At 71.7% G+C, this 57,671-nt stretch carries 53 protein-coding genes (1 of these 53 running past the window's edge); 44 read left to right on the top strand and 9 right to left on the bottom strand.

Annotation, left to right across the window (positions count from 1 at the left end; all coding sequences use genetic code 11):
* Window positions 1–85 carry the beginning of an exonuclease domain-containing protein gene (locus IEY78_RS28075; RefSeq protein WP_189102965.1) on the bottom strand. 641 nt of this gene lie to the left of the window's left edge, so 85 of the gene's 726 nt are visible here — the first part of the coding sequence; the start codon lies at window positions 83–85; its stop codon lies beyond the left edge, outside the window.
* Window positions 86–284: 199 nt separating this feature from the next.
* Here IEY78_RS28075 and IEY78_RS28070 point away from each other — a divergent pair, with 199 nt between their 5' ends.
* From IEY78_RS28070 to thrS, 3 genes are all read left to right on the top strand, one after another.
* On the top strand, window positions 285–872 hold the full coding sequence (locus IEY78_RS28070; protein ID WP_189102935.1) for a DUF4365 domain-containing protein: 588 nt from the start codon (window positions 285–287) through the stop codon (window positions 870–872).
* Window positions 872–2,050 (top strand): hypothetical protein, encoded by a 1,179-nt coding sequence (locus IEY78_RS28065; RefSeq protein WP_189102933.1) that lies wholly within the window; start codon window positions 872–874, stop codon window positions 2,048–2,050. Before IEY78_RS28070 ends, IEY78_RS28065 begins: the two co-directional genes overlap by 1 nt.
* Before the next feature lie 112 nt (window positions 2,051–2,162).
* Window positions 2,163–4,142 carry a threonine--tRNA ligase gene (thrS, locus tag IEY78_RS28060; protein ID WP_189102931.1) on the top strand — a complete coding sequence of 660 codons (1,980 nt, stop codon included), beginning with the start codon at window positions 2,163–2,165 and terminating at the stop codon, window positions 4,140–4,142.
* A gap of 54 nt (window positions 4,143–4,196) precedes the next feature.
* Here the strand turns inward: thrS and IEY78_RS28055 are convergent, their stop codons facing one another.
* A complete protein-coding gene (locus IEY78_RS28055; protein ID WP_189102929.1) occupies window positions 4,197–4,844 on the bottom strand; it encodes a potassium channel family protein in 648 nt (215 codons plus the stop codon).
* Between the two features lie 61 nt (window positions 4,845–4,905).
* Between IEY78_RS28055 and IEY78_RS28050 the strand changes: the two genes are divergently transcribed.
* The 3 genes from IEY78_RS28050 (at window position 4,906) to IEY78_RS28040 (ending at window position 7,569) form a co-directional block, all read left to right on the top strand.
* Window positions 4,906–5,463 (top strand): HIT family protein, encoded by a 558-nt coding sequence (locus IEY78_RS28050; RefSeq protein WP_189102927.1) that lies wholly within the window; start codon window positions 4,906–4,908, stop codon window positions 5,461–5,463.
* Between the two features lie 103 nt (window positions 5,464–5,566).
* Complete coding sequence (locus tag IEY78_RS28045; protein ID WP_229700214.1) at window positions 5,567–6,361, top strand: polysaccharide deacetylase family protein; 795 nt, start codon at window positions 5,567–5,569, stop codon at window positions 6,359–6,361.
* The gene (locus IEY78_RS28040) at window positions 6,361–7,569 is read left to right on the top strand and encodes a YncE family protein (RefSeq protein WP_189102925.1); all 1,209 of its coding nucleotides are present in this window, start codon (window positions 6,361–6,363) and stop codon (window positions 7,567–7,569) included. Before IEY78_RS28045 ends, IEY78_RS28040 begins: the two co-directional genes overlap by 1 nt.
* A 42-nt stretch (window positions 7,570–7,611) precedes the next feature.
* On the opposite strand, the gene IEY78_RS28035 is transcribed toward IEY78_RS28040, so the two are convergent.
* Both IEY78_RS28035 and IEY78_RS28030 read right to left on the bottom strand, forming a co-directional pair.
* A complete protein-coding gene (locus IEY78_RS28035; RefSeq protein ID WP_189102923.1) occupies window positions 7,612–9,291 on the bottom strand; it encodes an AbeC-like domain-containing protein in 1,680 nt (559 codons plus the stop codon).
* Between the two features lie 186 nt (window positions 9,292–9,477).
* A complete protein-coding gene (locus tag IEY78_RS28030) occupies window positions 9,478–11,676 on the bottom strand; it encodes an elongation factor G-like protein EF-G2 (RefSeq protein WP_189102921.1) in 2,199 nt (732 codons plus the stop codon).
* Between the two features lie 276 nt (window positions 11,677–11,952).
* Here IEY78_RS28030 and pgsA point away from each other — a divergent pair, with 276 nt between their 5' ends.
* From pgsA to IEY78_RS27955, 15 genes are all read left to right on the top strand, one after another.
* The gene (gene pgsA, locus IEY78_RS28025) at window positions 11,953–12,612 is read left to right on the top strand and encodes a phosphatidylinositol phosphate synthase (protein WP_189102919.1); all 660 of its coding nucleotides are present in this window, start codon (window positions 11,953–11,955) and stop codon (window positions 12,610–12,612) included.
* Complete coding sequence (locus IEY78_RS28020; RefSeq protein WP_189102917.1) at window positions 12,609–13,583, top strand: phosphatidylinositol mannoside acyltransferase; 975 nt, start codon at window positions 12,609–12,611, stop codon at window positions 13,581–13,583. Before pgsA ends, IEY78_RS28020 begins: the two co-directional genes overlap by 4 nt.
* Window positions 13,580–14,734: a glycosyltransferase family 4 protein gene (locus IEY78_RS28015; protein WP_189102915.1), complete on the top strand. Its 1,155-nt coding sequence runs from the start codon at window positions 13,580–13,582 to the stop codon at window positions 14,732–14,734. Before IEY78_RS28020 ends, IEY78_RS28015 begins: the two co-directional genes overlap by 4 nt.
* A 631-nt stretch (window positions 14,735–15,365) precedes the next feature.
* Window positions 15,366–15,950, top strand: coding sequence for a LemA family protein (locus IEY78_RS28010; RefSeq protein ID WP_189102913.1), 585 nt, complete (start codon window positions 15,366–15,368; stop codon window positions 15,948–15,950).
* 96 nt (window positions 15,951–16,046) lie between these two features.
* The gene (gene pdxS / locus IEY78_RS28005; RefSeq protein ID WP_088796762.1) at window positions 16,047–16,958 is read left to right on the top strand and encodes a pyridoxal 5'-phosphate synthase lyase subunit PdxS; all 912 of its coding nucleotides are present in this window, start codon (window positions 16,047–16,049) and stop codon (window positions 16,956–16,958) included.
* Between the two features lie 8 nt (window positions 16,959–16,966).
* Window positions 16,967–17,557, top strand: coding sequence for a pyridoxal 5'-phosphate synthase glutaminase subunit PdxT (pdxT, locus tag IEY78_RS28000; protein WP_189102911.1), 591 nt, complete (start codon window positions 16,967–16,969; stop codon window positions 17,555–17,557).
* A 63-nt stretch (window positions 17,558–17,620) separates the two neighbouring features.
* A complete protein-coding gene (locus IEY78_RS27995) occupies window positions 17,621–18,373 on the top strand; it encodes a YebC/PmpR family DNA-binding transcriptional regulator (RefSeq protein WP_189102909.1) in 753 nt (250 codons plus the stop codon).
* Window positions 18,374–18,523: 150 nt separating this feature from the next.
* Entirely contained in the window at window positions 18,524–19,102 is a 579-nt protein-coding gene (gene ruvC / locus IEY78_RS27990) for a crossover junction endodeoxyribonuclease RuvC (protein WP_189102907.1), read from the top strand.
* Complete coding sequence (gene ruvA, locus IEY78_RS27985; RefSeq protein WP_189102905.1) at window positions 19,099–19,719, top strand: Holliday junction branch migration protein RuvA; 621 nt, start codon at window positions 19,099–19,101, stop codon at window positions 19,717–19,719. Before ruvC ends, ruvA begins: the two co-directional genes overlap by 4 nt.
* A gap of 79 nt (window positions 19,720–19,798) precedes the next feature.
* Window positions 19,799–20,890, top strand: a complete 1,092-nt coding sequence (gene ruvB, locus IEY78_RS27980) for a Holliday junction branch migration DNA helicase RuvB (protein WP_189102903.1) — start codon at window positions 19,799–19,801, stop codon at window positions 20,888–20,890.
* A 161-nt stretch (window positions 20,891–21,051) separates the two neighbouring features.
* Window positions 21,052–21,588: a preprotein translocase subunit YajC gene (gene yajC / locus IEY78_RS27975; protein WP_189102901.1), complete on the top strand. Its 537-nt coding sequence runs from the start codon at window positions 21,052–21,054 to the stop codon at window positions 21,586–21,588.
* A 149-nt stretch (window positions 21,589–21,737) separates the two neighbouring features.
* Window positions 21,738–23,519, top strand: a complete 1,782-nt coding sequence (gene secD, locus IEY78_RS27970; RefSeq protein WP_189102899.1) for a protein translocase subunit SecD — start codon at window positions 21,738–21,740, stop codon at window positions 23,517–23,519.
* A 1-nt stretch (window position 23,520) separates the two neighbouring features.
* Complete coding sequence (secF, locus tag IEY78_RS27965) at window positions 23,521–24,636, top strand: protein translocase subunit SecF (RefSeq protein WP_189102897.1); 1,116 nt, start codon at window positions 23,521–23,523, stop codon at window positions 24,634–24,636.
* Window positions 24,633–25,181: an adenine phosphoribosyltransferase gene (locus tag IEY78_RS27960; RefSeq protein ID WP_189102895.1), complete on the top strand. Its 549-nt coding sequence runs from the start codon at window positions 24,633–24,635 to the stop codon at window positions 25,179–25,181. Before secF ends, IEY78_RS27960 begins: the two co-directional genes overlap by 4 nt.
* 173 nt (window positions 25,182–25,354) lie before the next feature.
* On the top strand, window positions 25,355–27,973 hold the full coding sequence (locus tag IEY78_RS27955) for a RelA/SpoT family protein (RefSeq protein WP_189102893.1): 2,619 nt from the start codon (window positions 25,355–25,357) through the stop codon (window positions 27,971–27,973).
* A 74-nt stretch (window positions 27,974–28,047) separates the two neighbouring features.
* Here IEY78_RS27955 and IEY78_RS27950 read toward each other — a convergent pair whose 3' ends face one another.
* Both IEY78_RS27950 and IEY78_RS27945 read right to left on the bottom strand, forming a co-directional pair.
* The gene (locus tag IEY78_RS27950) at window positions 28,048–29,277 is read right to left on the bottom strand and encodes a DUF349 domain-containing protein (RefSeq protein ID WP_189102891.1); all 1,230 of its coding nucleotides are present in this window, start codon (window positions 29,275–29,277) and stop codon (window positions 28,048–28,050) included.
* A 246-nt stretch (window positions 29,278–29,523) separates the two neighbouring features.
* On the bottom strand, window positions 29,524–30,348 hold the full coding sequence (locus IEY78_RS27945; protein WP_189102890.1) for a peptidylprolyl isomerase: 825 nt from the start codon (window positions 30,346–30,348) through the stop codon (window positions 29,524–29,526).
* A gap of 170 nt (window positions 30,349–30,518) precedes the next feature.
* Between IEY78_RS27945 and IEY78_RS27940 the strand changes: the two genes are divergently transcribed.
* The 4 genes from IEY78_RS27940 (at window position 30,519) to IEY78_RS27925 (ending at window position 34,998) form a co-directional block, all read left to right on the top strand.
* On the top strand, window positions 30,519–31,232 hold the full coding sequence (locus IEY78_RS27940) for an MBL fold metallo-hydrolase (protein WP_189102889.1): 714 nt from the start codon (window positions 30,519–30,521) through the stop codon (window positions 31,230–31,232).
* An 11-nt stretch (window positions 31,233–31,243) separates the two neighbouring features.
* Window positions 31,244–32,506 carry a histidine--tRNA ligase gene (gene hisS, locus IEY78_RS27935; protein ID WP_189102888.1) on the top strand — a complete coding sequence of 421 codons (1,263 nt, stop codon included), beginning with the start codon at window positions 31,244–31,246 and terminating at the stop codon, window positions 32,504–32,506.
* Between the two features lie 343 nt (window positions 32,507–32,849).
* Window positions 32,850–33,491, top strand: coding sequence for a vitamin K epoxide reductase family protein (locus IEY78_RS27930; protein ID WP_189102887.1), 642 nt, complete (start codon window positions 32,850–32,852; stop codon window positions 33,489–33,491).
* 88 nt (window positions 33,492–33,579) lie between these two features.
* Entirely contained in the window at window positions 33,580–34,998 is a 1,419-nt protein-coding gene (locus IEY78_RS27925) for a replication-associated recombination protein A (protein WP_189102886.1), read from the top strand.
* A gap of 20 nt (window positions 34,999–35,018) precedes the next feature.
* Here the strand turns inward: IEY78_RS27925 and IEY78_RS27920 are convergent, their stop codons facing one another.
* A complete protein-coding gene (locus IEY78_RS27920) occupies window positions 35,019–35,774 on the bottom strand; it encodes a DUF2470 domain-containing protein (protein ID WP_229700213.1) in 756 nt (251 codons plus the stop codon).
* Between the two features lie 182 nt (window positions 35,775–35,956).
* Between IEY78_RS27920 and rpsD the strand changes: the two genes are divergently transcribed.
* On the top strand, window positions 35,957–36,568 hold the full coding sequence (gene rpsD / locus IEY78_RS27915) for a 30S ribosomal protein S4 (protein WP_030987289.1): 612 nt from the start codon (window positions 35,957–35,959) through the stop codon (window positions 36,566–36,568).
* A gap of 26 nt (window positions 36,569–36,594) precedes the next feature.
* Here the strand turns inward: rpsD and IEY78_RS27910 are convergent, their stop codons facing one another.
* A complete protein-coding gene (locus tag IEY78_RS27910; protein ID WP_189102884.1) occupies window positions 36,595–38,865 on the bottom strand; it encodes an ATP-binding protein in 2,271 nt (756 codons plus the stop codon).
* 178 nt (window positions 38,866–39,043) lie between these two features.
* On the opposite strand from IEY78_RS27910, the gene IEY78_RS27905 reads away from it, so the two are divergent.
* From IEY78_RS27905 to nusB, 13 genes are all read left to right on the top strand, one after another.
* Window positions 39,044–39,478 (top strand): DUF948 domain-containing protein, encoded by a 435-nt coding sequence (locus tag IEY78_RS27905; RefSeq protein WP_229700212.1) that lies wholly within the window; start codon window positions 39,044–39,046, stop codon window positions 39,476–39,478.
* Window positions 39,479–39,486: 8 nt separating this feature from the next.
* Window positions 39,487–39,831, top strand: a complete 345-nt coding sequence (locus IEY78_RS27900; protein WP_189102882.1) for a DUF6167 family protein — start codon at window positions 39,487–39,489, stop codon at window positions 39,829–39,831.
* Window positions 39,831–42,500: an alanine--tRNA ligase gene (gene alaS / locus IEY78_RS27895; protein WP_189102880.1), complete on the top strand. Its 2,670-nt coding sequence runs from the start codon at window positions 39,831–39,833 to the stop codon at window positions 42,498–42,500. The genes IEY78_RS27900 and alaS overlap by 1 nt, the downstream gene beginning before the upstream one ends.
* A 14-nt stretch (window positions 42,501–42,514) precedes the next feature.
* Complete coding sequence (gene ruvX, locus IEY78_RS27890; RefSeq protein WP_189102959.1) at window positions 42,515–42,979, top strand: Holliday junction resolvase RuvX; 465 nt, start codon at window positions 42,515–42,517, stop codon at window positions 42,977–42,979.
* Window positions 42,980–43,106: 127 nt separating this feature from the next.
* The gene (gene mltG / locus IEY78_RS27885) at window positions 43,107–44,795 is read left to right on the top strand and encodes an endolytic transglycosylase MltG (protein ID WP_189102878.1); all 1,689 of its coding nucleotides are present in this window, start codon (window positions 43,107–43,109) and stop codon (window positions 44,793–44,795) included.
* Window positions 44,795–45,622, top strand: a complete 828-nt coding sequence (locus IEY78_RS27880; RefSeq protein WP_189102876.1) for a shikimate dehydrogenase — start codon at window positions 44,795–44,797, stop codon at window positions 45,620–45,622. Before mltG ends, IEY78_RS27880 begins: the two co-directional genes overlap by 1 nt.
* 129 nt (window positions 45,623–45,751) lie before the next feature.
* The gene (aroC, locus tag IEY78_RS27875; protein ID WP_189102874.1) at window positions 45,752–46,936 is read left to right on the top strand and encodes a chorismate synthase; all 1,185 of its coding nucleotides are present in this window, start codon (window positions 45,752–45,754) and stop codon (window positions 46,934–46,936) included.
* Window positions 46,933–47,490: a shikimate kinase gene (locus IEY78_RS27870; protein ID WP_189102872.1), complete on the top strand. Its 558-nt coding sequence runs from the start codon at window positions 46,933–46,935 to the stop codon at window positions 47,488–47,490. The genes aroC and IEY78_RS27870 overlap by 4 nt, the downstream gene beginning before the upstream one ends.
* Entirely contained in the window at window positions 47,487–48,578 is a 1,092-nt protein-coding gene (aroB, locus tag IEY78_RS27865) for a 3-dehydroquinate synthase (RefSeq protein WP_189102870.1), read from the top strand. The genes IEY78_RS27870 and aroB overlap by 4 nt, the downstream gene beginning before the upstream one ends.
* Before the next feature lie 423 nt (window positions 48,579–49,001).
* The gene (locus tag IEY78_RS27860; RefSeq protein WP_189102868.1) at window positions 49,002–49,862 is read left to right on the top strand and encodes a Pro-rich N-terminal domain-containing protein; all 861 of its coding nucleotides are present in this window, start codon (window positions 49,002–49,004) and stop codon (window positions 49,860–49,862) included.
* Between the two features lie 64 nt (window positions 49,863–49,926).
* A complete protein-coding gene (locus IEY78_RS27855) occupies window positions 49,927–51,033 on the top strand; it encodes an aminopeptidase P family protein (protein WP_189102866.1) in 1,107 nt (368 codons plus the stop codon).
* A gap of 66 nt (window positions 51,034–51,099) precedes the next feature.
* Entirely contained in the window at window positions 51,100–51,666 is a 567-nt protein-coding gene (efp, locus tag IEY78_RS27850) for an elongation factor P (protein WP_189102864.1), read from the top strand.
* 2 nt (window positions 51,667–51,668) lie between these two features.
* Window positions 51,669–52,103 (top strand): transcription antitermination factor NusB, encoded by a 435-nt coding sequence (gene nusB, locus IEY78_RS27845; RefSeq protein WP_189102862.1) that lies wholly within the window; start codon window positions 51,669–51,671, stop codon window positions 52,101–52,103.
* A 197-nt stretch (window positions 52,104–52,300) separates the two neighbouring features.
* On the opposite strand, the gene bldD is transcribed toward nusB, so the two are convergent.
* The gene (bldD, locus tag IEY78_RS27840) at window positions 52,301–52,801 is read right to left on the bottom strand and encodes a transcriptional regulator BldD (RefSeq protein WP_093482219.1); all 501 of its coding nucleotides are present in this window, start codon (window positions 52,799–52,801) and stop codon (window positions 52,301–52,303) included.
* 219 nt (window positions 52,802–53,020) lie between these two features.
* Here bldD and pyrR point away from each other — a divergent pair, with 219 nt between their 5' ends.
* From pyrR to carA, 5 genes are all read left to right on the top strand, one after another.
* A complete protein-coding gene (gene pyrR / locus IEY78_RS27830) occupies window positions 53,021–53,611 on the top strand; it encodes a bifunctional pyr operon transcriptional regulator/uracil phosphoribosyltransferase PyrR (RefSeq protein WP_189102860.1) in 591 nt (196 codons plus the stop codon).
* A gap of 91 nt (window positions 53,612–53,702) precedes the next feature.
* Complete coding sequence (locus IEY78_RS27825) at window positions 53,703–54,680, top strand: aspartate carbamoyltransferase catalytic subunit (RefSeq protein WP_189102858.1); 978 nt, start codon at window positions 53,703–53,705, stop codon at window positions 54,678–54,680.
* Window positions 54,681–54,684: 4 nt separating this feature from the next.
* On the top strand, window positions 54,685–55,971 hold the full coding sequence (locus IEY78_RS27820; RefSeq protein WP_189102856.1) for a dihydroorotase: 1,287 nt from the start codon (window positions 54,685–54,687) through the stop codon (window positions 55,969–55,971).
* The gene (locus IEY78_RS27815) at window positions 55,968–56,573 is read left to right on the top strand and encodes a PH-like domain-containing protein (protein ID WP_189102855.1); all 606 of its coding nucleotides are present in this window, start codon (window positions 55,968–55,970) and stop codon (window positions 56,571–56,573) included. Before IEY78_RS27820 ends, IEY78_RS27815 begins: the two co-directional genes overlap by 4 nt.
* The coding region (gene carA, locus IEY78_RS27810) for a glutamine-hydrolyzing carbamoyl-phosphate synthase small subunit (RefSeq protein ID WP_189102854.1) at window positions 56,570–57,671 on the top strand (1,102 nt) is incomplete at its 3' end. The genes IEY78_RS27815 and carA, both read left to right, overlap by 4 nt.

Raw genomic sequence — 57,671 nt, 5'->3', positions numbered from 1 at the left:
CGGAGACGATGCGGTCCCGCTCGACGTCGATGCCCGTGGTCTCGGTGTCGAAGGCGGCAAGCGGACCGTCATACCAGCACGGCATCATCCCAACTCCTCGCGCTCGTACGGTGGATGACGTGCGCGTCATCCGACCTGGTGATACCCGAGCGGCCCGGTGGTCGAACCGTCTTTGTTTGTTGACCACTTGACGGGGAGACAACCAGAGGGACGGGCCGGTGCGGAGGAGCCCCCCTGCCCGTCGGTCACCTTCACCGATCGGCACAGCCCGGAAGGCTTGAGCGATGACGCTCGCGAAGCCCGAACCGGGCGGGCTGTCCCCCGCAAGCGCGAGGTACCCCCGGCCCGCCCTCACCCCGCAGCGCGGCGCGCTCGCGACCACCGCCTGTATGGAGACCCTCCAGGTGGGATATCTGCACGCGGTCGCAGCCGCCTCCGGGTGCTCGCTGGCCCAGCCCTTCCCGGACAACGGGATCGACTGGCACGTCAGCCACGGCGCACCCGGCCACACCGTCGACGACGAGGTCACCATCAAGGTGCAGCTCAAGTGCACCTACCAGACCGCACCCCGCCCGCCGGGGCCGACCTTCGCCTTCACCCTCGACAACGACCATCTGGTGAAGCTGGCCCGCACCCCCGTCGCGGTGCACAAGATCCTGGTCGTGATGCTGGTCCCGCGGACCCCGGAGGACTGGCTGCGGGCCTCGCACGACCGCCTCGAACTGCGGCACTGCTGCTACTGGATCAATCTGGCCGGCCACCCGGTGACCGGCCGGCGCAGGACCACCGTGCGGATACCGACCACGCGGATCTTCGACGACCGCGCGCTCTGCGAGATCATGACGCGGGTCGGGGCGGGAGGGAGACCCTGATGTACCGGCCGACCGATGATCACGACGCGCGGCTGCTGGACCCCGCGCGGCTCGACCCGGCGGTGCTCGGCGCGCTGCTGGCGCGGCACGGCTGGCGGCGCCGGGGCGGGGCCGCCGGCCACTACGCCCGGTGGACGCCGCCCGGCGGCGCGGCCGGCACCAGCCTGCTGGTCCCGCACGACCGCCGCTTCCCCGACAGCGGGGAGCTGCTCGCGGAGGCGCTGGCGGCGCTCGCGCAGAGCGCCGCGCCCTCGGCCCGCGAGGTGCTGATGGGGCTGGCGGTGCCCAGCGACGAGGTGCGCTGGGAGCGCGAGGTCCCCGACGGGGGTTCGGGGGCGGCGCACTGGGCGGCGCAGGAGCAACTGCGCGGGGCGGCCCGCTCGATGCTGGTCGCCGGGGCGCTGGGGACATACGGCCGGGCCGGCTACTACGGCGCCCGGCACCGGCGGCCGGCCGAGGCGTTCCTGGGCGAGGTGCTGGTCGGCCCGGCGGTGGCCGGGCGCCGGCTGACCGCGTTCGTCCCGGTCCGCGGGGGGCGCGGCGCGGTCGCCGGGTTGCAGCGGGCGCTGCACGCGGCCCGGGACGCCACCGACTACCAGCGCGCCACCGGCGGCACGGAGGCCTTCGACGCGGCGGTCGCGCTGGGGGTCTGCCATGAGCTGGTCCAGGCGCTGATCGCGCTGGTGCGGGACGCGGAAGGGGCGCGGATCTCGGTCGAGTGGTCCCCGGGCGCAGGACCGCCGGCCGGCTGCCCGGCCCGTCCCGAGGCGGTGGAGTTCTCGCCCGGTGATCTGCCCGCGCTCCAGCAGGCCGCCCAGCGGTATGTGCGGGCGGAGCCCTCGCTGCCAGTGCGGGTGACCGGCGCGGTGGTGCGGCTGCGCAGGGAGCGGCCCGGCGGTCCCGGCACCGTGCGGCTGCGGGTGCTCACCGGGGCGGACGTGCTGCAGGTGCGGGTGGCGCTGGGGGAGGAGGACTACCGCATCGCCGGGCACGCGCATCTGGTGGGGCTGCCGGTGCGGGTGACCGGGCGGTTGGAGAGCCGGGGCGGCTTCCGCCGGATCACCGGCGGCCGCGATGTCACGCCCGTACAGGTCGACGAGGCCGAGCGGGACCGGCTGCTGAAGTCCCTCCAGGAGAATCTCGACTTCTTCGAGGAGGCCTGCGGGGCGGAGGACTGAGCCCCCGCGCACGGGGGTGGTGAAACCGTTTCGCGGTCCGGTCCACCGGCTCGGTACGATTCTGCTGCGCAGCAATCGCTGACGCGCAGGAGACATGAGTCAGGAGAGACCGGTGTCAGACGTCCGTGTGACCGTCCAACGCGATTCCGAGCGGGAAGAACGCGTGGTGACCACGGGGACTACGGCCGCCGACCTCTTCCAGGGTGAGCGCAGTGTCGTCGCCGCGCGCGTGGCCGGCGAGCTGAAGGACCTGGCGTACGAGATCGCCGAGGGTGACGAGGTCGAGCCCGTCGAGATCACCTCCGAGGACGGTCTGAACATCCTGCGGCACTCCACCGCGCATGTGATGGCGCAGGCTGTGCAGGAGCTGTTCCCGGACGCGAAGCTCGGCATCGGCCCGCCGATCAAGGACGGCTTCTACTACGACTTCGACGTCGAGACCCCCTTCCACCCGGACGACCTCAAGCGCATCGAGAAGAAGATGCAGGAGATCCAGAAGCGCGGGCAGAAGTTCGCGCGCCGGGCGGTCGGCGACGACGCCGCGCGCGAGGAGCTGGCGGACGAGCCGTACAAGCTGGAGCTGATCGGACTCAAGGGCTCCGCCGCGGAGGCCGCCGAGGGCGCCTCCGCCGAGGTCGGCGCCGGCGAGCTGACCATCTACGACAACCTCGACGCCAAGACCGGCGAGCTGTGCTGGAAGGACCTCTGCCGCGGCCCGCACCTGCCCAGCACCCGCGCCATCCCGGCGTTCAAGCTGATGCGCTCGGCCGCCGCCTACTGGCGCGGCAGCGAGAAGAACAAGCAGCTCCAGCGGATCTACGGCACCGCCTGGCCGACCAAGGACGAGCTGAAGGCGCATCTGGAGTTCCTCGCCGAGGCCGAGAAGCGCGATCACCGCAAGCTGGGGTCGGAGCTGGACCTTTTCTCCGTTCCCGAGGACATCGGCTCGGGGCTGGCGGTCTTCCACCCCAAGGGCGGCATCATCCGCCGGGTCATGGAGGACTACTCCCGCCGGCGCCACGAGGAGTCGGGCTACGAGTTCGTCTACACCCCGCACGCCACCAAGGGGAAGCTGTTCGAGAAGTCGGGCCACCTGGACTGGTACGCCGACGGCATGTACCCGCCCATGCAACTCGACGAGGGCGTCGACTACTACCTCAAGCCCATGAACTGCCCGATGCACAACCTGATCTTCGATGCGCGCGGCCGCTCGTACCGTGAACTGCCGCTGCGCCTCTTCGAGTTCGGGACCGTGTACCGGTACGAGAAGTCCGGTGTGGTGCACGGCCTGACCCGTGCCCGCGGCTTCACCCAGGACGACGCGCACATCTACTGCACCCGGGAGCAGATGGCGGACGAGCTGGACGCCACCCTCACCTTCGTCCTGGATCTGCTGCGCGACTACGGTCTGACCGACTTCTACCTGGAGCTGTCCACCAAGGATCCGGAGAAGTTCGTCGGCTCGGACGAGACCTGGGAGGAGGCCACCGAGGTGCTGCGGAAGGTGGCCGAGAAGCAGGGCCTGCCGCTGGTCCCCGACCCGGGCGGCGCCGCGTTCTACGGGCCCAAGATCTCCGTGCAGACCAAGGACGCCATCGGCCGTACCTGGCAGATGTCCACCATCCAGCTGGACTTCAACCTGCCCGAGCGGTTCGACCTGGAGTACACCTCCGCCGACGGCTCCAAGCAGCGTCCGGTCATGATCCACCGTGCGCTGTTCGGCTCGATCGAGCGGTTCTTCGCGGTGCTGCTGGAGCACTACGCGGGCGCGTTCCCGGCCTGGCTGGCGCCGGTGCAGGCGACTTGCATCCCGATCGGTGACGCGCACGTCCCCTACCTCCAGGAGTTCGCCGCCCAGGCGAAGGCCAAGGGGCTGCGCATCGAGGTGGACGCCTCCTCGGACCGGATGCAGAAGAAGATCCGCAACGCGCAGAAGGCCAAGGTCCCGTTCATGGTCATCGCCGGTGACGAGGACATGGAGGCCGGCGCGGTCTCCTTCCGCTACCGCGACGGCTCGCAGAAGAACGGCATCCCGCGCGACGAGGCGATCGCCGAGATCCTCGACATCGTGGAGCGCCGCGTCCAGGTGTGACGCCCGGCTGACGAGTGGTGGGGCCCCGGAGAGCGATCCGCTCCCGGGGCCCCGTCATGTCTCGCCGTCCTGCCGGAAGCGGCGCAGCAGCCAGGACGAGAAGGAGCCCACCACCGCGCCGACCAGCGCCACCCCGACGAACATCAGCGCCACCGCGACCACCCGGCCGCGCGAGGTGACGGGAGTGGCGTCCCCGTACCCGGTCGTGGTCAGGGTCGAACAGGCCCACCACACCGAGTCGCCGAAGCTGTGGATGTTCGCGCCCGGGGCGGTGCGCTCGTCGTGGTAGACGGCGAGGCTGGCCGCGAAGCCCAGGAGCAGCGAGGTGACCCCCGTGTACACCATCACCCGCGCTTCGAGGACGAGCTGCGGATGGTTGCGGCGCCGCCGCATCCGCTCGTGCATGTCGATGATCCGCAGCGGCCGCAGCAGGGGCAGTACCGTCACGATCAGATCCAGCCAGCGGGTGCGCAGGAAGCGTCGCCGGTCGCTGCTGAACGCCAGCCGCGCCAGATACTCGGCGACGAAAATGCCCCAGCTGACGATGGTGACCAGCTCCCACCAGGTCTCCCAGCCGGGGGAGAGGCCGGGGACCAGCACCCGGACCGCGTAGGAGGTCAGGAAGAGCAGCGAGGCGACAAGGAGATACGGCTGGGCGGTCCGCTCCCAGTCCCACAGCCGCTGCTCCCTGTCCACCGCCACAGCATCGCGGAGCGGGGGCCGCCCGGTGCCCCAACGACACGGCGCCAATGGGCGACGCCATATGCTGGCCCGTATGACAAGCGAGCCGGAGCAGCAGATCGGAGTAGGGACGCAGGACGCCTTCCAGCGCCTGTGGACGCCCCACCGGATGGCCTACATCCAGGGGGAGAACAAGCCGACCGGCCCGGGGGCCGGCGACGGCTGTCCGTTCTGCACGATCCCCGAGAAATCGGACGAGGACGGCCTCGTGATCGCGCGCGGCGAGCATGTCTACGCGGTGCTGAACCTCTACCCGTACAACGGCGGGCACCTCATGGTCGTCCCGTTCCGGCATGTCGCCGACTACCCCGATCTGGACGGTCCGGAGACCGCTGAGCTCGCCGAATTCACCAAGCGGGCGATGACCGCGCTGCGCACCGCGTCCGGGGCGCACGGCTTCAACATCGGGATGAACCAGGGCACGGTCGCCGGCGCCGGCATCGCGGCCCACCTCCACCAGCACGTCGTCCCGCGCTGGGGCGGGGACACCAACTTCATGCCGGTGGTCGGCCACACCAAGGTGCTGCCCCAACTCCTCGCCGACACACGGGCGATGCTCGCCGCCGCCTGGCCCGCGTAGGGCGTCGCCGCCCGGTCCCCGGGCCCGCCGTCCGAGGCGACACGCACCAGAGCGAATCGGGCATATCACCCTCATTCTGGCGGATTCCCCCTCTAATGGGGTGGTGACTTCCCTAGACCGCCGTTCCGTGCTGCGCGCGGCCGCCTCGGCCGCGGCCGCCGGCGCGCTCGCGGGCTGCGACCCGCACCGGGACGCGGACCCCGGCGCCGGGCCGGTCCTCCGGGCGAGCCCTTCCGGGGCGGGCCACGCCGTGCCCGCCCCGGTCCACGCCGCCCGGCCGCCGACCCGGGTGCCCGGGCTGCCCGTGGAGATCGCCCACGGGCCGCGCGACGGCCACGCGGTCGCGCTGACCTTCCACGGCAGGGGCGACCCCAAGCTGGCGAAGGCGCTGCTGGCCGAGGCCGAGCGGGCCGGCGCCCGCGTCACCGTGCTCGCCATCGGCGACTGGCTCGACGAGCAGCCCGCGATGGCCCGCCGGGTGCTCGACGGCGGCCACGAGCTGGGCAACCACACCATGCACCACCGCAACATCTGCGCCCTGCCGGCCGATGAGGCGTACGCCGAGATCACCCGGTGCGCCGACCGGCTGCGCGCACTCACCGGGACCATCGGCAGCTGGTTCCGCCCCTCGCAGGCGCAGCGGGCCACGGACCTGGTGACCAGGCTGGCCCGCAAGGCCGGCTACCCGCACGTCCTGTCCTACGACGTGGACTCCCTCGACGCGAACGACCCCGGTGCCCCGGCCGTCCGGCGCACGGTCCTGGACTCGGTCGCACCGGGCTCGGTCGTGAGCCTCCACCTCGGGCACGCCGGCACGGTGGCCGCGCTGCCCCCGATCCTCGACGGCCTCCGCCGGCGCGGTCTGCGCGCGGTGACGACAACGGAGCTGGTGACGTGATGGCTGACCGGAACCGTACCCACGACCGCCGGACCCCGCGCGCACGGCGCCGAGCCGCCGCGCTGCTCGCCGTGGCCGCCGCGCTGCTGGCGTCCGGCTGCGACGGCGGCGGCAAGGCCGCGCCCTCCGCGCCCGAGCGTCGGCCGGTCGAGCGCGCACCGCTCAAGTCCGGCCGGAACGACCTGCCGGGGATGCCGCCGCTGATCGACGCGCACGACCTCTACGCGGCCGACCGGCCGGGCCGGCTGTCCCCGCAGGTCAAGGACTACCCCTCGCGGATCTACGTCCCCAACACCGGCTCCGACACGGTCAGCGTCATCGACCCGAAGACCTACAAGGTCATCGAGACCATCCCGGTGGGCATCCAGCCGCAGCACGTGGTGCCCTCCTGGGACCTCAAGACGCTCTGGGTCAACAACAACCGGGGGCACGACCTCACCCCGATCGACCCCGCCACCGGCAAGGCCGGCGAGCCCGTCAGGGTCCACGACCCGTACAACCTCTACTTCACGCCCAACGGCAAGTACGCGATCGTGATGGCCTCGATGGACCGTCAGCTGGTCTTCCGGGACCCGCACTCCATGAAGATCCGCAAGACGCTCCCGGTGCCCTGCGCCGGCGTCAACCACGCCGACTTCGCCCCGAACGGGCGGTACTTCATCGTCTCCTGCGAGTTCTCCGGCGAACTGCTGAAGGTCGACACCGAGAAGATGAAGGTGATCGGCCAGCAGAAGCTGCCGTTCGAGGGAGCGATGCCCCAGGACGTCAAGATCTCGCCGGACGGCAGGACCTGGTACATCGCCGACATGATGGCCGACGGCATCTGGGTCATGAACGGCGACACGTTCGACCGGCCGAAGCTGATGCCGACCGGCAAAGGCGCGCACGGCCTCTACGTCAGCCGCGACTCCCGGTACATGTACGTCTCCAACCGGGGCGAGGGCTCCATCTCCCTGCTGGACTTCAAGAGCGGCAAGCTCGTCGACAAGTGGCACATCCGCGGCGGCGGCAGCCCCGACATGGGCGGGCTGTCCACGGACGGCAAGGTGCTGTGGCTGTCCGGCCGCTACAACTCCGAGGTCTACGCGCTGGACACCCGTACCGGCAAGACCCTCGCCAAGATCCCCGTCGGCCAGGGCCCGCACGGCCTGGCGGTCTACCCGCAGCCGGGACGGTACTCCCTGGGGCACACCGGCATCTTCCGCTAGCGGCGCCCGGCCGGACCCGCCCCCGGGTCCGGCCGCGTCCGGTCAGGCGTTGTACTCGTCCGCCTTCTGCGGTTCCACGCCCTGGATCATGCCGCTGAGCACCAGGGAGCGGTTGGTGAAGCGCTCGGTGTCCACGCCGTTCTCCTTCAGCACGCTCATCGCGGCCGCATGGACCGTACGCAGCACCGGAGTCGCCGCGCGCAGCGCGTCATCGGCCATGAAGCGGTGCCGCCAGGGCTTGTCGGCCCAGACATGGCGCAGGCCGAACGGCTCGGGCAGGGCCAGCTTGCCGCCGAGGAAGTCCAGGACCGGCGGGAACCACGTCAGCGGCGCCCGGGCGGCGAGCCGGACCACCTCCAGCGGTTCGATGAGCGGGAGGTGGTGGGTCTTGGTCTCCCAGAACTTGACGACCTTGGCGACGTCCTTGGTCTTGGGCTCCGGCTTCGTCGTGAACAGGCCGTTGACCGGGCCGAGGGCATGGCCGGTCACCTCGATGCGCAGGGTCTCGTGCAGCACGGTGACGGTGATCATCAGCGTGATCACCAGCTGGCCGTCCCACAGGACGAACTGGACGCCGAGGTAGTGGCGGTTGCCGCTGCCGAACTGCTGCTCGTTGCAGATCCGCTCTATCTCGTGGCCGCGGATCTGGTACGCCTCCACATGGCTGCCCTCGGGGCGGGTGACGGCGCCGGCCTTCTCGCCGACCGGGGAGACGATCCAGTGGCGCACGGACGGCGTGGGGAAGCCGCCGGTGTGCAGCGGACTGCGCTCCAGCAGCCGCAGCTTGTCGTGGATCGCCCGGATGACGTCCCAGCTGCGGAACGGGTGGATCTCGGCGGTCCCCGGGGCCGGCGTCAGCTCCTCGGCGAGCTGCCAGCTGCCCCAGCGGGTGCCCATGCCGAGTATCCCCTTGGGGCCGGCGTAGAAGACGACGTTGCTGGTCTGCTCGGCGGAGATTTTGGCGAGATTCTGGCGGAGCGTCTCCGCGGCGATCTGGTTGGGGTCCTGCGGCACCGCCTCGGGGATCTTCGCGGCCACGCCGCCGCCCTCCAGCAGCCCCTTCCAGGCCTCCCGCATGGCCACCGCGGTCTTCTCGCAGATCTGCTTGGCCCACCACCAGCCGATCATCGGGGCGATGACCGCGGCGCGGGCGTACATCGGCCAGAAGCCGTTGAGCGGCAGCTTGACCATGAAGAACAGGCCGAGGCCGGCCAGCACCGTCAGCAGCACCCCGCCGATCAGGGACAGGCCCGCGCCCGCCCCGTCCTTGGAGAGCATCTTGCGCAGCTGGAAGACGCCCAGCCACACCAGCACACCGGGCAGGAACAGCACCCCGAACAGCACCATCAGCAGCGTCAGTTTGATGTCGCGCTGCTTGCGGATGCGGGTGGCGGACAGGCAGTGCTCGACGATGGTCTGCGGCTCGGTCCCGAAGGACTGGATGAGCGCCGCGCGCCCGCCGCCCAGCATCCGCACCTGTACCGCACGCGAGAACGCCTCGCCGAGGTTGGGCTCGAACAGCGACAGCTTCGGTTTCTTGATCTCGGACTTGCCGGAATCGGAGTTGGCATCGGTGATCTTGGAGAGCTTGCAGTCCCGGTAGGCGGCCGAGGCCAACGCCTGGGTCGCCGCCGTCTGCCCGGCGCTCCCCGAGAGCGGGACCTGCGCTCCCGGACTGAAGTCGAAGCCGTCTGCCACTACCGCCCCCCACACCGCCCGCATCCGATGATGCGGCTCTTCCCGACTTCCGCCGCCGGCACACCTGCTGACGGCCTGTCGTCGGATCCGTGATCTCTTCCCGCGCCGTCGGACGGTGCGTACAACGGCAGGCACTCAGCGTACAGCCGCCGCCCGGTCCAAGGGAGTTGAGCCGGACGGCGGCTGCGGTGCGAGCCGGGCGGCCGCCTACTATCCGCCGTTCTCCGTCTGCTGGCGCCACTTGTCGGCGAGCTGCGGCGGCATCGGCTCGTGCCGCAGGTGGGTGCGGGAGAACCGCCCCGTGCCGTGCGAGAGGGACCGCAGATCGATGGCGTACCGGTCGATCTCGATCTCGGGCACCTCGGCCCGCACCACCGTGCGGCCCGCGCCCGACTGTTCGGTGCCCACGACCCGTCCGCGGCGCCCCGACAGATCGCTCATCACCTGGCCGACGAAGTCGTCCGGAACCATCACGCTCACCTCGGACACCGGTTCGAGCAGGTCGATCCGGACCTCGCCGGCCGCCTCGCGCAGCGCCAGCGCACCCGCCATCTGGAAGGCGGCGTCCGAGGAGTCGACCGAGTGCGCCTTGCCGTCGAGCAGGGTGACGCGGATGTCGACGAGCGGATGCCCGGCGGCGACCCCGCGCTCGGCCTGGGCGCGTACGCCCTTCTCCACGGACGGGATGAACTGCCGGGGCACCGCACCGCCCACGACCTTGTCCACGAACTCGATGCCGGAGCCGCCCGGCAGCGGCTCGACCTCGATCTCGCAGATCGCGAACTGGCCGTGCCCGCCGGACTGCTTCACATGGCGCCCGCGGCCCGCGGCGGAGCCGGCGAAGGTCTCCCGCAGCGACACCTTGTGGGCGACGGTGTCCACCTGCACGCCGTAACGGGTCCGCAGCCGCTCCAGCGCCACGTCGACATGCGCCTCGCCCAGGCACCACAGGACCACCTGATGGGTGTCCTGCTGGTGTTCCAAACGCATCGTCGGATCCTCCGCGACCAGCCGGGCCAGGCCCTGGGAGAGCTTGTCCTCGTCGGCCTTGCTGTGGGCCTCGATGGCGACCGGCAGCAGCGGGTCGGGCATCGTCCAGGGCTCCATCAGCAGCGGGTCGTCCTTGTCGGACAGGGTGTCGCCGGTCTCCGCGCGCGACAGCTTCGCCACACAGGCCAGATCGCCGGCGATGGCCTGGGGCAGCGGGCGCTGCTGCTTGCCGAACGGCGCGGACAGCGCGCCGACCCGCTCGTCGACGTCGTGGTCCTCGTGTCCCCGGTCCTGGAGCCCGTGGCCGGAGACGTGCACCGTCTCGTCCGGGCGCAGGGTGCCGGAGAAGACCCGTACGAGGGAGATCCGGCCGACGTACGGGTCGGAGGAGGTCTTGACCACCTCGGCCGCGAGCGGGCCGCCGGGATCGCACCGCAGCGCGTCCCGCCGGGCGCCGTCCGGGCTGGTCACGACCGGTGCCTCGCGCTCGGCCGGGGTCGGGAAGCCGCCGGTGATCAGCTCCAGCAGCTCCACGGTGCCCAGCCCCTGCCGGGCGCCCTCCGCGGCCGGGGCTGCGGCCAGCACGGGGTGGAAGGTGCCGCGGGCGACCGCGGTCTCCAGATCCCCGGTGAGGGTCTTGAGGTCGATCTCCTCGCCGCCGAGATAGCGGTCCATGAGGGTCTCGTCCTCGCTCTCGGCGATGATGCCCTCGATCAGCCGGGCGCGGGCCTCCTCGATCTGCGGCAGCTCCTCCGCGGTCGGCGCGCGCTCGGTGCGCTCTCCGGAGGAGTAGTCGTAGACCTTCTGGGAGAGCAGTCCGATCAGGCCGTGCACGGGGGAGTGGCCGTCGGCGCCGGGCGCCCCGTACAGCGGGAGGTAGAGGGGGAGCACCGCGTCCGGGTCGTCGCCGCCGAACGCGGTGCGGCAGTGCTCGGTCATCGCACCGAAGTCGGCGCGGGACGCCTCCAGGTGCGTGATCACCAGCGCCCGCGGCATGCCGACGGCCGCGCACTCGTCCCAGACCATGCGGGTCGCCCCGGCCACCCCGTCGGCCGCCGAGACCACGAAAAGGGCCGCGTCCGCTGCCCGCAGACCGGCCCTGAGTTCCCCGACGAAATCGGCGTATCCGGGGGTGTCCAAGATATTGATCTTGATTCCGCCCCAGTCCACCGGGACCAGGGAGAGCTGTACGGAGCGCTGCTGGCGGTGCTCGATCTCGTCGTAGTCGGAAAGGCAGCCGCCGTCCTCGACCCGGCCCGCGCGATTGACCGCGCCGGACGCCAGCGCGAGGGCCTCGACCAGGGTGGTCTTTCCCGCACCGGAGTGGCCGACCAGCACCACATTCCGCAGATCCGTGGGCTGGCCGGCCGTTGATGCCCTGCGGGCGGCTCCCGGGTGTGTACTCGACTTCTCGCTCATGTGTCTCGCCTCCAGGTCGACACTTTGCGGTGATTCGAGCTTTCCACCGTGGTCATCCCGCGTCCATACATGGCGCAGCGGACCAGCGCTCCCAAGGGGTCGCCGGCCCGCCCGGCGGGGGCCCGGGGGCGTGCCCGGCAGCGCGCGCCGCCGTCCCCGAGCCGTGGGATGCACCCCGCGCCGCGATGCGTTCGCAGAGCCCCGTGGCCGCCTGGCTACGATGGGCCAGCCGGTGGCCCCTTGACCTCACGGCCCGAATCGACCTCCGGGAAGGCCATGCTGAACAAGTACGCGCGTGCGTTCTTCACGCGTGTTCTCACGCCGTTCGCCGCCCTGCTCATCCGTATCGGCGTCAGCCCGGACGCGGTCACCCTCGTCGGGACCGGAGGCGTGGTGGCCGGCGCCCTGGTCTTCTATCCGCGGGGCGAGTTCTTCTGGGGCACGGTCGTCATCACCCTGTTCGTCTTCTCCGACCTGGTCGACGGCAACATGGCACGGCAGCTGGGCCGCTCCAGCCGCTGGGGGGCCTTTCTCGACTCCACCCTCGACCGGGTCGCCGACTCCGCGATCTTCGGCGGGCTCGCCCTCTGGTACGCGGGCCGCGGCGACAGCCTGCTGCTCTGCGCGATGGCGATCTTCTGCCTCGCCAGCGGCCAGGTCGTCTCGTACACCAAGGCGCGCGGCGAGGCCATCGGACTGCCGGTGGCCGTCAACGGCCTGGTCGAACGGGCCGAGCGGCTGGTCATCACGCTGGTCGCCTGCGGCCTGTCGGGCCTGCACGCCTTCGGGGTGCCCGGGGTCCAGATCCTGCTGCCGATCGCGCTGTGGCTCGTCGGCATCGGCAGCGCCGTCACCCTGGGCCAGCGCGTGGTGACGGTACGCCGGGAGTCGGCCGAGGCCGACGCCGCACTCGCACAAGGGGGAAACGGCGCATGAGCGCACGCAGGACCGGTCTGCCGCGGATCGACACCGGCAGGCTCACCGACGCGCTCTACGGCCTGGGCTGGAGCACGGTCAAGAAGCTCCCGGAAGGCGCGGCCGTACGCCTCGGCCGGCGGATTGCCGACACCGTCTGGAAGCGCCGGGGCATGGGCGTCCTGCGCCTGGAGGCGAACCTCGCCCGGGTGGTCCCGGACGCCTCGCCGCAGCGCCTCGCGGAGCTCTCCCGGGCCGGGATGCGCTCGTACACGCGCTACTGGATGGAGTCCTTCCGGCTGCCGGCCTGGAGCAAGGACCGGATAAGGGCCGGCTTCCGGGCCGAGGACATCCACCTCCTGGAGGAGGGGCTCAAGAGCGGCCGCGGCGTCATCATCGCCCTGCCGCACATGGGCAACTACGACCTCGCGGGCGTCTGGGTCACCACCGCGCTCAACACCCCCTTCACCACCGTCGCCGAACGCCTCAAGCCCGAGAGCCTCTACGACCGCTTCGTGGCCTACCGCGAGGGCCTGGGCATGGAGGTGCTCCCGCACACCGGCGGGGCCGCGTTCGGCACGCTCGCCCGCCGGCTGCGGAACGGCGGCCTGGTCTGCCTGGTCGCCGACCGCGACCTCTCCAGCTCCGGGCTGGAGGTCACGTTCTTCGGCGAGGCGACGAAGATGCCGGCCGGCCCCGCGATGCTCGCCGTCCAGACCGGCGCCATGCTGCTGCCGGTCACCCTCTGGTACGACGACACCCCCGTCATGCGCGGCCGGGTCCACCCGGAGATCGACGTCCCCGAGACCGGCACCCGTACCGAGAAGGCCGCCCGGATGACCCAGACGCTCGCCGACGCCTTCGCCTCCGGCATCGCCGACCACCCCGAGGACTGGCACATGCTGCAGCGGCTCTGGCTCGCCGACCTGGAGCCGCGCGAGCGGCCCGGCACACCGGACGGGGCCACCGCCCCCGGAGGGGAGCGGGCGTGAAGATCGGCATCGTCTGCCCCTACGCCTGGGACGTCCCCGGCGGCGTGCAGTTCCACATCCGCGACCTGGCCGAGCACCTCATCCGGCTCGGCCACGAGGTCTCCGTCCTCGCCCCGGCGGACGACGACACCCCGCTGCCGCCGTACGTCGTCTCGGCCGGCCGCGCCGTGCCGGTCCCGTACAACGGCTCGGTCGCCCGCCTCAACTTCGGGCTGCTCTCCGCGGCCCGGGTGCGCCGCTGGCTCCAGCACGGCGCCTTCGACGTCATCCACATCCACGAGCCGGCCTCGCCCTCGCTGGGCCTGCTCACCTGCTGGGCGGCCCAGGGCCCGATCGTGGCGACCTTCCACACCTCCAACCCGCGCTCGCGGGCGATGATCGCGGCCTACCCGATCCTGCAGCCCGCGCTGGAGAAGATCCGGGCACGCATCGCGGTGAGCGAATACGCCCGCCGCACCCTCGTCGAACACCTCGGCGGCGACGCGGTCGTCATCCCCAACGGCGTGGACGTCGGCTTCTTCGCCTCGGCCGAACCCAAGGCGGAGTGGCAGGGCCGCACGATCGGCTTCATCGGCCGGATCGACGAACCGCGCAAGGGCCTGCCGGTCCTGATGAAGGCGCTGCCCGCGATCCTCGCCGAGGTGCCCGACGCCCGGCTGCTGGTCGCCGGCCGCGGCGACGAGGAGGAGGCCGTCGCGGCGCTGCCCGCCGAGATGCGCTCCCGCGTCGAATTCCTCGGCATGGTCAGCGACGAGGACAAGGCCCGGCTGCTGCGCAGCGTCGACCTCTACGTCGCGCCCAACACGGGCGGGGAATCCTTCGGCATCATCCTCGTCGAGGCGATGTCGGCCGGCGCGCCCGTGCTGGCCAGCGACCTCGACGCGTTCGCCCAGGTCCTCGACCAGGGCGAGGCCGGCGAACTGTTCACCAACGAGGACGCCGCCGCCTTGGCCGCAGCCGCGGTCCGCCTCCTCGGTGACCCCGCCCGCCTCGCCGAACTACGCGAACGCGGTAGCCGCCACGTCCGCCGCTTCGACTGGTCGACGGTAGGCGCCGACATCCTCGCCGTCTACGAAACGGTCACGACGGGGGCCACGTCCGTGGCCACCGACGAACGCGTGGGGCTCCGCGCCCGGCGTCGCCAAGGTTGAGGCTTCCCACGTTTTTGGCTTTCCCGCCGTGGGGGTTGCTCGCCGTGTGTCGCCCGCTTCGCGGGTGCGCCCGTCGTTGTCTTTCCGCTGCGCGGGGCTGTTTCCGCGTTGTTTTCTGCGGCGTCGTAGTGGCTTCTCGCCGTTGCGCCTGCGGCGGGCGGTGGGTGTTGGGTGCGGTGACGGTCCTCCGGGGGTGGGTGTTCGGACTGCTTCGCTTTACGTCCGAACACCCACCCCCTCCGGCCCGTCCCCTCCCGTGGGGGATGACTGACGGTGGGTGGGGGCGGGCGTCGTGTCCGGCCAGGGCCTCGGTCCGTCGTCGGCTGTTTCGGTGCGACCACGAGGCGCGCTAGACCACCCACGTGCACCCCCACCGGCCTTTCCTCCTCCCACAAACGGGAGGGGGCGGGCCGGAGGGGCCTGGTGTGTGGACGTAAAGCGAAGCAGTCCACACACCAGGCCCCGGAGGACCGCCACCGCACCCGACAGCCCCGCGCAGCGGACCCCGCCCGCCGCAGGCGCAACGACGAGCGCACCGCGAAGCGGGCGACAAACGGCGGGAACCCCGCACGGCGGGAAAGACAAAAACGCGGGAAGAAAGCCAAGCGCAGCGGCCGGGTAACGTGCCCCCGTGACCACGTTCATCTGGATCGTCGCCGCGATCATCCTCATCGGCATCTACCTGAGCTGGACGGCCGGGCGGCTGGACCGTCTGCATGCCCGGATCGACGCGGCCCGGGCGGCGCTCGACGCCCAGTTGCTGCGGCGGGCGTCCGTCGCGCAGGAGCTGGGTACCGCGGGGGTTCTCGATCCCGCGGCCTCGATCGTCCTCTACCAGGCCGCGCACGACGCCCGGCAGGCCGAGGAGGACCACCGCGAGGTCGCCGAGAGCGAGCTGAGCCAGGCGCTGCGGGCGATCTTCGAGGAGGAGGCGCAGCTGGAGGCCGTGCGGGAGGCGCCCGGTGGCGAGCAGACGATCGGCGAACTGACCGCCGCGGTGCGCCGGGTGCCGATGGCCCGGCGCTTCCACAACGACGCCGTCCGGGCCGCCCGCGCCGTCCGCCGGCACCGGCTGGTGCGCTACCTCCGCCTCGCCGGGCACGCGCCCTTCCCGCTGGCCTTCGAGATGGACGACGAGCCGCCGGCCGTTCTGGACGACCGGTCGGCCGGGAACCGTTCCGGGGACGGCGCCGCGGGCCGCGACGCCGGGCGGTGACGAGCCACTGACCTCTAATTGGCCCTTTCCCCGGGCCACTGACCAACGGTTGTGTGGGCGCATCAGTACAGGCACCCGCACTGAGTGAGGTCACACGTGTCCAGCACGCCCACCACGCCCCAGAACCCCGAGACCGGAACCGCGCGCGTCAAGCGCGGTATGGCCGAGCAGCTCAAGGGCGGCGTGATCATGGACGTCGTCACGCCGGAAGAGGCGAAGATCGCCGAGGACGCGGGCGCCGTCGCCGTCATGGCCCTGGAGCGGGTCCCCGCCGACATCCGCAAGGACGGCGGCGTGGCCCGGATGTCGGACCCCGACATGATCGACGGCATCATCAACGCCGTCTCCATCCCGGTCATGGCCAAGTCCCGGATCGGCCACTTCGTCGAGGCGCAGGTCCTGCAGTCGCTCGGTGTCGACTACATCGACGAGTCCGAGGTCCTCACCCCGGCCGACGAGGTCAACCACTCCGACAAGTGGGCCTTCACCACCCCGTTCGTGTGCGGTGCCACCAACCTGGGCGAGGCGCTGCGCCGGATCGCCGAGGGCGCCGCCATGATCCGTTCCAAGGGTGAGGCCGGCACCGGCAACGTCGTCGAGGCCGTCCGCCACCTGCGCCAGATCAAGGGCGAGATCGCCAAGCTGCGCGGCTGCGACCACAACGAGCTGTTCGCCGCCGCCAAGGAGCTGCGCGCCCCGTACGAGCTGGTCAAGGAGGTCGCCGAGCTGGGCAAGCTGCCGGTCGTGCTGTTCTCCGCCGGCGGTGTGGCCACCCCGGCCGACGCCGCGCTGATGCGCCAGCTCGGCGCCGAGGGCGTGTTCGTCGGCTCCGGCATCTTCAAGTCCGGCGACCCGGCCAAGCGCGCCGCCGCGATCGTGAAGGCCACCACCTTCTACGACGACCCCGCCGTCATCGCGGACGCCTCCCGCAACCTGGGCGAGGCCATGGTCGGCATCAACTGCGACACCCTCCCCGAGGCCGAGCGCTACGCCAACCGCGGCTGGTAGGACGGCAGATGACTACCCCCACCATCGGTGTGCTGGCCCTCCAGGGCGATGTCCGCGAGCACCTCAAGGCGCTCGCGGACACCGGTGCCCAGGGCCGGCCGGTGCGCCGCGCCGAGGAACTCGACGCGATCGACGGCCTGGTCATCCCGGGCGGCGAGTCCACGACCATGTCCAAACTGGCCGTCGTCTTCGGCATGCTGGAGCCGCTGCGGGCCTTCGTGCGCGCGGGCAAGCCGGTCTACGGCACCTGCGCCGGCATGATCATGGTCGCGGACAAGCTGCTGGACGCCCGCGAGGACCAGGAGACGTTCGGCGGGATCGACATGATCGTGCGCCGTAACGCCTTCGGGCGGCAGAACGAGTCGTTCGAGGCGGCCATCGACGTCGCCGGGATCCCCGGCGGTCCGGTCGAGGGCGTCTTCATCCGGGCGCCGTGGGTCGAGTCGGTGGGTGCCGAGGCGGAGGTGCTGGCGACGTACGACGGGCACACCGTGGCCGTGCGGCAGGGTAACGTCCTTGCCACGAGCTTCCATCCGGAGCTCACCGGCGATCACCGGGTGCACGCCCTGTTCGTCGACATGGTGCGTCACACCGTGTGACCCGGCCCCGGTAGGATCTCAGGCGTTCGTTTCAGACATGGGTTACGCGAAGGAGACAGGCGGATGTCCGGCCACTCTAAATGGGCTACGACGAAGCACAAGAAGGCCGTGATCGATGCCAAGCGCGGCAAGCTCTTCGCGAAGCTGATCAAGAACATCGAGGTCGCCGCCCGGACCGGCGGCGCCGACCCGGACGGTAACCCGACCCTCTTCGACGCCATCCAGAAGGCGAAGAAGAGCTCGGTGCCCAACAAGAACATCGACTCCGCGGTCAAGCGCGGCGCGGGCCTCGAGGCCGGCGGCGCCGACTACGAGACGATCATGTACGAGGGTTACGGCCCCAACGGTGTCGCGGTGCTCATCGAGTGCCTCACCGACAACCGCAACCGCGCCGCCTCGGACGTCCGCGTCGCGATGACCCGCAACGGCGGTTCGATGGCCGACCCGGGCTCGGTGTCCTACCTGTTCAACCGCAAGGGCGTGGTGATCGTCCCCAAGGGCGAGCTGAGCGAGGACGACGTCCTGGCCGCGGTCCTGGAAGCGGGCGCCGAAGAGGTCAACGACCTCGGCGAGTCCTTCGAGGTGCTCAGCGAGGCCACCGACCTGGTCGCGGTCCGCACCGCCCTCCAGGAGTCCGGCATCGACTACGACTCCGCGGACGCCAACTTCGTCCCGACCATGCAGGTCGAGCTGGAGGAAGAGGGCGCGCGCAAGATCTTCAAGCTGATCGACGCGCTGGAGGACAGCGACGACGTGCAGAACGTCTTCGCCAACTTCGACGTCTCGGACGACGTGATGGCCAAGGTGGACGCCTGACGGGCGGACACGCACGGCCGGCTGACGGGCCGACGGGGACACACCCCGTCGGCCCGTCGGTTTGTCAGTGGCAGCCATTACTGTGCTGATCAGGGGGCATGCGCTCCCGAAGCAGGAACAGCCGACCGAGCGGACGAGGGGCGGGGAGCGATGAAGGTGCTGGGGGTGGACCCGGGGCTGACGCGCTGCGGGGTCGGGGTGGTCGACGGCGTCGCCGGGCGCCCGTTGACCATGATCGGCGTCGGCGTCGTGCGCACCCCGGCGGACGCCGAGATCGCCCTCCGCCTCGTCGACATCGAGCGCGGCATAGACGCCTGGCTCGACGAGCACCGCCCCGACTGCGTCGCCGTGGAGCGGGTGTTCAGCCAGCACAACGTCCGCACGGTCATGGGCACCGCCCAGGCCAGCGCGGTCGCCATGCTGTGCGCCGCCCGCCGCGGGTTGCCGGTCGCGCTGCACACCCCCAGCGAGGTCAAGGCCGCCGTCACCGGCTCGGGCCGCGCCGACAAGGCGCAGGTCGGCGCGATGGTCACCCGCCTGCTGCGGCTCGACGCGCCCCCCAAGCCGGCCGACGCCGCCGACGCCCTGGCCCTCGCCATCTGCCACATCTGGCGCGCCCCCGCGGTCAACCGCCTCCAGCAGGCGCACGCCGCCGCCCGCCGCGCCGCTCCCGCCACCCTCCCCACCGCCGGCGTCCGCCGGGCGGCACCCCAGAAGGGCACCCGATGATCGCCTTCGTTTCCGGCCCGGTCGCGGCCCTCGCACCGGACACCGCCGTCGTCGAGGTCGGCGGCATCGGCATGGCCGTCCAGTGCACCCCGGACACCCTCTCCACGCTGCGCATCGGACAGCAGGCCAAGCTCGCCACCTCCCTCGTCGTCCGCGAGGACTCGCTCACCCTCTACGGCTTCGCCGACGACGACGAGCGCCAGACCTTCGAGCTGCTGCAGACCGCCAGCGGCGTCGGCCCCCGGCTCGCCCAGGCGATGCTCGCGGTGCACTCCCCGGACGCGCTGCGGCGGGCCGTCGCCACCGCCGACGAGAAGGCCCTGACCGCCGTGCCCGGCATCGGCAAGAAGGGCGCCCAGAAGCTGCTCCTGGAGCTGAAGGACCGGCTCGGTGAGCCGGTCGGCACCGGCCGCGCGGGCGTCGGCAGCGCCGTCACGGCCGGCTGGCGCGATCAGCTGCACGCCGCCCTGATCGGCCTCGGCTACGCCACCCGCGAGGCGGACGAGGCGGTCACCGCGGTCGCCCCGCAGGCCGAGGCCGCCGTCGCCGCCGGCGGCGCGCCCCAGGTGCCGCAGCTGCTCAAGGCCGCCCTGCAGTCCCTCAACCGGGCACGATGACCGCCGCCCGGGCCCCGCGCCCCCGACCGCACGACCACCCCGGCGGCCCGGCCGCCCCGACCCCGCGAGGCAATCCGCAGTGAACTGGGACGACACCGCACCCCCCGCCGCCGGCGACGCCGCCCCGGGCGCCCCCGACCGGCTGGTCGGCGCCGACGCGGACGGCGAGGACACCGCCGTCGAGGCCGCCCTGCGGCCCAAGGACCTGGAGGAATTCGTCGGCCAGGAGCGGGTGCGCGAGCAGCTCGACCTGGTGCTGCGCGCCGCCCGGGCCCGTGGCGCCACCGCCGACCACGTCCTGCTGTCCGGGGCGCCGGGCCTCGGCAAGACCACCCTCTCGATGATCATCGCCGCCGAGATGGGCGCCCCGATCCGGATCACCTCCGGCCCCGCCATCCAGCACGCCGGCGACCTCGCCGCGATCCTCTCCTCCCTCCAGGAGGGCGAGGTCCTCTTCCTCGACGAGATCCACCGGATGTCGCGGCCCGCCGAGGAGATGCTCTACATGGCGATGGAGGACTTCCGCGTCGACGTGATCGTCGGCAAGGGCCCCGGCGCCACCGCCATCCCGCTCGAACTCCCCCCGTTCACCCTGGTCGGCGCCACGACCAGGGCCGGTCTGCTGCCGCCCCCGCTGCGCGACCGCTTCGGCTTCACCGCCCATATGGAGTTCTACGCGCCCGCCGAGCTGCAGCGGGTGATCCACCGCTCGGCCGGGCTGCTGGACGTCGAGATAGAGGCCGAGGGCGCCGCCGAGATCGCCGGCCGCTCCCGCGGCACGCCCCGGATCGCCAACCGCCTGCTGCGCCGGGTCCGCGACTACGCCCAGGTCAAGGCGGACGGCCTGATCACCCGCGAGATCGCCTCCCAGGCCCTGCGGGTCTACGAGGTCGACGCCCGCGGCCTGGACCGCCTCGACCGCGCGGTGCTCACGGCCCTGCTCAAGCTGTTCGGCGGCGGCCCGGTGGGCCTGTCCACCCTGGCGGTGGCGGTGGGGGAGGAGCGGGAGACGGTCGAGGAGGTCGCCGAGCCGTTCCTCGTACGGGAAGGGCTGCTGGCCAGGACCCCCCGGGGCCGGATCGCGACGCCCGCGGCCTGGACCCACCTGGGGCTGGTCCCACCGCAGCAGCAATCGGGCGGAAGCGGACAGCAGGGCTTGTTCGGGCCCTGACGGCGCGGGGACTCGCACGGTCAGGAACTGCGGTGCGATGCTGGGCGTTGTTCCACTGGTGGGGACTCGCTTAGACTCCGCCGATGCCGTCCGTACGGTCGGCATACCCACCCCCGTATATGAGACCGCGCCTCAGCGGTCGTGCGAAGGATTTCCGTCCCGTGAGTATCGTGACTCTCCTCCCCTTCATCGTCCTCATCGGGGCCATGTTCCTGATGACGCGGTCCGCCAAGAAGAAGCAGCAGGCGGCCGCGCAGATGCGCAACGAGATGCAGGCCGGCACCGGCGTCCGGACGATCGGCGGCATGTACGCCACCGTCAAGGAAGTCCACGACGAGACCGTCCTCCTCGAGGTCGCCCCCGGCGTGCACGCCATCTACGCCAAGAACGCCATCGGCGCGGTGATCGCGGACGAGGAGTACAACCGCATCCTGGACGGTGCCGACCCGCTGCACGCCGACGAGCCGGTCGTCCCGGACGACGCCTCCTCGCTGACCGGCGACGCCGCCGCGGAGGCCACCGCAAAGGGTGACAAGATCGACCTGGGCAAGGCCGAGACCCCGGCCGGCGACAAGACCGCCGCCGACGAGGCCCCGGCCGGCACGGACGCCAAGGACGCCAAGGCCGAGGCGGATGCCGCCAAGGCCGACGCGGACGCCGCCAAGGACGACAAGAAGTCCGGCGGCGACGCGAAGTAGTCCCTCTCACGGAACCGCGGAGCACGCGTTGTGTCGTGCACCGCGGTTCCGGGACGGTCTAGGCTCCGGCGGGGGCAGGTCCCCACAAGACTTCGTGGCCGCTCGGCCGGCATCCCGGGCCGAGGGGTTGGACAGGGAGATACGAGAAGGTGGCAGCACCCAAGAAGGGCCGCAGGGCGCCCGCGAGCCAGGGGCATCCGGGCCGCGCCCTGATCCTGGTCCTCATCGCGATCGCGGGGCTGATCGGAGGAATGTTCTACTCCGGCACCATGACGCCCCGACTGGGCATCGACCTGGCGGGCGGCACCAGCTTCACGCTGGCGGCCCAGAACCAGCCGGGCAAGCCCAACGCGATCAACGAGACCAACATGAAGACCGCCGCCGGCATCATGGAGCGGCGGGTCAACGGTCTCGGTGTGTCCGAGGCCGAGGTCCAGACGCAGGGCTCCAACCACATCATCGTGAACATCCCCAAGGGGACGGACGCGAAGCAGGCCCGCCAGCAGGTCGGCACCACCGCCCAGCTCGGATTCCGGCCGGTGCTGAGCATCGCCGCCGGCGCCAAGACCCCCGCGCCGAAGCCCAGCCCCTCGCAGAGCGGTGCGAACGGCAAGGGCAAGGGTGACAAGGCCGCGGGCGGCAAGGGAGCGCAGGGCACCCAGCAGAACGCCTCCTCCGCGCCGTCGCCGAACGCGAAGCCGACCAGCCAGGGCCGTGCCGTGACGGACGCGCTGAAGAAGGCCCCGTCCGGCAAGCCCACCCCCTCCGGTCCGGCCAAGCCGTCCGCGCCCGTGACGCCTCCGCAGCCCGGTGGCGCCGCCCTTCCGCCGGCCCTCCAGAAGCAGCTGAACGCGCTGGACTGCTCCACCAAGAAGAGCCGTGCCGCCGCGGGCGAGAAGGCAGCCGGCACGAAGCCGTCCGACCCGGTCGTGGCCTGCCACGACGACGGCAGCCGCAAGTACGCGCTCGGCCCGGTCGGCGTCGAGGGCACCGACGTCAAGGACGCCAAGGCCGTCTTCGACAGCCAGCAGGGCCAGGGCTGGATCGTCCAGATGGACTTCACCTCCGACGGCGGCAAGAAGTTCGCGGACACCACCGGCAAGCTCGCCGCCAAGGCGGAGCCGCAGAACGAGTTCGCGATCGTCCTGGACGGCGCGGTGGTCTCCAACCCGCGCGTCAGCGAGCGGCTCAACGGCGGCAACGCCACCATCTCCGGCGGCTTCACCCAGCAGTCCGCCGAGGACCTCGGCAACATGCTGTCCTACGGTGCCCTGCCGCTCTCCTTCAAGATCGACGACGAGACCACGGTCACCGCGGCGCTCGGTGGCGAGCAGCTGCACGCCGGTCTGATCGCCGGCGCCATCGGCCTCGCCCTGGTCGTCCTCTACCTCGTCGCCTACTACCGCGGCCTGTCGCTGGTCGCGCTGGCGAGCCTCGGCGTCTCGGCGGTCCTGACGTACACGATCATGACCTTGCTGGGACCGGCCATCGGGTTCGCGCTGAACCTCCCGGCGGTCTGCGGCGCCATCGTCGCCATCGGTATCACCGCCGACTCGTTCATCGTCTACTTCGAACGCATCCGGGACGAGATCCGCGAGGGACGCACCCTGCGCCCTGCCGTCGAACGCGGCTGGCCCCGCGCCCGCCGCACGATCCTGGTCTCCGACTTCGTGTCGTTCCTGGCCGCCGCGGTGCTGTTCATCGTCACCGTCGGCAAGGTCCAGGGCTTCGCCTTCACGCTCGGCCTGACCACCGTCCTCGACGTCGTCGTGGTCTTCTTCTTCACCAAGCCCCTGATGACGCTGCTGGCCCGGCGGAAGTTCTTCGCCGACGGCCATCCCTGGTCCGGCCTCGACCCCAAGCGCCTGGGCGCCAAGCCGCCGCTGCGCCGCCGCCGTGGCGCCGCCCCGACCCAGACGAAGGAGGCGTGAGATGTCCAAGCTCGGAAACATCGGCGCCCGGCTCTACCGCGGCGAGGTCGGCTACGACTTCATCGGCAAGCGGAAGATCTGGTACGGCCTCTCGATCCTCATCACCATCGTGGCCATCGTCGGCCTCGGGGTGCGCGGCCTGAACATGGGCATCGAGTTCTCCGGCGGTGCGGTCTTCACCACCCCGAAGACCTCCGTCTCCGCCTCGGAGGCCCAGCACAAGGCCGAGTCGGCGGCCGGCGGCCACCAGGCCGTGGTGCAGAAGCTCGGCGGCGGCGCGCTGCGCATCCAGATCAGCGGCCTGGACACCAAGCAGTCGGTGCCGGTCCAGGAAGAGCTCGCCAAGGACCTGAACGTCCCGGTCAAGGACGTCAACACCCAGCTGGTCGGCCCGAGCTGGGGCGAGCAGATCGCCAACAAGGCGTGGCTGGGCCTGGGCATCTTCATGGTCCTGGTGGTGCTCTACCTCGCCGTCGCCTTCGAGTGGCGGATGGCGGTCGCCGCCCTGATCGCCCTGATCCACGACCTCACGATCACGGTCGGCGTCTACGCCCTGGTCGGCTTCGAGGTCACGCCCGGCACGGTCATCGGTCTGCTGACGATCCTCGGTTACTCCCTCTACGACACGGTCGTCGTCTTCGACAGCCTCAAGGAGGCCTCGAAGGACATCACCAAGCAGACCCGCTTCACCTACAGCGAGATCGCCAACCGCTCCATCAACGGCACCCTGGTGCGCTCCATCAACACCACCGTCGTGGCGCTGCTGCCGGTCGCCGGTCTGCTGTTCGTCGGCGGCGGCGTCCTGGGCGCGGGCATGCTCAACGACATCTCGCTGGCCCTGTTCGTCGGTCTCGCCGCCGGTGCGTACTCCTCGATCTTCATCGCGACCCCGCTGGTCGCCGATCTGAAGAGCCGCGAGCCGCAGATGAAGGCGCTGGCCAAGCGGGTGAAGGCGAAGCGTGCCGCGGCCGCCGCCAAGGAGGACGACCAGGACGAGCCGCAGGACGGGGCCCCGGCCGTGGACGAGGACGTCGACGGCGCGGCGGTCGTCGGACCGCGCCAGCAGCCCGCCTCCCGCAACCGCGGCCGCGGCCGTTCGTCGGGCAAGCGCCGATGAGCGCCCCGGCCGCCCTGCGCGAGCTGCTGCTCAGCCGGATAACGGATGTCCCGGACCATCCGCAGCCGGGCGTGGTGTTCAAGGACATCACCCCGCTGCTGGCCGACCCGGTCGCCTTCGGCGCGCTGACCGACGCCTTCGTCGATCTGTGCGCGCGCCACCGCGTGGACAAGGTCGTGGGCCTGGAGGCCCGCGGCTTCATCCTCGCCGCCCCGGTCGCGGTCCGGGCCGCCGTCGGCTTCGTCCCGGTCCGCAAGGCGGGCAAGCTGCCCGGCGAGACCCTCGGGCAGACCTACGAGCTGGAGTACGGCTCGGCCGAGATCGAACTGCACGTCGATGCGCTGGCCCCGGGCGACCGGGTGCTGGTGATCGACGACGTGCTCGCCACCGGCGGGACCGCCGAGGCGTCGCTGCAGCTCATCCGGCGTGCGGGCGCCGAGGTCGCGGGCGTGGCGGTGCTGCTGGAGCTGGGCTTCCTGGCCGGGCGGCAGCGCCTGGAGCCGGGCCTGAAGGGCGCTCCGCTGGAGGCCCTGATCACGCTCTGACCGGCTTCAGCACAGCACCTTCGCGGCAGGGGCACCCGGAACAATCCGGGTGCCCCTGCCGCTGTGTCATGTACGGACCCATGGCCGCGGGGCAGTCGCGGGCCCGGGGTCGATACGATGGCACCCCGGCCCGTTCGAGGCACGGGGGCCCGGAACCGCCCTGAGGAGTGCTCTTGCCAGACGAGGCCCAGCCGCTCTCCCCCGGAACGCGTCCGGCGGGATCCGACGCCGCGCGCCCGGACGAGCCGAAGTCCACGGACGCGGCTTCCCCCCGCACGCCCGAGTCCGAGCGGCAGGGCGCCCCCGACGGCACCGCCGGATCCGACCGGCCCGCCGCGTCCGGCCCCCCGGCCGAGCGGCACGGCAAGGCCCCCGAAACGGGCTCCGCCGCCCCCTCGTCCACGCCGGCCGCCCCGGCGCCGTCCCGTGCGGCCAAGCCGCCGGCCAAGTCCGACCAGCCCGTGGCGTCCCGGCCGCTGCCGCCCGCCCCCGCCGGCCGCTCCGGCTCCCCGAACCGCGTACGGGCCCGCCTCGCCCGGCTCGGCGTCCAGCGCTCCAGCCCGTACAACCCGGTTCTGGAGCCGCTGCTGCGGGCCGTCCGCGGCAACGACCCCAAGATCGAGACGGGCACGCTGCGCCAGATCGAGCGCGCCTACCAGGTCGCCGAGCGCTGGCACCGCGGCCAGAAGCGCAAGAGCGGCGACCCGTACATCACCCACCCGCTCGCGGTGACGACGATCCTCGCCGAGCTGGGCATGGACCCGGCGACCCTGATGGCCGGGCTGCTGCACGACACCGTCGAGGACACCGAATACGGCCTGGACACCCTGCGCGGCGACTTCGGTGACCAGGTCGCGCTGCTGGTCGACGGCGTCACCAAGCTCGACCGGGTCAAGTTCGGCGAGGCCGCGCAGGCCGAGACCGTCCGCAAGATGGTCGTCGCGATGGCCAAGGACCCGCGTGTGCTGGTCATCAAGCTCGCCGACCGGCTGCACAACATGCGCACCATGCGCTATCTCAAGCGGGAGAAGCAGGAGAAGAAGGCCCGCGAGACGCTGGAGATCTACGCGCCGCTCGCCCACCGCCTGGGCATGAACACCATCAAGTGGGAGCTGGAGGATCTGTCGTTCGCGATCCTCTACCCCAAGATGTACGACGAGATCGTGCGGCTGGTCGCCGAGCGGGCGCCCAAGCGTGACGAGTACCTGGCGATAGTGACCGACGAGGTCCAGGCCGATCTGCGGTCCGCCCGGATCAAGGCCACGGTCACCGGCCGCCCGAAGCACTACTACAGCGTCTACCAGAAGATGATCGTCCGCGGACGCGACTTCGCCGAGATCTACGACCTGGTGGGCATCCGCGTCCTGGTCGACACGGTCCGCGACTGCTACGCGGCCCTCGGCACCATCCACGCGCGATGGAATCCGGTCCCCGGCCGGTTCAAGGACTACATCGCGATGCCCAAGTTCAACATGTACCAGTCGCTGCACACGACCGTGATCGGCCCCAGCGGCAAGCCCGTTGAGCTGCAGATCCGCACGTTCGACATGCACCGCCGCGCCGAGTACGGCATCGCCGCGCACTGGAAGTACAAGCAGGAGGCGGTGGCCGGGGCATCCAAGATCCGTACGGATGTGCCGAAGAACGCCGGCAAGGGCCAGGACACGGTCAACGACATGGCCTGGCTGCGGCAGTTGCTGGACTGGCAGAAGGAGACCGAGGACCCGGGCGAGTTCCTGGAGTCGCTGCGCTTCGACCTGTCGCGCAACGAGGTCTTCGTCTTCACGCCGAAGGGCGACGTCATAGCGCTGCCGGCCGGTGCCACCCCCGTCGACTTCGCGTACGCGGTGCACACCGAGGTCGGCCACCGCACGATAGGGGCCCGGGTCAACGGGCGCCTGGTCCCGCTCGAATCGACCCTGGACAACGGCGATCTGGTCGAGGTCTTCACCTCCAAGGCGCCGGGCGCCGGACCGTCCCGCGACTGGCTCGGCTTCGTCAAGTCCCCGCGCGCCCGCAACAAGATCCGCGGCTGGTTCTCCAAGGAGCGCCGCGACGAGGCGATCGAGCAGGGCAAGGACTCCATCGCGCGGGCCATGCGCAAGCAGAACCTGCCCATCCAGCGGATCCTGACCGGCGACTCCCTGGTCACCCTCGCGCACGAGATGCGCTACCCGGACATCTCCTCCCTCTACGCCGCCATCGGCGAGGGCCATGTCGCGGCCCAGGGCGTCGTCCAGAAGCTGGTGCAGGCGCTCGGCGGCCAGGACGAGGCCACCGAGGACATCGCCGAGTCGACCCCGATCCGGCGCTCCAAGCGCCGGTCCAGCTCCGACCCCGGCGTGGTCGTCAAGGGCGTCGACGATGTCTGGGTCAAGCTGGCCCGCTGCTGCACCCCGGTGCCGGGCGACCCCATCATCGGCTTCGTCACCCGCGGCAACGGCGTCTCGGTGCATCGCGCCGACTGCGTCAACGTGGACTCGCTCTCGCGCCAGCCGGAGCGGATCCTGGACGTCGAGTGGGCGCCCACCCAGTCCTCGGTCTTCCTGGTCGCCATCCAGGTCGAGGCGCTGGACCGCTCCCGGCTGCTGTCGGACGTCACCCGGATCCTGTCGGACCAGCACGTCAACATCCTCTCGGCGGCCGTGCAGACCTCCCGCGACCGCGTGGCCATCTCCCGCTTCACCTTCGAGATGGGCGACCCCAAGCATCTGGGCCATGTCCTGAAGGCGGTCCGGAGCGTGGAGGGCGTCTACGACGTGTACCGGGTCACCTCCGCCCGACGGCCGTAGCGGAGCGGACAGCAGACGCACAGCAGAAGGCCCCGGTACGGAATCCGTACCGGGGCCGACCGCTGTTCCGGCTGCTAGCCGCCGAACTCCTCCAGGCCCTTCAGCGCCTGGTCCAGCAGTGCCTTGCGGCCCTCCAGCTCACGACCGAGCTTGTCGGCCTTGGCGTCGTTGCCGGCCGCCCGGGCCGTGTCGATCTGCTTCTGCAGCTTGTCGACCGCGTCCTGGAGCTGGCCGGTGAGCCCCGCCGCGCGGGCCCGCGCCTCGGGGTTCGTCCGGCGCCACTCGCTCTCCTCGGCCTCCTGGAGCGCGCGCTCGACGGCGTGCATCCGGCCCTCGATCTTCGGGCGGGCGTCCCGGGGGACGTGGCCGATGGCCTCCCACCGCTCGTTGATCCCGCGGAACGCCGCACGGGCGGCCTTCAGGTCCGAGACCGGGAGCAGCTTCTCGGCCTCCACGGCCAGCTCCTCCTTGCGGGTCAGATTCTCCCGCTGCTCGGTGTCGCGCTCCGCGAAGACCTCACTGCGCGCCTGGAAGAAGACGTCCTGGGCGCCGCGGAAGCGGTTCCACAGGTCGTCCTCGTGCTCGCGCTGGGCGCGGCCCGCGGCCTTCCAGTCGGCCATCAGCTCGCGGTAGCGGGCCGCGGTGGCCCCCCAGTCCGTCGAGCCGGACAGCGCCTCGGCCTCGCCGACCAGCTTCTCCTTGGCCTTGCGGGACTCCTCGCGCTGGGCGTCCAGCGACGCGAAGTGCGCCTTGCGCCGCTTGGAGAACGCCGAGCGGGCGTGCGAGAAGCGGTGCCACAGCTCGTCGTCCGCCTTGCGGTCGAGCCGCGGCAGGCCCTTCCAGGTGTCCACCAGCCCGCGCAGCCGCTCACCGGCCGCCCGCCACTGCTCACTGGCCGCCAGCTCCTCGGCCTCGGCGACCAGCTTCTCCTTGGCCTGCCGGGCCTCGTCGCTCTGCTTGGCCTTCTGGGCCTTGCGCTCCTCGCGGCGCGCCTCGACGGCCTCGACGAGCTTGTCCAGCCGCACCCGCAGCGCCGCCAGGTCGCCCACCGCATGGTGTTCGTCGACCTGGGTGCGCAGGTGCTCGATCGCGGTCGTCGCGTCCTTCGCCGACAGGTCGGTGGTCTTGACCCGGCGCTCGAGGAGGCCGATCTCGACGACCAGGCCCTCATACTTGCGCTCGAAGTAGGCGAGGGCCTCCTCGGGAGTTCCCGCCTGCCACGATCCGACGACCTGCTCGCCGTCGGCGGTACGCACGTACACGGTCCCCGTCTCATCGACGCGGCCCCATGGGTCGCTGCTCACAGCGCCTCCTCCACATGATGCCGACGGGGGCGTGCGGCCCCCCGGCATCGTCCACAGTTTCTGTCCGGCAGAGCCACGCCCTGGCCGGTCCGACGGGCTGATGTGCGGTGAGGGTGGCAGCCGTCGGAGCAGGCACCCTTCACAACGCCAATCTAGGCGAACGGCGCGCGGCTGTCCGCATCCAGCGCGACCGAATTCCACGGTGGGCACCGGGGCGGAGGTGTGCCGCCCCGGCAGCCCGGCCGGTCAGGACTTGGTGACGGTCGCCCGGTTGATCACGACGGTGGCGTTGGGCACCGTCGCGCCGATCGACCGGTCGGTCCGCGAACCCGCGTCGGCGATCTTGCGCAGCACGTCCATACCGCCGGTGATCGTGCCGAACGGGGTGTAGTCCGGCGGCAGCTTGCTGTCCTGGTAGACGAGGAAGAACTGGCTGCCGCCGGTGTTGCGGGTCTCCTTGCTCTTGCCGTCGTAGCGGTTGGCCATCGCGACCGTGCCCGCCGGATAGACGCCGCCCTTGAGCCGGGAGTCCTTGAGGTTCTCGTCCGGGATGGTGTAGCCGGGGGTGCCCTGGCCGGTGCCCTTGGGGTCGCCGCACTGCAGGACGTGGATGCCCTCGTCGACCAGCCGGTGGCACTTGCTGTGGTCGAAGTAGCCCTGAGCGGCAAGGAACGCGAAGGAGTTGACCGTGTGCGGGGCCTTGCCGGCGTCCAGCTTCAGGGTGATCGTGCCGCAGGTCGTCGCCAGCTTCGCGGTGTAGGCGGCCGAGGTGTCGACCGTCATCGCCGGCTCCTTCTTCCAGGTCTTCGCCGACGGCGTGCCCTTCGCGGGCCGGTCGCACGGGTCCGGGGCCTTCGAGGGGGCCTCGTCCGCCGCGGCCCGGTCGGACGTCCCGCCGGCCAGTCCCACGGAGGCCCAGACGGCGCCGCCGGCGGCCAGTGCGACGGCGACGGCGGACGCGATGACCACATTGCGGCGTTTGGTCTTCCGCCGGGCGGCGGACCGCCGTTGCTGCTGGCGCTCGAACTTCTCCCGGGCGAGCTGCCGCCGCCGCTGATCCTTGCTGACCACCGGTCGTCTCCTTGTCCGATCATCGATCGTGATGATGCGCCGTGGCCGTACCGTATCCGGGTTCGCCCTGCCGGGAGTCCCGCCGGTAGGCTCTGGAGCTGCCGAGATGTCCGGGAGCGGACCTGCGGACCGACTCCCTACGACCTCCCTACCGACCTTTAAGGACGAACGTGCTGATTGCCGGGTTCCCCGCCGGGGCCTGGGGCACCAACTGCTACTTGGTCGCCCCCGCCGCCGGTGAGGAGTGCGTCATCATCGACCCGGGCCACCAAGCGGCCCAGGGAGTCGAGGACGCGGTCGCGAAGCATCGGCTCAAGCCCGTCGCGGTCGTCCTCACCCACGGCCACATCGACCATGTCGCCTCCGTCGTTCCGGTGTGCGGCGCCCACGATGTCCCGGCCTGGATCCACCCCGAGGACCGCTTCATGATGAGCGACCCGGAGAAGGCCCTCGGCCGCTCCATCGGTCAGCAGCTCATGGGCGAACTCACCGTGGGGGAGCCGGACGAGGTCAAGGAGCTGAGCGACGGTGCCGCCCTGGAACTCGCCGGGATGGAATTCTCCGTCGCGCACGCCCCGGGCCATACCAAGGGGTCGGTGACGTTCAGGATGCCCGAGCAGGCCGACATCCCGCCGGTCTTCTTCTCGGGCGACCTGCTCTTCGCCGGCTCCATCGGACGCACCGATCTGCCGGGCGGCGACCACGGCGAGATCCTGCAGTCGCTGGCCCGCGTGTGCCTGCCGCTGGAGGACTCCACCGTCGTCCTGTCCGGCCACGGCCCCCAGACCACCATCGGCCGCGAGCGCGCCACCAACCCCTTCCTGCGGGAAGTGGCCGCCGGCCTCGGAGACGGCTTCAGCCCGCCTCCACGACGAGGAATGTGACGAGAGCTTCCGTGAGCACCTTCAAGGCCCCCAAGGGCACCTACGACCTGATCCCGCCGCAGTCCGCCACGTACCTCGCGGTGCGCGAGGCGATCTCCGCGCCGCTGCGGAACTCCGGGTACGGCTACATCGAGACCCCCGGCTTCGAGAACGTCGAGCTGTTCGCGCGCGGTGTCGGCGAGTCCACCGACATCGTGACCAAGGAGATGTACGCCTTCGAGACCAAGGGCGGCGACCGGCTCGCGCTGCGCCCCGAGGGCACCGCGTCCGTGCTGCGCGCCGCGCTGGAGGCCAACCTCCACAAGGCCGGCAACCTCCCCGTCAAGCTCTGGTACTCCGGCTCGTACTACCGCTACGAGCGTCCGCAGAAGGGCCGCTACCGCCACTTCTCCCAGGTCGGCGCGGAGGCCATCGGCGCCGAAGACCCGGCGCTGGACGCCGAGTTGATCATCCTGGCGGACCAGGCCTACCGCGCGCTGGGGCTGCGGAACTTCCGCATCCTGCTCAACTCCCTCGGCGACAAGGAGTGCCGCCCCGTCTACCGGACCGCGCTGCAGGACTTCCTGCGCGGGCTGGACCTCGACGAGGACACCCGCCGCCGGGTCGACATCAACCCGCTGCGCGTCCTGGACGACAAGCGCGAGGCGGTGCAGCGGCAGCTGGACGGGGCGCCCCGGCTCCGCGACTACCTCTGCGAGGCCTGCAAGGCGTACCACGAGCAGGTGCGTGAGCTGCTGACCGCGGCGGGCGTGGCCTTCGAGGACGACGAGAAGCTGGTGCGCGGCCTGGACTACTACACCCGCACCACCTTCGAGTTCGTCCACGACGGCCTGGGCTCGCAGTCCGCGGTGGGCGGCGGCGGCCGCTACGACGGCCTCTCGGAGATGATCGGCGGCCCCGCGCTGCCGTCCGTCGGCTGGGCGCTGGGCGTCGACCGCACGGTGCTGGCGCTGGAGGCGGAGGGCATCACGCTCGACATCCCGGCGGCCACCGCCGTCTACGCGGTACCGCTCGGCGAGGAGGCCCGCCGGGTGCTGTTCGGCGTGGTCACCGAGCTGCGCCGGTCCGGCATCGCCACCGACTTCGCGTTCGGCGGCAAGGGCCTGAAGAACGCCATGAAGTCAGCCAACCGCTCCGGCGCGCGCCTGGCGCTCGTCGCGGGCGAGCGGGACCTGGCCGAGGGCCTCGTACAGCTCAAGGACCTGGAGAGCGGCGAGCAGAGCGCGGTCGCGCTGGACGGCGTGGCCGAGGAGATCCGGCGCATGCTGGGCTGACCGCCCGGAAGCAGGCCGGGGGCCCGGACGGCGAGCTGCCGTCCGGGCCCTTTCGCTGCCTCGCCGCCCTCGTGCTCTCCGGCGGACGCGGTCAATCCCGCTCGCGCGTTCATCCCCGCGGAGGGAATCCGGTGGCGCGGTGACGGCGGCGACGGGCCTCCGGGCGGGCGGCGGGGGACGGCCCGCCCGGCGCCCGGTCTATGAGAACGCTGTGTGAGCGGGGTTCGCCTTTATGTGCATCGCACAGTGGGTCATGGTGGAGTTGGGGCAGAATGAACGGCGACCGCGCTTGCCCGGCCCGGCCGCTGAGGCACACCTCCCGAGGGATCGACGGAACGGCGATATGACGACGACAGCGCTTGACGACGTGTCCACCGACGACGACCGCGCGAGCGGCGCGCCCGCCACCGGCTCCGGCCGCGGGCTCGCCCTGCTCCTGGTGATCACCGGTGCACTGGGTCTGCTGGCGGCCTGGGTCATCACCTTGGACAAGTTCGAGCTGCTGAAGGACCCGAACTTCAAGCCGGCCTGCAGCCTCAACCCGATCATCTCCTGCGGCAGCGTCATGCAGAGCAAGCAGGCGGAGGCCTTCGGCTTCCCCAACCCGATGGCCGGGCTGGTCGGCTTCGGTGTGGTGATCGCGATCGGGGTGGCCCTGCTGGCGGGCGCCCGCTTCCGCCGCTGGTACTGGATCGGGCTGAACATCGGCACCGGCCTCGCCGCGGTCTTCTGCATGTGGCTGATGAGCCAGTCGCTTTACAGCATCAACGCGCTGTGCCTGTGGTGCACGCTGACCTGGTGCGTCACGATCCTGATGTTCTGGTACACCACCGTGCACAACCTCAAGCACGGCATCATCCCGGCCCCCGACGGGGTGCGCCGGGCGGTGCTGGAGTTCCACTGGGTGCTGCCGGTGCTGTGGTACGGCGTGATCGCGCTGCTGATCCTCACCAACTGGTGGTCGTACTGGAGCACCCTGGTCTGAGGCCCCGCGCACCGCGGGCGCGACGCCCCGGCCGCCGTCGATGACGGCGCCCGGGGCGTTGTCAGTGGGGTGGCTTAGGCTCGTGATCGTGGAGCCCGATCTGTTCACCGCCGCTGCCGAAGACCGCCAGGAGAAGGACCCTTCGCGGTCCCCGCTCGCCGTGCGGATGCGTCCGCGCACCCTCGACGAGGTCGTGGGCCAGCAGCATCTGCTCAAGCCGGGCTCGCCGCTGCGGCGGCTGGTCGGCGAGGTCGCCGACGGCTCGGGCGGGTCGGACGAGGACGCCGGCGGACGACGGGCGGGAGGCGGGCCGGCGGGTCCGTCCTCGGTGTTCCTGTGGGGGCCGCCGGGCATCGGGAAGACGACCCTCGCCCATGTCGTCAGCCAGGCGACGAACCGGCGCTTCGTGGAGCTGTCGGCGATCACCGCGGGCGTCAAGGAGGTCCGCGCGGTCATCGACGGCGCCCGCCGTGCCTCGGGGGGCTACGGCAAGGAGACCGTCCTCTTCCTCGACGAGATCCACCGCTTCAGCAAGGCGCAGCAGGACTCCCTGCTGCCCGCGGTGGAGAACCGCTGGGTGACCCTGATCGCCGCGACGACCGAGAACCCGTATTTCTCGGTGATCTCGCCCCTGCTCTCCCGCTCGCTGCTGCTGACCCTCGAACCCCTCACCGACGAGGATCTGCGCGGGCTGCTGCGCCGCGCGCTGACCGACGCGCGCGGGCTGGCCGGCGCGGTGACCCTCCCCGAGGACACCGAGGGGCATCTGCTGCGGATCGCGGGCGGCGACGCCCGGCGCGCGCTGACGGCCCTGGAGGCCGGCGCCGGATCCGCGCTGGCCAAGGGTGAGAAGGAGATCACCCTCCGGACGCTGGAGGAGTCCGTCGACCGGGCGGCGGTGAAGTACGACCGGGCCGGCGACCAGCACTACGACGTCGCCAGCGCACTGATCAAGTCCATCCGCGGCTCGGACGTCGATGCCGCGCTGCACTACCTCGCGCGCATGATCGAGGCGGGGGAGGACCCGCGGTTCATCGCCCGCCGGCTGATGATCTCGGCGAGCGAGGACATCGGCCTGGCCGATCCGACGGCGCTGCAGACCGCGGTCGCCGCCGCCCAGGCCGTGGCGCTGATCGGCTTCCCGGAGGCGCGGATCACGCTCAGCCAGGCCACCATCGCGCTCGCCCTGGCGCCGAAGTCCAATGCCGCGTATCTCGCGATCGACGCCGCGCTGGCGGACGTCCGGGCCGGTCAGGCGGGCGCGGTCCCGCCCCATCTGCGCGACAGCCACTATCAGGGCGCCCAGAAGCTCGGCCACGGCCAGGGCTACCAGTACCCGCACGACCTGCCGGGCGGCATCGCGGCGCAGCAGTACGCGCCCGACGAGGTGCACGGCAAGCGCTACTACGCCCCGACCCGGCACGGCGCCGAGGCCCGCTACGCCGATGTCGCCGAGCGGGTCCGCGCCCGGCTGCAGGGAAGCGGCGGCGAGGGCACGAGCGACTGACCCCGCCGGTCCCTTCGCGGCTACCGGACCCCCGCCGCCTCGAAGAGCCGGTGCATCGCCCGCCGCAGCTCGGCCACGTCCCGCACGGGCTCCGGGAAGTCGAAGCGGGCGTCGAACGCGCGCTGCTCGGCGTCGGTGAAGCGGACCCGCAGGCCGAAGCGGTCCAGGCTCACCGGCACCGCCGGACCGCCCGGCCCGCAGACCGCCTCGCGGTCGCCCAGTAGGGCGCAGAGCCCCTGTACCTGCTCGCCGTGCGCCGCGTGCAGATGCTGGAGCAGCTCCGCCTCATGGGCGACCAGCGGATCGGGCGCCGCCTCGGCGAAGTCGTCCGGTTCGACGGCCTCGGCGCCCCACAGGTCGTCCACCGCGCCCTCGCCGACCTCCAGGCGCAGCATCATCCAGGCGGTCCGCCCGTACATGCCCGGCGCCGGGTCCGGCTGGAGCGCCTCGCCGATACCGAGCAGCTCGCCCACCGGGTGCCGCTCCGCCAGCAGCATCGCGGCCTCGGCGCGCTGCTCGTTGCGTACGGGGGTGAGCCAGCCGGCGATCCAGGCCCGTCCGCGGATGCGATGAGGGACCGAAACCGGGGCGACGTCCGTGATCTCCATCACGGCTGCCACGTCGTCGTCCTGGGCGTGCGCGGCCGCCCGAGCGGCGGCGGAGTCGCCAGGAACCAGCAACAGCACGTCTCCACCGGCTGTCACGGTCCGGCAGGCGGGTGCCGAGAGGCCGATCTCGTCGGGGTCCTCGATTCCGGGGATGCTCAGGGACGCCATAGCATGGGACTCGACGAGGGTTCGTACGCGCTCGGCGGCAGTGGGCTGCTGGGCGTCTTCCACGGGACGCGGCTGACCCGCCTCGGTGCGCTCTGCACAGGGCTGGGGGATCCCAGGTCGAAACATGCGTTCTCCTCGCGCTAAGGTAAGCCTCACCTAACTTACACGGAGGTCCGTTCCACGTGAACCAGTCGCGTCCCAAGGTCAAGAAGTCCCGCGCGCTCGGCATCGCGCTGACGCCCAAGGCCGTCAAGTACTTCGAGGCCCGTCCCTACCCGCCCGGCGAGCACGGCCGTGGCCGCAAGCAGAGCAGTGACTACAAGGTCCGTCTGCTCGAGAAGCAGCGCCTGCGTGCGCAGTACGACATCAGCGAGCGCCAGATGGCGCGTGCCTACGACCGCGCTCGGAAGGTCGAAGGCAAGACCGGCGAAGCGCTGATCATCGAGCTGGAGCGCCGTCTGGACGCGCTCGTCCTGCGTTCGGGCATCGCCCGCACGATCTACCAGGCCCGTCAGATGGTCGTCCACGGCCACATCTCGGTGAACGACCGCAAGGTCGACAAGCCGTCCTTCCGCGTCCGTCCCGGCGATGTCGTGATGGTCCGCGAGCGCAGCCGCGAGAAGCACCCCTTCCAGGTTGCCCGCGAGGGTGGCTACGACACCGACGGTGAGACCCCGCGCTACCTCGAGGTCAACCTGCCGGCTCTGGCGTTCCGCCTCGACCGGGACCCGAACCGCAAGGAGATCCCGGTGATCTGCGACGAGCAGCTCGTCGTCGAGTACTACGCCCGCTAAGCACCACCGCAGGCGCAGCACCACACTCAGCCCGCCGTCTCCCCGCCGCTCGCGGAGGGGGAGGCGGCGGGTTCGTGCTGTCCGGACACCGTGTGCCGTGCCGCCCGGCGCTCCGGGGCCGCGCCCGCGGACCGCAGGGCACGCGCCACCGCCGCGTCCAGATCGAGCCGCCCGCCCACCCGCAGGCAGTGCTCGTAGCGCTCGGAGCCCAGCCGCTCACGCGCCTGCTCCGCACACCGTGCGTGCGGCTGGTGGAAGTGGCGCGAGCCGAACAGCGGCAGCCCGACCGAGGACCACAGCCGTCCCGCGGCGCCCAGCAGCACCGCCGCCTCCGCCGCGTCGCCCTCGCCCAGCGTCACCTGCGCCAGCAGCTCGATGGCGAGCACCGCGCCCAGCAGGTCGCGGAAGGAGTGCTCGATGGCCAGGCACTTCTCCAGCAGCGCCCGCGCCCGCCCGCCGTCCCCGCGCGACCAGGCCGCGTAGGCCAGCACGAACTGGGCGTACGCCAGCGTCCAGCGCTCGCCGTGGTCCTCGCACACCTCCAGGACGCCCTCGCACAGCCGCACCGCGTCCGCCAGCTCGCCCTGGAAGGTCAGCGCCATCGCCAGCTCCACCTGCCCCATCAGCACGGTGCTGTTCAGCTCGCCGATCTCCCGGTAGTGGCGCAGCGCCCGGCGCAGCAGCTGCTCGGCGCGCGGCATGTCGTCACAGACCAGCGCCAGGCAGCCGGTGCGGTGCAGCGCGTACGCGGCGGCGGTGGCGTTGCCGGTCCGCTCGGCCTCGTCCCGGCACCGCTGCAGGGACCCCAGGGCCGCCACGGTGTCCCCCTGGAGCACCGCGAGATAACCGGCCACCCACAGCGCCTTCATCCGTGCGTCGTCGTGCTCGCTCTCCAGCTCCAGCGCCCGGTCCAGCCAGTGCCGGCCCTCCGCGAGCCGTCCGCAGGCCACCCAGTAGAACCACAGGGTTCCGGCCAGATACTGGCCCAGATGCGAATCGCCGGGGCTCTGCATGCTCTGCTCCAGGGCCACCCGCAGATTGGGCAGTTCGGCCTCGATCCGGGCCGCGATCTCGGCCTGCCGGGGGCTGAACCAGTCCAGCTCGCACCAGGTGGCCAGCCCCAGATACCAGTCGCGGTGCCGGCGCCGCAGCCGGTCGCCGTCGCCGGTCGCCGCCAGCCACTCCGCGCCGTAGGCCCGTACGGTGTCCAGCATCCGGTAGCGCACCCCGGCCGCGGTCTCCTCGCGCACCAGCACCGACTGGGCCACCAACTCCGCGAGCACGTCCAGGAGTTCGTCGGCCGGCAGCTCCGGGCCCGAGCAGACGTATTCGGCCGCCTCCAGGTCGAACTGCCCGGCGAAGACCGACAGCCGCGCCCACAGCAGCCGTTCCGCCGGGGTGCACAGCTCATGGCTCCAGCCGATCGCGGTGCGCAGGGTCTGGTGGCGGGCCGGCGGTCCGCCCGGCGCGGCGGGCTCCCGCTGCCCGAGCGGAGCCGGGGCGCCGGGAGCGGCCGAGAGCCCGGGGGAGTACCGCGGGCGGGTGCCGGTCAGCAGCCGGAAGCGGTCGTCGAGCCGGTGCAGCACCTGCTCCACGGACAGCGCGCGCAGCCGGCCGGCCGCCAGTTCCAGGGCGAGCGGGATGCCGTCGAGCCGGTCGCAGAGCTCGCCGACCGCCGCCTCGTCGGACGGGCCGACGGTGTAGCCGGCGACGACGGAGGCGGCGCGGTCGGCGAACAGGGCGGTCGCGTCGGCGGTGTTCATCGGCGCGAGCGGCACGGTCCGCTCGCCGCCCAGGCCCAGCGGCCGGCGGCCGGCGGCCAGCACCCGCAGCCCGGGGGCGCGCCGCAGCAGCTCCGCGGTCAGCCCGGCGCAGGCGTCGACCAGGTGCTCGTAGCCGTCGAGGACGAGCAGCAGTTCGCGGTCGGCCAGCTGCTCGCACAGCGCGGCCCGTACCGGGCGCCTGGCGAGGCCGGCCGGCGCCAGGACCTCGGCCACGGCGTGGTCCACCAGATGCGCCTCGCGCAACGAGGCCAGTTCGACCAGCCACACCCCATCGCAGAAGCGATCCTGCAAGATCGCGGCGAGGTGCCCGGCAAGGCGGGACTTCCCGACGCCGCCGACGCCGGTGAGGGTCACCAGCCGGGCGGATTCCAGCTCCCGTGCCAGCGCGGCCAGTTCGTCGGCGCGGCCGATGAAGCGGTTGAGTTCCGCGGGGAGATTCCCGGGCCTGCCCGGCGCCCGGAGAGGCTCGGGGGAGGGGCGGACGGCGGGACCGGGGCGCGTGAGGCGTCGCATGGCACACGGAGCGTACTCGGCGGGATGCGGACCGTACAATCACGCTGCCGGAATCATCCGGGATCCGCTGCGCGCCACCGGGAACGCGGTGCGGGCCTCGCGCTGCGGCGCGATAAGGTCAAGGTTGCCGTTCGAGCAGGACGAAACCAGACCAGAGCAGTCGGAGAGTGGTGCCAACGTGTCCGGTGGAGAGGTGGCCGGGATCCTCGTGGCCGTCTTCTGGGCGATCCTCGTGTCGTTCCTCGCCCTCGTGCTGGTGAGGCTCGCGCAGACGCTCAAGGCGACCACCAAGATGGTCGCCGAGGTGTCCGAGAAGGCCGTACCCCTCCTCGCCGACGCGTCCGCGACCGTCCGCTCCGCGCACTCCCAGCTGGCCCGCGTCGACGCCATCGCCGCCGATGTCCAAGAGGTCACCGCGAATGCCTCCGCGCTCTCCTCGACCGTCTCCTCCGCCTTCGGGGGCCCGCTGGTCAAGGTCGCGGCCTTCGGCTACGGGGTGCGCCAGGCGATCGGCAAGAAGGGCGAACCGGCGCCGCAGCGCACCGTCATCCCCGGCCGTACCCTGCCCGGCGCCCGCCGCGGCGGGCGCCGCAACCGCCGCTCCAAGGACTGATCACCGCGATGTTCCGCCGCGCATTCTGGTTCACCACCGGCGCCGCCGCCGGGGTGTGGGCCACCAACAAGGTCCACCGCAAGCTGCGCAGGCTGCAGCCCGACAGCCTCGCCGCGCAGGCCGCGGACAAGGCCGTCGAGACCGGACACCGGCTGCGCCAATTTGCATTGGACGTACGGACCGGAATGGCGGACCGTGAAGAGCAGCTGCACGAAGCCCTCGGACTGGGCGAACCGGCCGAGGTGCACGAGCTGCCCGCACCGCGCCGCGCGGTGCTCGAACCGCATCACCGCACCACGAGAACGACCGGACCGCACGGTCTGACCGGACCGACTGGAAAAGAGGACCACTGATGGAGTCGGCTGAAATCCGCAGGCGCTGGCTGCGCTTCTTCGAGGAGCGCGGGCACACCGTCGTGCCGTCGGCGTCGCTCATCGCGGACGACCCGACGCTGCTGCTGGTCCCCGCGGGCATGGTCCCCTTCAAGCCGTACTTCCTCGGCGAGGTCAAGCCCCCCTTCGACCGGGCCACCAGCGTCCAGAAGTGCGTCCGCACGCCGGACATCGAAGAGGTCGGCAAGACCACCCGGCACGGCACGTTCTTCCAGATGTGCGGCAACTTCTCCTTCGGCGATTACTTCAAGGAAGGCGCCATCACCTACGCCTGGGAGCTGCTGACCGGCTCGCAGGCCGACGGCGGCTACGGCCTCGACCCGGAGAAGCTCTGGATCACCGTCTACCTCGACGACGACGAGGCCGAGCGCATCTGGCACGAGGTCGTCGGGGTGCCCAAGGAGCGCATCCAGCGCCTGGGCAAGTCGGAGAACTACTGGTCCATGGGCGTCCCGGGCCCGTGCGGCCCCTGCTCCGAGATCAACTACGACCGCGGTCCGGAGTTCGGCGTCGAGGGCGGCCCGGCCGTCAACGACGAGCGGTACGTGGAGATCTGGAACCTCGTCTTCATGCAGTACGAGCGGGGCGCGGGCACGAGCAAGGAGGACTTCGACATCCTCGGCGAGCTGCCCAGCAAGAACATCGACACCGGCCTCGGCCTCGAGCGCCTGGCGATGATCCTGCAGGACGTCCGCAACATGTACGAGACGGACACCCTGCGGGTCGTCATCGACAAGGCCACCGAGCTGACCGGCGTCCGCTACGGCGCCTCGGAGGCCTCGGACGTCTCGCTGCGCGTGGTCGCCGACCACATGCGCACGTCCACGATGCTCATCGGCGACGGCGTCACCCCCGGCAACGAGGGCCGCGGCTACGTCCTGCGCCGCATCATGCGCCGCGCCATCCGCAACATGCGCCTGCTCGGCGCGAGCGGGCTGGTCGTCGGCGAGCTGCTGGACGTGGTCATCAAGACCATGGGCCAGCAGTACCCGGAGCTGCTGGAGGACCGCCGCCGCATCGAGACGGTCGCCCTCGCCGAGGAGGCCGCCTTCGTCAAGACCCTGAAGGCCGGCACCAACATTCTCGACACCGCCGTCACGGACACCAAGGCCGCCGGCTCCGCGGTCCTGCCCGGCGACAAGGCCTTCCTGCTCCACGACACCTGGGGCTTCCCGATCGACCTCACCCTCGAAATGGCCGCCGAACAGGGCCTGTCGGTGGACGAGGACGGCTTCCGCCGCCTGATGAAGGAGCAGCGGGAGCGCGCCAAGGCCGACGCCCAGTCCAAGAAGAGCGGCCACGCCGACCTCTCCGCCTACCGCGAGGTCGCCGACACGTCCGGCGCCACGGAGTTCACCGGCTACAGCGCCACCGAGGGCGAGTCCTCCCTCGTCGGCCTGCTGGTCAACGGCGTGCCCGCGCCCGCCGCCCACGAGGGTGACGAGGTCGAGGTCGTCCTGGACCGCACCCCCTTCTACGCCGAGGGCGGCGGCCAGCTCGCCGACACCGGCCGGATCAAGCTGGACTCCGGCGCCGTCGTCGAGGTCCGCGACGTCCAGCAGCCGGTGCCCGGCGTCACGGTCCACAAGGGCGTCGTCCAGGTCGGCGAGGTGGTGGTCGGCTCCACCGCGTACGCCACCATCGACGTCACCCGCCGCCGCGCCATCGCCCGGGCCCACAGCGCCACCCACCTCACCCACCAGGCGCTGCGCGACGCCCTCGGCCCGACGGCCGCCCAGGCCGGTTCGGAGAACTCCCCGGGCCGCTTCCGCTTCGACTTCGGCTCGCCGGCCGCCGTGCCCGGCACGGTCCTCACCGACGTCGAGCAGAAGATCAACGATGTGCTGTCCCGCGAGCTGGATGTGCACGCCGAGGTCATGAGCATGGAGGACGCCAAGAAGCAGGGCGCCATCGCCGAGTTCGGCGAGAAGTACGGCGACCGGGTCCGCGTGGTCACCATCGGCGACTTCTCCAAGGAGCTGTGCGGCGGCACCCACGTCCACAACACCGCCCAGCTGGGTCTGGTGAAGCTGCTCGGCGAGTCCTCCATCGGCTCCGGCGTGCGCCGCGTCGAGGCGCTGGTCGGCGTGGACGCCTACCGGTTCCTGGCCCGTGAGCACACCGTCGTCTCCCAGCTCACCGAGCTGGTCAAGGGGCGTCCGGAGGAGCTGCCGGAGAAGATCTCCGGCGTCCTGGCCAAGCTGAAGGACGCCGAGAAGGAGATCGAGCGGTTCCGCGCCGAGAAGGTGCTCCAGGCCGCCGCCGGGCTGGCCGAGGGCGCCCGGGACGTCCACGGCGTGGCGCTGGCCGCCGGCCAGGTCCCCGACGGCACCTCTGCCGACGACCTGCGCAAGCTGGTGCTCGACGTCCGGGGCCGGATCCAGGGCGGCCGACCCGCCGTCGTGGCGCTCTTCACGGTGGCCAACGGCCGTCCGCTGACGGTCATCGCCACCAACGAGGCCGCCCGTGAGCGCGGCATCAAGGCCGGTGACCTGGTCCGTGCCGCCGCCAAGACGCTCGGCGGCGGTGGCGGCGGCAAGCCCGACGTCGCCCAGGGCGGCGGCCAGAACGCCGCCGCGGTGCCCGAGGCCCTGGCGGCCGTCGAGCGCCTCGTGGCCGAGGCGGCCTGACGCGCGTGAGTGAGATGCGACGCGGCCGGCGCATCGCGGTGGATGTCGGGGACGCCCGCATCGGGGTCGCCTCGTGCGACCCCGACGGGGTCCTCGCCACCCCCGTGGAGACCGTCCCGGGGCGTGACGTCCCGTCAGCGCACCGCCGGCTCAAGGCGATCGTCGAGGAGTACGAACCCCTCGAAGTCGTGGTCGGTCTGCCCCGCTCCCTCAACGGGGGAGAGGGGCCGGCCGCGGCCAAGGTCCGGGCCTTCGCCCAGGAGCTGGCCCGCAATGTCGCACCCGTAGGGGTCCGGCTGGTCGACGAGCGGATGTCGACGGTGACCGCGGCCCAGGGTCTGCGGGCCTCGGGGGTGCGGAGCAAGAAGGGCCGCTCGGTGGTCGACCAGGCCGCGGCGGTGGTCATCCTGCAGAGCGCACTGGAGACCGAGCGCGTCTCGGGGGCTCCTCCGGGAGAGAGCGTCGAAGTGGTCATCTGATCGCGGTACGGTAACGTTCCGCGCGATGTGCGGCGTTCGAACAGCCGCGCGTGCAAGTAGAGGCGGGTCGGGTACAGCAAGCGCGCTGCCAGGCCGGAGCGCACCGCCTCTCGGCTCTAGGGGATCGATGACCGAGTATGGCCGGGGCTACGGCTCCGAACCGTGGCACCCCGAGGACCCGCTCTACGGAGAGCAGGCTCCTCACGGAGGCCAGGCCCAGCAGCCCCAGTGGGGCGGCCCGCAGTCCGCCCCGCACCCGCAGCAGCCCGACCCCTACCCCCAGCAGCAGTACCAGGGGGGCTGGGAGGGCCCGCAGGGCGGGCAGCTGCCGTACGACCCGTACGACCCCTACGGGCAGCAGCACCCGCCGGCCGATCCGTACGGCGGCGTGAGCCACGACTACTACGGCACGCCGGACGCCTATCCGCAGCAGCAGCCGGACCCGCTGCACCAGCAGGCCCAGCAGGCCCAGCAGGCGCACCAGGCTCAGCAGATGCAGCAGACGCAACCGCAGCCGCAGTACCAGCCGCCGCAGCACCCGCAGCAGCCGGAGCCGCCTTACGACGAGGGCCCCGGTGACGACTGGCGGGCCACGCCGGAGCCGCGCGAGCCGGAGCGGGAGCACGCGTTCTTCGCGGACCGCGACGAGGACGACGACGACCGCGACGACCGCGATCCGCGCGGGGGCGGCCGGGGCGGGCGCGAGCGCCGCGGCAAGAAGAACAAGAAGAACAAGCGGCGCAGCGGCCGGGCCTGCCTGGTCGTCGCCCTGCTCTTCGTCGGCGCCACGGGCACCGTCGGATATTTCGGCTATGACTTCATCATGAGTCATTTCGGCTCGGCCCCCGATTACGCGGGCGAGGGATCCGGCGCGATCCAGATTGACATTCCGGACGGTTCACCGCTTTCGGAAATGGGGCAGATCCTCCAGGAAAAGGGCGTCATCAAGAGCGCCGGTGCCTTCACCGAGGCGGCTGGGGAGAACAAAAAGGCGCAGAGCCTGCAACCGGGGACCTACAGCCTTCGCAAGAAGATGTCGGGCGCCGCCGCCATCGAGCTGATGCTGGATCCCAAGAGCCGCAACGGCCTCACGATCCGCGAGGGCCTGCGCTCCACCGAGGTCTACAAACTCATCGACACCAAGCTGCACCTCAAGGCGGGCACGACCAAGGGCGTCGCCAAGAGCGAGGCCAAGAACCTCGGACTGCCGTCCTGGGCGAACGACTCCTCGAAGATAAAGGACCCCCTGGAGGGCTTCCTCTATCCGTCCACCTACAGCGTGGGCGACAAGGCCAAGCCGGCCGCGGTGCTCAAGCAGATGGTGGCGCGCGCCAACCAGGTCTACCAGCGGTACGACTTGGAGGGCAATGCCCGAAAGCTCCACCTCTCCTCGCCGATGCAGCTGCTGACCGTCGCCAGCCTCACGCAGGCCGAGGGCAAGTACAAACACGACTTCGTCAAGGTCGCCCGGGTCGTCTACAACCGCCTCAAGCCGAACAACACCGAGACCTACGGTCTGCTGGACTTCGACTCGACGGTGAACTACGCGAAATCCCAGAGCACCCTGGACACCGGGTCCGTCGACAATCTGCGGAATTTCAACGACCCGTACAACACCTACAAGTTCAAGGGACTGCCGCCGGGCCCGATCGGCAACCCCGGTGAGGTGGCGCTCAAGTCGGCCATCGACCCGGCCAAGGGCAATTGGTACTACTTCGTCTCGATCAGCCCGGACAAGACGCTGTTCGCCGAGACGAACGAACAGCATGAGCGCAACCGGCGCATCTACGAAAAGGAACACGAGAAGGCCAGGTAATGAGCACCACCCGTCGAGCCGCGGTGCTCGGCTCCCCGATCGCCCATTCCCTCTCTCCGGTGCTGCACCGCGCCGCCTACCGGGAGTTGGGCCTGGGCGACTGGACATACGGTCGTCACGAAGTGGACGAAGCGGCCCTGCCCGCCTTCATGGAGCGCCTGGACGCCACCTGGGCGGGGCTGTCGCTGACCATGCCGCTCAAGCGCGCGGTGATCCCGCTGCTCGACGAGATCACCCCGACCGCGGCCTCGGTGGAGGCGGTGAACACCGTCGTCCTCACCGGCGACGGGCGCCGCCTCGGCGACAACACGGACATCCCCGGCATGCTCGCCGCGCTGCGCGAACGCGGCGTCGAGCGGGTCGAGCGGGCCTCCGTACTGGGGGCCGGTGCCACCGCCTCCTCGGCGCTGGCCGCCCTCGCCCGGATCTGCACCGGCGAGGTCACCGCGTACGTCCGCAGCGACGCCCGCGCCGCCGAGATGCGCGGCTGGGGCGAGCGGCTCGGGGTCCCGGTCCGCACCGCCCCGTGGGAGGACGCCGCCGCGGCCTTCGAGGCGCCGCTGACCGTCGCCACCACCCCGGCGGGCACCACCGACGCGCTCGCCGCCGCCGTCCCCGCGCGGCCCGGCACCCTCTTCGACGTCCTCTACGAGCCCTGGCCGACGGCGCTGGCCGCGGCCTGGGCGGATCGCGGCGGCGCCGTGGTCGGCGGCCTCGATCTGCTGGTTCACCAGGCCGTGCTCCAGGTGGAGCAGATGACGGGACGGTCGCCGGCGCCGCTCGCCGCGATGCGCCGGGCCGGCGAGGCGGCGCTCGCCGCCCGCTGACCTGCCCGGTCCGCCCGCCACCTGCCCGCACGTACGGTCCGCACCCTGGACTGGGCGCCGCCCTGTCGGTGCGACGTGGGAGGATCGGGGGGAGACCGTACGCGGATGAGCAGTACATGAGGAGCACCGTTGAGCAGGTTGCGCTGGCTGACGGCGGGGGAGTCGCACGGCCCCGCACTCGTGGCGACGCTGGAGGGCCTTCCGGCCGGGGTCCCGATCACCACGGAGCTGGTGGCGGACGCACTGGCGAGGCGCCGGCTCGGCTACGGCCGCGGTGCCCGGATGAAGTTCGAGCAGGACGAGGTCACCTTCCTCGGCGGGGTGCGGCACGGTCTGTCGCTCGGCTCGCCGGTGGCCGTGATGGTCGGCAACACCGAGTGGCCCAAGTGGGAGCAGGTCATGGCGGCCGACCCGGTGGACCAGGAGGTGCTGGACGCGCTGGCCCGTAACGCGCCGCTGACCCGCCCCCGCCCCGGCCACGCCGACCTCGCCGGCATGCAGAAGTACGGCTTCGACGAGGCCCGTCCGGTCCTGGAGCGCGCCTCGGCCCGCGAGACCGCCGCCCGGGTCGCGCTGGGCGCGGTCGCCCGTTCCTTCCTCAAGGAGGCGGCCGGCATCGAGATCGTCTCGCATGTCGTGGAGCTGGCCGCGGCCAAGGCCCCGTACGGGGTCCTCCCCGAGCCCTCCGACGTCGAGAAGCTGGACGCCGACCCGGTGCGCTGCCTGGACGCCGACGCGAGCAAGGCGATGATCGCCGAGATCGACCAGGCCCACAAGGACGGCGACACCCTCGGCGGCGTCGTCGAGGTGCTGGCCTACGGCGTGCCCGTGGGGCTCGGCTCGCACGTCCACTGGGACCGGCGGCTGGACGCCCGGCTGGCCGCGGCCCTCATGGGCATCCAGGCGATCAAGGGCGTCGAGGTCGGCGACGGCTTCGACCTGGCCCGGGTGCCGGGCTCGAAGGCCCACGACGAGATCGTCTCCACCGACGACGGGATCAAGCGCAGCACGGGCCGCTCCGGCGGCACCGAGGGCGGCCTGACCACCGGCGAACTACTGCGGGTACGCGCCGCGATGAAGCCGATCGCGACGGTGCCGCGCGCGCTGGCCACCATCGATGTGAGCACCGGCGAGGCGGCCAAGGCGCACCACCAGCGCTCGGACGTCTGCGCCGTGCCGGCCGCCGGCATCGTCGCCGAGGCCATGGTGGCGCTCGTGCTGGCGGACGCGGTGGTCGAGAAGTTCGGCGGCGACAGCGTGCCCGAGACCCGCCGCAACGTGCGCGGCTACCTCGACAACCTGGCGATCAAGTGACGTCGCCGGCCGTCGTGCTGATCGGCCCGCCCGGGGCCGGCAAGTCCACGGTGGGCGCGCTGCTCGCCGAGCGGCTGGGCGTCGGCTATCGCGACACCGACGCGGATGTCGTCGCCACGGCCGGCCGCCCGATCGCCGAGATCTTCATCGACCAGGGCGAGCCGCACTTCCGTGAGCTGGAGCGGGCGGCCGTCCGCGGCGCCCTGGACACGCACCCGGGCGTGCTCTCGCTCGGCGGCGGCGCCATCCTGGACGACGGCACCCGCGCGCTGCTGACGGGGCTGCCGGTGGTCTTCCTGGACGTCCAGCTCGCCGACGCCGTCAAGCGGGTGGGCCTCGACGCGCCCCGCCCGCTGCTGGCCGTCAACCCGCGCAAGCAGTGGCGCGAGCTGATGGAGCGGCGCCGCCCGCTGTACACACAGGTCGCGCGCGCCGTGATCGAGACGGGGGAGCGCACCCCCGAGCAGGTCGCCGAGGCGATCCTGGACGCTTTGGAGCTTCGGCCGGCCGGGGCGGACGCCCCGCGGGCCGTCCACAGGGAGGAAGAGGCATGACGGAGCAGGCCACCCGTATCCAGGTCGGCGGCACGGCGGGCACCGACCCGTACGAGGTGCTCGTCGGGCGGCAGCTGCTCGGCGAACTCCCGGGCCTGATCGGCGAGGGCGCCAAGCGGGTCGCGGTGCTGCATCCGGAGGCGCTGGCCGCCACGGGTGAGGCGCTGCGCGAGGACCTGGCCGCCCAGGGCTACGAGGCGATCGCCATCCAGCTGCCGAACGCCGAGGAGTCCAAGACCGCCGAGGTCGCGGCGTACTGCTGGAAGGCGCTCGGCCAGTCCGGCTTCACCCGCAGCGATGTGATCGTCGGCGTCGGCGGTGGTGCCACCACCGACCTGGCCGGCTTCGTCGCCGCGACCTGGCTGCGCGGGGTGCGCTGGATCGCGGTGCCGACCACGGTCCTGGGCATGGTGGACGCGGCGGTCGGCGGCAAGACCGGCATCAACACCGCCGAGGGCAAGAACCTCGTCGGCGCCTTCCACCCGCCGGCCGGGGTGCTCTGCGACCTGGCCGCGCTCGACTCGCTGCCGGTCAACGACTACGTCTCCGGCCTGGCCGAGGTCATCAAGGCCGGCTTCATCGCCGACCCGGCGATCCTCGACCTGATCGAGTCGGACCCCGAGGGCGCCAGGCGTCCGGACGGGGCGCACACCGCCGAGCTGATCGAGCGGGCGATCCGGGTCAAGGCCGAGGTGGTCTCCGCCGACCTCAAGGAGTCCGGCCTGCGCGAGATCCTCAACTACGGCCACACCCTGGCGCACGCCATCGAGAAGAACGAGCGCTACAACTGGCGGCACGGCGCGGCCGTCTCCGTCGGCATGGTCTTCGCCGCCGAGCTGGGCCGGATCGCCGGCCGCCTGGACGACGCCACCGCCGACCGGCACCGCACGGTCCTGGAGGCCGTCGGGCTGCCGCTGACCTACCGCGGCGACCAGTGGCCCAAGCTGCTGGAGACGATGAAGGTCGACAAGAAGTCCCGCGGCGACCGGCTGCGCTTCATCGTCCTGGACGGCCTGGCCAAGCCGACCGTCCTGGAGGGCCCGGACCCGGCCATGCTGCTCGCCGCGCACGCCGAGATCGCGGCCTGAGCCGTCCGCCCCGGCGCGCCCGGACCGGAGCGCGCCGGGGCCCGGCTCCGGCCGCTTCGGCCCCGGTACCCCCGCGCCCCGCTCCCGCCGCGTCCCGTATGCGTCGGGCCGGGGCGCCTTGTGTCCCTTCCCCTGCCTCCCGGCGCCGCCGGCCGCACATCTGACGCGCCACCAGGGCACTTCCGTCCTGCCCCGGCCGTTCAGGTGCTGAGCGCCGGGGCAGGGATCTCTCCTGTGAACGGGCCCGGGAGGGTACCGTTCGCAGCAGCACCACCCGCACCGAGCCGCGGGGCACAACGGCCCCTCCGCGCGGGTGGGTTAGCGCACGGAGCACGGGCCGAGGGGCCCGGCGCTCGGGCATCACCGGCGCGCGCCGGGGGAGCCACGCACCACATCGGACCGCACGAGACGGAGAGCCACCGGATGCATTACGCAGTGGGGGCTCCGCTGCCGCCCCACGGGCAGGCATCAGGACCCGGGGCCGCCATGCACTGGACGCCCCACCCGGGGCAGCCCACCCCGCCCCCCTCGTCGCCGGCCCCCGCGGCCCCGCCCCCGCCCGTGCAGCAGCCCGCCCCGCAGCAGCAGGGCTGGCACCCGCCCGTCCCGCCCGCGCCCCGGCAGCCCGCGCCCGGCAACGACGTCACCGGTCAGATCCGGCTGCCCGCGGGCGCCCCGGTGCCGCTGCCCAGCCCGCCCGCCGACACCGCCGCCCCGGACGCCGCGCACACGGCCGTCGCGGTGCTCCTCATCGGCCCGGCCGGAGCCGGCAAGACCAGCGTCGCGCGCCACTGGGCCGACACCCGGCGGGTGCCGACCGCCCACATCAGCCTCGACGACGTCCGCGAATGGGTCCGTTCGGGCTTCGCCGACCCGCAGGCCGGCTGGAACGACCACTCCGAGGCGCAGTACCGCCTCGCCCGCCGCACCTGCGGCTTCGCGGCCCGCAACTTCCTGGCCAACGGCATCTCCTGCATCCTCGACGACGCCGTCTTCCCCGACCGGCCGGTCGTCGGCCTGGGCGGCTGGAAGCGGCATGTGGGCCCCGGCCTGCTGCCGGTCGTGCTGCTGCCCGGTCTGGAGATCGTCCTGGAGCGCAACGCCCGGCGCAGCGGCAACCGCCGGCTGTCCGACGAAGAGGTGGCCCGCATCCACGGGCGGATGGCCGGCTGGTACGGCTCGGGACTGCCGATCATCGACAACTCCCAGCACGATGTCGCCACGACGGTACGGGTCCTGGACGACGTCGTGGCCCGCAGCATCGCCAGCCCGCCCACCTGGTAGCGGCCGTCCCCCGGGCGGCCCCGCTCGACCGGCCGCCCCGGGGAAGCCGCCGTACCCTCGTGATATGTCCGAGTTGTACGCGGTCCGACGCATGCAGCTGCGCGACCGCTGCGCCGCAACCGGAAGTGCCGCCGCACTGATCTCGCGCCCCGCGAACGTCCGCTATCTCACCGGCTGCGCCCCGTCCGGCGCCGCGCTGCTGCTGGGTCCGGCCGTCGATGTGCTGCTCTGCGGCAGGCCGCTGAGCGGGGATCCCGCGGAGGGGCGGCCGGCCGAGGACGTACGGGTGTCGGTCCTGCCGACCCGGGGCGGCGACCCGGTGGTGGCCGGCGCCGATCTGGCCGCGAAGGCCGGCGCGGACACCCTGGCCGTCGAGGAGCACCATCTGACCGTCACCCGCCACCGGGCGCTCTCCCAGGTCGCGCCCCGGCTGCGGCTGACCGACCTGGCCTGCGCGGTCGAGGCGCAGCGGCTGGTGAAGGACGACGAGGAGATCTCCTGCCTGCGGATCGCCGCCGAGATCGCCGACCAGGCACTGGGCGAGCTGCTCGAATCCATCCTGGTGGGCCGCACCGAGCGGCATCTCGCGCTGGAGCTGGAGCGCCGGCTGGTCGACCACGGCGCGGACGGCCCGGCCTTCCCCACCTCCGTCGCCACCGGGCAGAACGCCGGCCGCCCCGGACATCTGCCCACCGACCGACGGGTCGAGGAGGGTGACTTCCTCAGTGTCTGCCTGGGCGCCAACTACCGCGGCTACCGCTGCGAGATCGGCCGCACCTTCGTCATCGGCACCACGCCCGCGGACTGGCAGATCGAGCTGTACGATCTCGTTTTCGCAGCCCAGCGGGCCGGGCGCGAGGCGCTGGCACCGGGTGTGGAGTGCCGCGAGGTGGACCGGGTGACCCGCTACGTCCTCGACGCGGCGGGGTACGGCGAGGGCCTCGGACCGTGGACCGGGCACGGTGTGGGACTCGAAATCGACGAGGACCCTCAATTGTCCCCTGCCGCCATGGGTAAACTGGACGCTTGCGTGCCGGTCACCGTCGAACCGGGGGTTCACCTCCCGGGCCGAGGGGGTGTCCGGATCGACGACACACTCGTCGTCCGCCCCGAGGCGGACGGCGGGCCCGAGCTACTCACGATCACGACCAAGGAGCTGCTCGCGCTGTGAGCCCCAGGGCTTGCGGCGCACGGTTTCGAGGTACCCACAACCTGCAGTCCAGGAGATTCCGCAACCGTGGCTTCCACGAACGACCTCAAGAACGGCCTGGTGCTCAAGCTCGAAGGGGGCCAGCTCTGGTCCGTCGTCGAGTTCCAGCACGTCAAGCCCGGTAAGGGCCCGGCCTTCGTCCGCACCAAGCTGAAGAATGTGCTCTCCGGCAAGGTGGTGGACAAGACCTTCAACGCCGGTGTGAAGGTCGAGACGGCCACTGTCGACAAGCGTGGGATGCAGTTCTCGTACATGGACGGCGAGTACTTCGTCTTCATGGACATGGACACCTACGACCAGCTGATGGTCGACCGCAAGGCCGTCGGCGATGCCGCGAACTACCTCATCGAGGGCTTCGAGGCCGTCGTGGCGCAGCACGAGGGCGAGGTGCTCTACGTCGAGCTGCCGGCCGCCGTCGAGCTCGTCATCCAGCACACCGAGCCCGGCGTCCAGGGCGACCGCTCCACCGGCGGTTCCAAGCCCGCGACGCTGGAGACCGGCCACGAGATCCAGGTGCCGCTCTTCATCACGACCGGCGAGAAGATCAAGGTCGACACCCGCACGGGCGACTACCTCGGCCGGGTGAACAGCTAACCGTGGCTGCCCGCAGCAAGGCCCGTAAGCGCGCCTTCCAGATACTCTTCGAGGCCGACCAGCGCGGTGCCGATGTGCAGTCCGTGCTCGCGGACTGGATGCGGCACGCCCGGACCGACCCCCGGCAGCCGCCGGTGAACGAATACACCCTGCAGTTGGTCGAGGGGTACGCGGACCATGTCACCCGCATCGACGAGCTGATCTCCACCTACGCGGTCGACTGGGACCTCGACCGGATGCCCGCGGCCGACCGCAGCATCCTGCGTCTGGGCGCCTACGAGCTGCTCTGGGTGGACGACACCCCGGACGCGGTGGCGATCGACGAGGCGGTACAGCTCGCCAAGGAGTTCTCCACGGACGACTCCCCGGCCTTCGTCAACGGCCTCCTCGGCCGTCTCAAGGAGCTGAAGCCGAGCCTGCGCCGCGAGGAGCGGTAGAAGGTCGGCAGAGCGTGTGAACGGGCCCGGAGCGGGGTGATCTGCTCCGGGCCCGTCGCATGCCCGCAGAACGCCGTCCGGGACGCTCCACGGGGGCTCCGGGGGCGGCCGCCCACGCCGTTCGTGACCGCCGGAACGCCGAACCGCCGCCCCGGAGGTCCGGAGCGGCGGCACGTTTCTGCAGGTGGGAGGGGGTATCAGAGCTCGTCGTGCTGCACGGCGCGGCGGGCGTCGGCGTCGAGCACGCCCCAGCTGATCAGCTGCTCGGTCAGGACCGAGGGCGACTGGTCGTAGATGACCGCGAGGGTGCGCAGGTCGTCCTGGCGGATCGAGAGCACCTTGCCGTTGTAGTCGCCGCGCTGGCTCTGGATGGTGGCGGCGTAGCGCTGCAGCGGGCCGGCCTTCTCCTGCGGGACGTGGGCCAGGCGCTCCAGGTCGAGCACCAGCTTCGGCGGCGGCTCGGCCGCGCCGCCCGGTGTCGTACCCGGCAGCAGCTCCTGCACCGGAACGCCGTAGAAGTCCGCCAGTTCGGCGAGGCGCTGCACGGTCACGGCACGGTCGCCGCGCTCGTACGATCCCACGACCACGGCCTTCCAGCGGCCCTGGGACTTCTCCTCGACGCCGTGGAGGGAGAGGCCCTGCTGGGTGCGGATGGCGCGGAGTTTGGCCCCGAGCTGTTTGGCGTATTCGCTGGACATATGGCTCCCCGGACGCTGTGTCGAAATGCGGCTCAGCCGCGGGCTGGTAACTCACTGTGAGGTTACGCAGCGTAATCTGACTTCGTCAAGCGGAACGGGTCAGACCCTCACCCGTCAGGGGTGCCGACGGGCGCCGGAAGGGGTCCTGCTAACCTGACTGCGTAATTCCGACGTCCTTTAAGGTCCGTCCCGTGAGGCGGAGAAGGGGGTCCGTTTCGTATGGACGCACACAGTTCCGACGCGGGGGTCCAGCTCCCCGCGCGACCGGTGCTCGAAGGCCCGGACATCGCGCGGATGCTCACGCGTATCGCCCACGAGATCGTCGAGCGCGCCAAGGGCGCGGACGACGTGGTGCTCCTGGGCATCCCCACCCGCGGCGTCTTCCTCGCCCGGCGGCTGGCCGCCAAGCTGGAGGAGATCACCGGCCGCGCCGTTCCGGTCGGCTCGCTCGACATCACGATGTACCGCGACGACCTGCGCCTGGGCCCCGCCCGCACGCTCGCCCGCACGGACATCCCCGCCGACGGCATCGAGGGCCGGGTCGTCCTGCTCGTCGACGACGTCCTGTTCTCCGGACGCACGATCCGCGCCGCGCTGGACGCCCTCGGCGACATCGGGCGGCCGCGCGCCGTGCAGCTGGCGGTCCTCGTCGACCGCGGCCACCGCGAGCTGCCGATCCGCGCCGACTACGTCGGCAAGAACCTCCCCACGTCGCTGCGGGAGACGGTCAAGGTCCAGCTCACCGAGGAGGACGGCCGGGACGCCGTGCTGCTCGGGGTCAAGCACGCCGCACCGGCCGGCGAGCGCTAGCGCACCGCGCGGGATCCCGGTGGCACCGGGCCCGCAGGCATGCCCGCTCGACGGATACCCGTACCCCTCCTTCACTCACGGAGCACCCCGGATGAAGCGTCACCTCATCTCGGCCGCCGACCTCACGCGCGACGACGCCGTCCTGATCCTCGACACCGCCGAGGAGATGGCGCGGGTCGCCGACCGGCCGATCAAGAAACTTCCCACCCTGCGCGGACGCACGGTCTGCAACCTCTTCTTCGAGGACTCGACCCGGACCCGGATCTCGTTCGAGGCGGCCGAGAAGCGGCTCTCCGCCGATGTGATCAACTTCGCCGCCAAGGGATCCAGCGTCTCCAAGGGCGAGTCGCTCAAGGACACCGCCCAGACCCTGGAGGCGATGGGCGTCGACGCCGTCGTCATCCGGCACGGTGCCAGCGGCGCGCCCTACCGGCTCGCCACCTCCGGCTGGATCGACGCCCCGGTCATCAACGCCGGCGACGGCACCCACCAGCACCCCACCCAGGCCCTGCTGGACGCCTTCACCATGCGGCGCCGGCTCCTCGGCCCGGACGCCGGACTCGGCCAGGACCTCGGCGGCAAGCGCATCACCCTGGTCGGCGACGTGCTGCACAGCCGCGTCGCCCGCTCCAACGTCGACCTGCTGCACACCCTCGGCGCCGAGGTCACCCTGGTCGCGCCGCCCACGCTGGTGCCGGTCGGCGTCGAGCACTGGCCCTGCGAGGTGTCCTACGACCTGGACAGCGTGCTGCCGAAGTCCGACGCCGTGATGATGCTGCGGGTGCAGCGCGAGCGGATGAACGCCGCCTTCTTCCCCACCGAGCGCGAGTACTCGCGCCGCTACGGCCTGGACGGCCAGCGGATGGCCCGGATGCCCGGGCACGCCCTGGTGATGCACCCCGGCCCGATGGTCCGCGGCATGGAGATCACCGCCGAGGTCGCCGACTCCGGCCGCTGCACGGCCGTCGAGCAGGTGGCCAACGGCGTCTCCGTCCGCATGGCCGTCCTGTACCTGCTGCTGGGCGGCAACGAGCCCGCCGTGACCCACCCCCGTACCGAGGAGAAGTAAGACCATGAGCAAGATTCTGATCCGCGGTGCGCAGGTGCTCGGCGGGCAGCCGCAGGACGTCCTGATCGACGGTGAGCTGATCGCGGCCGTCGGCACCGACCTGCCGGCCGACGGGGCCGAGGTCATCGAGGCCGCCGGGCAGGTGCTGCTGCCCGGCCTGGTCGATCTGCACACCCATCTGCGGGAGCCCGGGCGGGAGGACTCCGAGACCGTCCTGACCGGCACCCGCGCCGCGGCGAGCGGCGGCTACACCGCCGTGTTCGCCATGGCCAACACCTTCCCCGTGGCCGACACCGCCGGCGTCGTCGAGCAGGTCTACCGCCTCGGCCGGGAGCACGGCTACTGCGATGTGCAGCCCATCGGCGCCGTGACGGTCGGCCTGGACGGCAAGAAGCTCGCCGAGCTGGGCGCCATGCACGAGTCCGCCGCCGGGGTCACGGTCTTCTCCGACGACGGCAAGTGCGTCCACGACGCCGTGATCATGCGGCGCGCGCTGGAGTACGTGAAGGCGTTCGGCGGCGTCGTCGCCCAGCACGCCCAGGAGCCGCGGCTCACCGAGGGCGCCCAGATGAACGAGGGCGCCGTCTCGGCGGAGCTGGGGCTCGGCGGCTGGCCCGCCGTCGCCGAGGAGTCGATCATCGCCCGGGACGTGCTGCTCGCCGAGCACGTGGGCTCCCGGGTGCACATCTGCCACCTGTCGACCGCCGGCTCCGTCGAGATCGTCCGCTGGGCCAAGTCCCGCGGCATCGACGTGACGGCCGAGGTCACCCCGCACCACCTGCTGCTCACCGACGAGCTGGTGCGCACCTACAACCCCGTCTACAAGGTCAATCCGCCGCTGCGCACCGAGCGCGACGTCATGGCGCTGCGCGAGGCCCTGGCCGACGGCACGATCGACATCGTCGCCACCGACCACGCCCCGCACCCGCACGAGGACAAGGACTGCGAGTGGGCCGCGGCCGCCATGGGCATGGTCGGCCTGGAGACCGCGCTGTCGGTCGTCCAGCGGACGATGGTCGAGACCGGACTGCTGGACTGGGCGGGCGTCGCGGACCGGATGTCGGTCAAGCCCGCGCAGATCGGCGGGGCCGCCGGCCACGGCCGCCCCGTCTCGGCCGGTGAACCCGCCAACCTCACCCTCGTCGATTCCGCTTACCGTGGAGAGGTGGACCCCGCGGGCTTCGCCTCCCGCAGCCGCAACACCCCCTACGAGGGCCGCGAGCTGCCGGGACGCGTCACCCACACCTTCCTGCGGGGCCGGGCAACGCTCGTCGACGGGAAGCTGGCGTGACTCCTTCACTGTTCCACCTGGCCGCGGCTCAGCAGTCCGCACCGGTCACCGACTGGGCGGCACGGATCGGCTGGGTCGTCGGACTCCTGGTCTTCGTCGCCTTCGTCTACTGGCTGATGCGCCAGGGCTGGAAGTGGCGCGGAACCCTCCAGGGCGATCTGCCCGAGCTGCCGGCCCTCCCCGACGAGCCCGGCGAGCCGCGGCTGACGCTCAGCGGCCGCTACCACGGCTCCACCACCGCCGGGCAGTGGCTCGACCGCATCGTCGCGCACGGCCTGGGGACCCGCAGCCGCGTCGAGCTGACCCTCACCGACCGGGGCCTGGCGGTCGTCCGCCCCGGAGCGACGGACTTTTTCGTTCCGGTGGCCGCACTCCGCGGCGCCCGCCTGGACAAGGGCATCGCCGGCAAGGTCCTCACCGAGGGCGGTCTGCTGATCGTCACCTGGGAGCACGGCGGCAAGCAGCTCGACTCGGGCTTCCGCTCCGACCGGGCCGCCGAGCACACCGCCTGGGTCGAGGCCCTCACCACCCTGAGCACCACCCCGCACACCACCCGCACCACCGAGCACACCGAGTACACCGAAACGGAAGGCGCACGATGACGACCTCCACCAGGGGTTCCGCCCACGGCACAGGGGGGCTCCCCGCCGTACTCGTCCTGGAGGACGGCCGCAGCTTCCGGGGCCGCGCCTATGGGGCCGTGGGGGAGACCTTCGGCGAAGCGGTGTTCAACACCGGTATGTCCGGCTATCAGGAGACGCTGACGGATCCGTCGTATCACCGGCAGGTGGTGGTGATGACGGCTCCGCACATCGGCAACACCGGTGTGAATGACGAGGATCCCGAGTCGCAGCGGATCTGGGTCGCGGGCTATGTGGTGCGTGACCCGGCCCGGGTTCCGTCCAATTGGCGCGCGGTGCGTTCGCTGGACGAGGAGCTGGTCGCGCAGGGTGTGGTGGGCATCAGTGGTGTCGACACGCGTGCGTTGACGCGTCATCTGCGTGAGCGTGGTGCGATGCGGGTGGGGATCTTCTCCGGTGACGCGCTGCCCGATGAGGGCACGATGCTGGCCAAGGTGCGCCAGGCCCCTGAGATGGCCGGCGCCGACCTGTCCGCCCAGGTCGCCACCAAGGAGCCCTACGTCGTCCCGGCGATCGGCACGAAGAAGTTCACCGTTGCGGCGATCGATCTGGGGATCAAGGGGATGACGCCGCACCGGATGGCGGAGCGCGGCATCGAGGTGCATGTGCTGCCCGCCACGGCCAGCGTGGACGATGTCTATGCGGTGGCTCCGGACGGGGTGTTCTTCTCGAACGGGCCGGGTGACCCGGCCACCGCCGACCATGCGGTCTCGCTGATGCGTGGGGTGCTGGAGCGCAAGACGCCGTTGTTCGGTATCTGCTTCGGCAATCAGATCCTGGGCCGTGCGCTGGGTTTCGGCACGTTCAAGTTGAAGTACGGGCACCGGGGGATCAATCAGCCGGTGCAGGACCGTACGACGGGGAAGGTGGAGGTGACCGCGCACAATCACGGCTTCGCCGTCGATGCCCCGCTGGACAAGGTCTCCGACACCCCCTTCGGCCGCGCCGAGGTCTCCCATGTGTGTCTGAACGATGACGTGGTGGAGGGTCTGCACCTCCTTGACCAGCCGGCGTTCAGTGTGCAGTACCACCCCGAAGCCGCCGCGGGTCCGCATGACG

The organism is Streptomyces kronopolitis (assembly GCF_014646275.1).
GTDB lineage: Bacteria > Actinomycetota > Actinomycetes > Streptomycetales > Streptomycetaceae > Streptomyces > Streptomyces kronopolitis.
The sequence above is the reverse complement of the archived record's forward strand: the minus strand, read 5'-3'. Positions and strand labels throughout refer to the sequence as shown.

Coding starts and splice junctions, on each gene's coding strand:
- IEY78_RS27930 (WP_189102887.1), top strand. CDS start 32,850: ATGACGACGACAGCGCTTGACGACGTGTCCACCGACGACGACCGCGCG.
- IEY78_RS27820 (WP_189102856.1), top strand. CDS start 54,685: ATGAGCAAGATTCTGATCCGCGGTGCGCAGGTGCTCGGCGGGCAGCCG.
- IEY78_RS28070 (WP_189102935.1), top strand. CDS start 285: ATGACGCTCGCGAAGCCCGAACCGGGCGGGCTGTCCCCCGCAAGCGCG.
- ruvA (WP_189102905.1), top strand. CDS start 19,099: ATGATCGCCTTCGTTTCCGGCCCGGTCGCGGCCCTCGCACCGGACACC.
- aroB (WP_189102870.1), top strand. CDS start 47,487: ATGACGGAGCAGGCCACCCGTATCCAGGTCGGCGGCACGGCGGGCACC.
- bldD (WP_093482219.1), bottom strand. CDS start 52,801: ATGTCCAGCGAATACGCCAAACAGCTCGGGGCCAAACTCCGCGCCATC.
- IEY78_RS27995 (WP_189102909.1), top strand. CDS start 17,621: ATGTCCGGCCACTCTAAATGGGCTACGACGAAGCACAAGAAGGCCGTG.
- pdxT (WP_189102911.1), top strand. CDS start 16,967: ATGACTACCCCCACCATCGGTGTGCTGGCCCTCCAGGGCGATGTCCGC.
- IEY78_RS27860 (WP_189102868.1), top strand. CDS start 49,002: ATGCATTACGCAGTGGGGGCTCCGCTGCCGCCCCACGGGCAGGCATCA.
- alaS (WP_189102880.1), top strand. CDS start 39,831: ATGGAGTCGGCTGAAATCCGCAGGCGCTGGCTGCGCTTCTTCGAGGAG.
- pgsA (WP_189102919.1), top strand. CDS start 11,953: ATGCTGAACAAGTACGCGCGTGCGTTCTTCACGCGTGTTCTCACGCCG.
- IEY78_RS27910 (WP_189102884.1), bottom strand. CDS start 38,865: ATGCGACGCCTCACGCGCCCCGGTCCCGCCGTCCGCCCCTCCCCCGAG.
- IEY78_RS27900 (WP_189102882.1), top strand. CDS start 39,487: ATGTTCCGCCGCGCATTCTGGTTCACCACCGGCGCCGCCGCCGGGGTG.
- IEY78_RS28040 (WP_189102925.1), top strand. CDS start 6,361: ATGGCTGACCGGAACCGTACCCACGACCGCCGGACCCCGCGCGCACGG.
- secF (WP_189102897.1), top strand. CDS start 23,521: ATGTCCAAGCTCGGAAACATCGGCGCCCGGCTCTACCGCGGCGAGGTC.
- IEY78_RS28030 (WP_189102921.1), bottom strand. CDS start 11,676: ATGAGCGAGAAGTCGAGTACACACCCGGGAGCCGCCCGCAGGGCATCA.
- IEY78_RS27920 (WP_229700213.1), bottom strand. CDS start 35,774: ATGGCGTCCCTGAGCATCCCCGGAATCGAGGACCCCGACGAGATCGGC.
- IEY78_RS28065 (WP_189102933.1), top strand. CDS start 872: ATGTACCGGCCGACCGATGATCACGACGCGCGGCTGCTGGACCCCGCG.
- IEY78_RS27880 (WP_189102876.1), top strand. CDS start 44,795: ATGAGCACCACCCGTCGAGCCGCGGTGCTCGGCTCCCCGATCGCCCAT.
- mltG (WP_189102878.1), top strand. CDS start 43,107: ATGACCGAGTATGGCCGGGGCTACGGCTCCGAACCGTGGCACCCCGAG.
- IEY78_RS28020 (WP_189102917.1), top strand. CDS start 12,609: ATGAGCGCACGCAGGACCGGTCTGCCGCGGATCGACACCGGCAGGCTC.
- IEY78_RS27855 (WP_189102866.1), top strand. CDS start 49,927: ATGTCCGAGTTGTACGCGGTCCGACGCATGCAGCTGCGCGACCGCTGC.
- pyrR (WP_189102860.1), top strand. CDS start 53,021: ATGGACGCACACAGTTCCGACGCGGGGGTCCAGCTCCCCGCGCGACCG.
- ruvX (WP_189102959.1), top strand. CDS start 42,515: ATGCGACGCGGCCGGCGCATCGCGGTGGATGTCGGGGACGCCCGCATC.
- IEY78_RS27960 (WP_189102895.1), top strand. CDS start 24,633: ATGAGCGCCCCGGCCGCCCTGCGCGAGCTGCTGCTCAGCCGGATAACG.
- IEY78_RS28050 (WP_189102927.1), top strand. CDS start 4,906: ATGCTGGCCCGTATGACAAGCGAGCCGGAGCAGCAGATCGGAGTAGGG.
- IEY78_RS27825 (WP_189102858.1), top strand. CDS start 53,703: ATGAAGCGTCACCTCATCTCGGCCGCCGACCTCACGCGCGACGACGCC.
- IEY78_RS28035 (WP_189102923.1), bottom strand. CDS start 9,291: ATGCGGGCGGTGTGGGGGGCGGTAGTGGCAGACGGCTTCGACTTCAGT.
- ruvC (WP_189102907.1), top strand. CDS start 18,524: ATGAAGGTGCTGGGGGTGGACCCGGGGCTGACGCGCTGCGGGGTCGGG.